This window comes from Bacillus sp. T33-2 (assembly GCF_002860205.1).
GTDB lineage: Bacteria > Bacillota > Bacilli > Bacillales > Cytobacillaceae > T33-2.
In genome coordinates this window covers 1-41,710 of record NZ_PGVB01000061.1, presented here as the reverse complement: position 1 = coordinate 41,710, position 41,710 = coordinate 1, and the positions used below count along the sequence as shown (strand labels likewise).

General features: G+C 42.9%; 44 protein-coding genes and 2 pseudogenes. 7 read left to right on the top strand and 39 right to left on the bottom strand.

Translation table 11 applies throughout. The annotated features are described in order from the left end of the window. Window positions 1-254: 254 nt before the first annotated feature. From CVD19_RS24025 to CVD19_RS24010, 4 genes are all read right to left on the bottom strand, one after another. The gene (locus CVD19_RS24025; protein WP_101585701.1) at window positions 255-1,190 is read right to left on the bottom strand and encodes a DMT family transporter; all 936 of its coding nucleotides are present in this window, start codon (window positions 1,188-1,190) and stop codon (window positions 255-257) included. Between the two features lie 295 nt (window positions 1,191-1,485). After that, window positions 1,486-1,839: a VOC family protein gene (locus tag CVD19_RS24020; protein WP_101585700.1), complete on the bottom strand. Its 354-nt coding sequence runs from the start codon at window positions 1,837-1,839 to the stop codon at window positions 1,486-1,488. A 13-nt stretch (window positions 1,840-1,852) separates the two neighbouring features. Further along, window positions 1,853-2,881 carry an S-adenosylmethionine:tRNA ribosyltransferase-isomerase gene (locus CVD19_RS24015; protein ID WP_257985284.1) on the bottom strand — a complete coding sequence of 343 codons (1,029 nt, stop codon included), beginning with the start codon at window positions 2,879-2,881 and terminating at the stop codon, window positions 1,853-1,855. Further along, entirely contained in the window at window positions 2,881-3,612 is a 732-nt protein-coding gene (locus CVD19_RS24010) for an SDR family NAD(P)-dependent oxidoreductase (RefSeq protein WP_101585698.1), read from the bottom strand. The genes CVD19_RS24015 and CVD19_RS24010 overlap by 1 nt, the downstream gene beginning before the upstream one ends. 292 nt (window positions 3,613-3,904) lie before the next feature. Here CVD19_RS24010 and CVD19_RS24005 point away from each other — a divergent pair, with 292 nt between their 5' ends. Beyond that, on the top strand, window positions 3,905-4,864 hold the full coding sequence (locus CVD19_RS24005) for a MerR family transcriptional regulator (RefSeq protein WP_257985283.1): 960 nt from the start codon (window positions 3,905-3,907) through the stop codon (window positions 4,862-4,864). Window positions 4,865-4,962: 98 nt separating this feature from the next. Here CVD19_RS24005 and CVD19_RS25685 read toward each other — a convergent pair. From CVD19_RS25685 to CVD19_RS23985, 4 genes and pseudogenes are all read right to left on the bottom strand, one after another. Then, window positions 4,963-5,055, bottom strand: a pseudogene (locus tag CVD19_RS25685) (sunset domain-containing protein); the annotation flags it as partial. A 97-nt stretch (window positions 5,056-5,152) separates the two neighbouring features. Continuing rightward, window positions 5,153-6,196: a DmpA family aminopeptidase gene (locus CVD19_RS23995; protein ID WP_101585697.1), complete on the bottom strand. Its 1,044-nt coding sequence runs from the start codon at window positions 6,194-6,196 to the stop codon at window positions 5,153-5,155. Further along, window positions 6,193-7,131 carry a dipeptidase gene (locus CVD19_RS23990; RefSeq protein ID WP_101585696.1) on the bottom strand — a complete coding sequence of 313 codons (939 nt, stop codon included), beginning with the start codon at window positions 7,129-7,131 and terminating at the stop codon, window positions 6,193-6,195. The genes CVD19_RS23995 and CVD19_RS23990 overlap by 4 nt, the downstream gene beginning before the upstream one ends. A 131-nt stretch (window positions 7,132-7,262) precedes the next feature. Beyond that, window positions 7,263-7,814, bottom strand: coding sequence for a GNAT family N-acetyltransferase (locus CVD19_RS23985; protein ID WP_101585695.1), 552 nt, complete (start codon window positions 7,812-7,814; stop codon window positions 7,263-7,265). A 281-nt stretch (window positions 7,815-8,095) separates the two neighbouring features. Here CVD19_RS23985 and CVD19_RS24315 point away from each other — a divergent pair, with 281 nt between their 5' ends. After that, on the top strand, window positions 8,096-8,278 hold the full coding sequence (locus CVD19_RS24315; protein ID WP_142383565.1) for a hypothetical protein: 183 nt from the start codon (window positions 8,096-8,098) through the stop codon (window positions 8,276-8,278). A 90-nt stretch (window positions 8,279-8,368) separates the two neighbouring features. Here CVD19_RS24315 and CVD19_RS23975 read toward each other — a convergent pair whose 3' ends face one another. From CVD19_RS23975 to CVD19_RS23930, 11 genes are all read right to left on the bottom strand, one after another. Beyond that, window positions 8,369-10,477, bottom strand: coding sequence for an ADP-ribosylglycohydrolase family protein (locus tag CVD19_RS23975; protein WP_101585693.1), 2,109 nt, complete (start codon window positions 10,475-10,477; stop codon window positions 8,369-8,371). A gap of 53 nt (window positions 10,478-10,530) precedes the next feature. Further along, window positions 10,531-11,679, bottom strand: coding sequence for an ADP-ribosylglycohydrolase family protein (locus tag CVD19_RS23970; protein ID WP_101585692.1), 1,149 nt, complete (start codon window positions 11,677-11,679; stop codon window positions 10,531-10,533). Window positions 11,680-11,734: 55 nt separating this feature from the next. Then, on the bottom strand, window positions 11,735-13,201 hold the full coding sequence (locus CVD19_RS23965; protein ID WP_101585691.1) for an extracellular solute-binding protein: 1,467 nt from the start codon (window positions 13,199-13,201) through the stop codon (window positions 11,735-11,737). 40 nt (window positions 13,202-13,241) lie between these two features. Continuing rightward, complete coding sequence (locus tag CVD19_RS23960; protein ID WP_257985285.1) at window positions 13,242-14,129, bottom strand: carbohydrate ABC transporter permease; 888 nt, start codon at window positions 14,127-14,129, stop codon at window positions 13,242-13,244. Window positions 14,130-14,131: 2 nt separating this feature from the next. Next, a complete protein-coding gene (locus tag CVD19_RS23955) occupies window positions 14,132-15,034 on the bottom strand; it encodes an ABC transporter permease (RefSeq protein WP_101585690.1) in 903 nt (300 codons plus the stop codon). A gap of 81 nt (window positions 15,035-15,115) precedes the next feature. Next, complete coding sequence (gene rbsK, locus CVD19_RS23950) at window positions 15,116-16,021, bottom strand: ribokinase (protein ID WP_101585689.1); 906 nt, start codon at window positions 16,019-16,021, stop codon at window positions 15,116-15,118. A gap of 14 nt (window positions 16,022-16,035) precedes the next feature. Next, window positions 16,036-16,347 carry a DUF4387 domain-containing protein gene (locus CVD19_RS23945; RefSeq protein WP_101585688.1) on the bottom strand — a complete coding sequence of 104 codons (312 nt, stop codon included), beginning with the start codon at window positions 16,345-16,347 and terminating at the stop codon, window positions 16,036-16,038. After that, window positions 16,331-17,704: a DUF1446 domain-containing protein gene (locus CVD19_RS23940; protein WP_257985282.1), complete on the bottom strand. Its 1,374-nt coding sequence runs from the start codon at window positions 17,702-17,704 to the stop codon at window positions 16,331-16,333. Before CVD19_RS23940 ends, CVD19_RS23945 begins: the two co-directional genes overlap by 17 nt. A gap of 479 nt (window positions 17,705-18,183) precedes the next feature. Continuing rightward, complete coding sequence (locus tag CVD19_RS23935) at window positions 18,184-18,819, bottom strand: FMN-dependent NADH-azoreductase (protein WP_101585687.1); 636 nt, start codon at window positions 18,817-18,819, stop codon at window positions 18,184-18,186. Between the two features lie 211 nt (window positions 18,820-19,030). After that, window positions 19,031-19,180, bottom strand: a complete 150-nt coding sequence (locus CVD19_RS25110) for a hypothetical protein (protein WP_180953783.1) — start codon at window positions 19,178-19,180, stop codon at window positions 19,031-19,033. Window positions 19,181-19,684: 504 nt separating this feature from the next. After that, window positions 19,685-20,845: a glucose-1-phosphate adenylyltransferase gene (locus tag CVD19_RS23930; protein WP_101585686.1), complete on the bottom strand. Its 1,161-nt coding sequence runs from the start codon at window positions 20,843-20,845 to the stop codon at window positions 19,685-19,687. A gap of 420 nt (window positions 20,846-21,265) precedes the next feature. On the opposite strand from CVD19_RS23930, the pseudogene CVD19_RS23925 reads away from it, so the two are divergent. After that, window positions 21,266-22,102 (top strand): annotated as a pseudogene (locus CVD19_RS23925) (SDR family oxidoreductase). A gap of 579 nt (window positions 22,103-22,681) precedes the next feature. Here the strand turns inward: CVD19_RS23925 and CVD19_RS23920 are convergent. The 7 genes from CVD19_RS23920 to CVD19_RS23890 all read right to left on the bottom strand — a co-directional run bounded on the left by CVD19_RS23920 (window position 22,682) and on the right by CVD19_RS23890 (window position 28,127). Beyond that, complete coding sequence (locus CVD19_RS23920; RefSeq protein WP_101585685.1) at window positions 22,682-23,281, bottom strand: response regulator transcription factor; 600 nt, start codon at window positions 23,279-23,281, stop codon at window positions 22,682-22,684. Next, window positions 23,278-24,411 carry a sensor histidine kinase gene (locus CVD19_RS23915; RefSeq protein WP_101585684.1) on the bottom strand — a complete coding sequence of 378 codons (1,134 nt, stop codon included), beginning with the start codon at window positions 24,409-24,411 and terminating at the stop codon, window positions 23,278-23,280. Before CVD19_RS23915 ends, CVD19_RS23920 begins: the two co-directional genes overlap by 4 nt. A gap of 116 nt (window positions 24,412-24,527) precedes the next feature. Continuing rightward, the gene (locus CVD19_RS23910; RefSeq protein WP_101585683.1) at window positions 24,528-25,553 is read right to left on the bottom strand and encodes a fatty acid desaturase; all 1,026 of its coding nucleotides are present in this window, start codon (window positions 25,551-25,553) and stop codon (window positions 24,528-24,530) included. Window positions 25,554-25,756: 203 nt separating this feature from the next. Continuing rightward, entirely contained in the window at window positions 25,757-26,146 is a 390-nt protein-coding gene (locus tag CVD19_RS23905) for an ArsR/SmtB family transcription factor (RefSeq protein WP_101585682.1), read from the bottom strand. Next, on the bottom strand, window positions 26,146-26,568 hold the full coding sequence (locus CVD19_RS23900) for an SRPBCC family protein (RefSeq protein ID WP_101585681.1): 423 nt from the start codon (window positions 26,566-26,568) through the stop codon (window positions 26,146-26,148). Before CVD19_RS23900 ends, CVD19_RS23905 begins: the two co-directional genes overlap by 1 nt. 287 nt (window positions 26,569-26,855) lie before the next feature. Next, window positions 26,856-27,278: a uracil-DNA glycosylase family protein gene (locus CVD19_RS23895; RefSeq protein WP_257985281.1), complete on the bottom strand. Its 423-nt coding sequence runs from the start codon at window positions 27,276-27,278 to the stop codon at window positions 26,856-26,858. Between the two features lie 234 nt (window positions 27,279-27,512). Beyond that, entirely contained in the window at window positions 27,513-28,127 is a 615-nt protein-coding gene (locus CVD19_RS23890) for a LysE family translocator (protein WP_101585680.1), read from the bottom strand. 164 nt (window positions 28,128-28,291) lie between these two features. On the opposite strand from CVD19_RS23890, the gene CVD19_RS23885 reads away from it, so the two are divergent. Continuing rightward, window positions 28,292-28,513: a hypothetical protein gene (locus tag CVD19_RS23885; protein WP_101585679.1), complete on the top strand. Its 222-nt coding sequence runs from the start codon at window positions 28,292-28,294 to the stop codon at window positions 28,511-28,513. 347 nt (window positions 28,514-28,860) lie between these two features. Here CVD19_RS23885 and CVD19_RS23880 read toward each other — a convergent pair whose 3' ends face one another. The 12 genes from CVD19_RS23880 to CVD19_RS23840 all read right to left on the bottom strand — a co-directional run bounded on the left by CVD19_RS23880 (window position 28,861) and on the right by CVD19_RS23840 (window position 36,999). Continuing rightward, entirely contained in the window at window positions 28,861-29,049 is a 189-nt protein-coding gene (locus CVD19_RS23880) for a hypothetical protein (protein ID WP_101585678.1), read from the bottom strand. A 40-nt stretch (window positions 29,050-29,089) separates the two neighbouring features. Continuing rightward, window positions 29,090-29,257: a hypothetical protein gene (locus tag CVD19_RS25105; protein WP_180953782.1), complete on the bottom strand. Its 168-nt coding sequence runs from the start codon at window positions 29,255-29,257 to the stop codon at window positions 29,090-29,092. Window positions 29,258-29,327: 70 nt separating this feature from the next. After that, the gene (locus CVD19_RS25100; protein WP_180953781.1) at window positions 29,328-29,501 is read right to left on the bottom strand and encodes a hypothetical protein; all 174 of its coding nucleotides are present in this window, start codon (window positions 29,499-29,501) and stop codon (window positions 29,328-29,330) included. Window positions 29,502-29,687: 186 nt separating this feature from the next. Then, a complete protein-coding gene (locus CVD19_RS23875) occupies window positions 29,688-29,993 on the bottom strand; it encodes an antibiotic biosynthesis monooxygenase family protein (RefSeq protein WP_101585677.1) in 306 nt (101 codons plus the stop codon). A 31-nt stretch (window positions 29,994-30,024) separates the two neighbouring features. Next, the gene (locus CVD19_RS23870; protein ID WP_101585676.1) at window positions 30,025-30,975 is read right to left on the bottom strand and encodes a siderophore ABC transporter substrate-binding protein; all 951 of its coding nucleotides are present in this window, start codon (window positions 30,973-30,975) and stop codon (window positions 30,025-30,027) included. A 19-nt stretch (window positions 30,976-30,994) separates the two neighbouring features. Next, window positions 30,995-31,756, bottom strand: a complete 762-nt coding sequence (locus CVD19_RS23865; RefSeq protein WP_101585675.1) for an iron ABC transporter ATP-binding protein — start codon at window positions 31,754-31,756, stop codon at window positions 30,995-30,997. Beyond that, entirely contained in the window at window positions 31,753-32,703 is a 951-nt protein-coding gene (locus CVD19_RS23860) for an iron chelate uptake ABC transporter family permease subunit (protein ID WP_101585674.1), read from the bottom strand. The genes CVD19_RS23865 and CVD19_RS23860 overlap by 4 nt, the downstream gene beginning before the upstream one ends. Next, window positions 32,696-33,646 carry an ABC transporter permease gene (locus CVD19_RS23855; RefSeq protein ID WP_101585673.1) on the bottom strand — a complete coding sequence of 317 codons (951 nt, stop codon included), beginning with the start codon at window positions 33,644-33,646 and terminating at the stop codon, window positions 32,696-32,698. The genes CVD19_RS23860 and CVD19_RS23855 overlap by 8 nt, the downstream gene beginning before the upstream one ends. 554 nt (window positions 33,647-34,200) lie before the next feature. Beyond that, on the bottom strand, window positions 34,201-34,413 hold the full coding sequence (locus CVD19_RS23850; protein ID WP_101585672.1) for a hypothetical protein: 213 nt from the start codon (window positions 34,411-34,413) through the stop codon (window positions 34,201-34,203). Window positions 34,414-34,529: 116 nt separating this feature from the next. Continuing rightward, window positions 34,530-34,670, bottom strand: coding sequence for a hypothetical protein (locus CVD19_RS25095; protein ID WP_180953780.1), 141 nt, complete (start codon window positions 34,668-34,670; stop codon window positions 34,530-34,532). Window positions 34,671-34,767: 97 nt separating this feature from the next. Then, a complete protein-coding gene (locus CVD19_RS23845) occupies window positions 34,768-35,379 on the bottom strand; it encodes an SAM-dependent methyltransferase (protein WP_101585671.1) in 612 nt (203 codons plus the stop codon). 90 nt (window positions 35,380-35,469) lie between these two features. Continuing rightward, window positions 35,470-36,999 carry a DHA2 family efflux MFS transporter permease subunit gene (locus CVD19_RS23840; RefSeq protein ID WP_101585670.1) on the bottom strand — a complete coding sequence of 510 codons (1,530 nt, stop codon included), beginning with the start codon at window positions 36,997-36,999 and terminating at the stop codon, window positions 35,470-35,472. A gap of 183 nt (window positions 37,000-37,182) precedes the next feature. Here CVD19_RS23840 and CVD19_RS23835 point away from each other — a divergent pair, with 183 nt between their 5' ends. Both CVD19_RS23835 and CVD19_RS23830 read left to right on the top strand, forming a co-directional pair. Continuing rightward, window positions 37,183-38,073: a TetR/AcrR family transcriptional regulator gene (locus tag CVD19_RS23835; RefSeq protein WP_101585669.1), complete on the top strand. Its 891-nt coding sequence runs from the start codon at window positions 37,183-37,185 to the stop codon at window positions 38,071-38,073. Between the two features lie 1,047 nt (window positions 38,074-39,120). Beyond that, window positions 39,121-40,371, top strand: a complete 1,251-nt coding sequence (locus CVD19_RS23830; protein ID WP_101585702.1) for a cytochrome P450 — start codon at window positions 39,121-39,123, stop codon at window positions 40,369-40,371. Window positions 40,372-40,487: 116 nt separating this feature from the next. On the opposite strand, the gene CVD19_RS23825 is transcribed toward CVD19_RS23830, so the two are convergent. Beyond that, the gene (locus tag CVD19_RS23825) at window positions 40,488-40,934 is read right to left on the bottom strand and encodes a hypothetical protein (RefSeq protein ID WP_101585668.1); all 447 of its coding nucleotides are present in this window, start codon (window positions 40,932-40,934) and stop codon (window positions 40,488-40,490) included. Between the two features lie 244 nt (window positions 40,935-41,178). Between CVD19_RS23825 and CVD19_RS23820 the strand changes: the two genes are divergently transcribed. After that, entirely contained in the window at window positions 41,179-41,454 is a 276-nt protein-coding gene (locus CVD19_RS23820) for a DUF2188 domain-containing protein (RefSeq protein WP_101585667.1), read from the top strand. Window positions 41,455-41,710 lie beyond the last annotated feature (256 nt).

The window sequence follows — 41,710 nt, the reverse complement described above, 5'->3', positions numbered from 1 at the left end:
CTTTTCTATTCGACCTTTTCCAGGAGTTGAGTATGCCTAAAGTTGATTAGAACTTTTCTATTCAACCTTTTCAAGGAGTTCAGTATGCCTAAAGTCGATTAGAACCTTTCTATACGACCATTTTAAGGAATTGAGTATGCCTAAAGTGGATTAGAACCTTTCTATACGACCATTTTAAGGAATTGAGTATGCCTAAAGTCGATTAGAACTTTTCTATTCGACCTTTTCCAGGAGTTGAGTATGCCTAAAGTCGATCAAGCACTTGCCTTACTTTTAGTTCCCTTATTGGCTGTACGTGATTTTTTTGAGGAAAGGATCACTCCAGAAATGACGATGAATCCCCCGGTTATTTGGTACCACATGAGAGTTTCTTTTGTGAAAACTGTGGCAAAAAGTGCCGCAAAAACCGGAAGTAAATTAATAAAGATACCTGACTTAGCCGCACCAATTTTAGCCATACCTGTATTCCAGGATAGAAAAGCCACAATGGAGGCAAATAAGCCTACATATCCCAAAATTAAAAAGCTCGCGGGATTAAATATGACCGACACGCCAGGCTGCCTGATTTCTAAAAGACTTAACGGGAACAGGATGATTACACCAATAAAGGATGTGGTGTAAAGTGTGGTAAATGGCGGCAAAATTGTAGAATATTTTTTCGTGATAATTGAATAAATGCTCCAGAAGATGACAGCAACCAGGACAAACAAATCCCCAGTATTAAATGAAAACGAAGCTAATGTGGTCATTGATCCTTTGGACAAAATAAATACAATGCCGATTACGGATAAGGCAATTCCTGTCACCTGTACGAATGATAAACGTTCTTTTAACATAAGAAATGACAAGACAGCAATAAACAATGGGGTGGTGGAATTCACAATCGAAGCATTGATCGACGTTGTGTAATGCAATGAAAAATAAATAATCGTGTTATATCCGGCAATCCCAGTCACACTTAATAGAAGGACTATCCATTTATGGCTCCACAGTACCTTAAAGTCATAAAGAAATGGCCTGAACATAAAAGGGGTTAAAAGTAAAAAAGCAACCGTCCATCTAAAAAGCGAAAAGGTGATCGGTGGAAAGAATTCGGCACCCACACGGCCGAGGACAAAATTGCCTCCCCAGACCATATTGGCTAAGATCAGCAGGAAATATGCTGTTCGATTTTTTTCTATGTATCTCATCTCTGACCACTTCTTTCTTCCCCCAGGATTTTTTGATAATCACTATAATAGCAAAATTTTACTAAGTGTGGCTGTTTTTGATCTGAATATATCTGTTTTTTCGAATTTAATAACAATAGTTTTATCGGTTGGATCCAAAAAAAGAGATATCCTGACCGGATATCCCAACTAAGTGGCTATGCTTTGCAATGTGCTACACTGCCCTACGGTAGACCCGACCTGTACGGGAAAAAAGCGCCCCAAGAACAAAAGTATCCTATTTGACCAGGTGTCGGCCAAGCAACCTTTTTTCTTGCTATTGCGGTTGCATAAACTCAATTATTTCATTTTCGGGCCCTTCATAAAATACGGTCTTCCAGCCATTCTCAAGGGTGAGCGGGCCTTCACAAATAACAATATGATTAGCTGCCATGCGAGTAATGATCTCCTGTAGATCGTCCACTTCAAAGCAAAGGTGGCTGCCTGTTGTGTTCTTCTTTTCTTCTGTTTGAGGCAGCAATTCCAGCCGAATGCCGTTTAGTGTAAGAAAAATCAATTCGCTCCCTAAATAGCGCAGTCTGCATTCTTCGGTGAAACCCAATACACGCTCATAAAATGATTTTGTCCGTTCCATATCACAGGCTTCAAGCGCAAAATGATGTATCCTCATTTCATATCCCTTCCTATAGGATCATATTAATATCGCCAAACTCGTGCCATAAATAACGGTTTTGAATCGCCTGTTCGTAAGCAGCAAATAAATGATGCGGAGAAACAAAGGCTGACAGCATATCCAAATGGCTTGCTTTAGGCTCATGAAAGCCAGTGATGATACCATCAGCAATTTTTAACGAGTAATCTGAATTGATATACAGATTAGTCCATCCCGATAATGAAACGTTAACAACTGCTGCTTCGAGTGCACGGACCGCTGTGGTGCCGACTGCGATAACCCTGCCGCCGGCAGCCTTGGTCTTAAGGATCAGATCCATTGTGGCTGGCTCGATGTGGTACTCCTCGTAATTTTCTGTAGGTGACTGCTCCCACTTGTCATCAAGCAAATAACTCAAGCCGGTATGAAGTTGAATGAAACCCAGTTTAACACCTTTGCGCTGCAGCTTAAACAGAAGCTCCCAGCTGAAAGCCCTTCCCGCTGACGGCATTTCGACAGAACCAGGCTGGCTTGCAAAAACGGTCTGATAATAATCCAAGTCCCATGCATAATTGATATATTCATAACGAACCGGCTCCCCTAGTGAATAAATCGCGTTTAACAGCTTTGTCCCTTTCAAAGAGAACCGAATCTCCATAAGGGGAGATGTGTTTGATTCACGAATCACTATAGCCGATAGCAGGGGCGAAAACTCAAGAGTGTCTCCTGGAATAATGTCCTCAGCTACAATCAAGACTTCCCATGTATCTTCACTTTTACGTTTCGCAAGCCTTACCTCAACTGGTTCACCCTGGTGACTGTTCACCTTTCTCGATATTGCCTTCAGAATGGCCGGTACTGTCCTGCTATTATTCAGTACAATTATATCCCCTGCCTGTATATAATTGACGAGATGGAAGAATCGATCATGGCTGACTGCCCCGGTTTTGCGGTCCATCACCATCATCCTTACATGGTCCCTGCGGATCCCCCTTCTTTCAGGGGGGTGGGATGCATTTAATTCAGGTGGCAAATAAAATTCAAAAGCTGTTTTAGCCATCATCTATCCACCCTTGGAAATTTTTGTGCTTCAAAACGCTGGCCATTCACGCCCTTGGATCGTTCTGAAGCCAGATATAAGAACACGTCTACCACGTCATTCGGGTCAGCAAGTTCGTAATCACAATCAGGCACAGCAAGTGCGTGCATTCCGGTATCCATTTCACCGGGGTCAACCATATTCACTCTGATATTCGTGTCACTGAGCTCATCTGCCCATGTTTCCGTAAGCCCTTCAACGGCAAATTTCGATATTCCGTATGCTCCCCATCCTGCATACCCGACATGGCCTGCCTCCGAGGTGACATTGATGACGGAACCTTCATTACGCTGCAGCATTCCGGGGAGTACTCGCCTAGTCACTATAAACGGGCTGACTGCATTCACACGGATGACTTCGGCAAAATCTTCTTCAGGATAGTCCAGCAGCATCGGCATTGGGCTCGGACCCAGCATTGAAGCATTATTGACCAATACATCAATTTTCCCATATGCCTCCTCAGCCAAAGCGACAAATCTTTCCACATCCCGCGGGACAGCAACATTGGCAGTGACCGCCAATACTTCGGAACCAAGCGCCTCTGCGTCAGCCTTCACTTTTTCCAGGTCCTCAACCCCTCTTGCACAGATGGCAAGTCTTGCTCCTTCCTTTGCAAACGCTAGTGCCAGAGCCTTGCCAAGCCCTTTCGAAGCACCTGTGATCATCACAACTTTACGATTGTTTTGTTCCATTTCCATTCCCCCTCGATTCGATAGCTATACTTCCATCTTAGAATGGCTGCAAACTATTTTCCTCGTCGGATAGCTTGAAAAAATCTACAACTTTAGTCTTGATTAACATCTGTTATCTACATGACACCAATCTGCAAAATAATCAGTGGCAACTGATCCCCTGCATCAATTTAAACTTTTCTGATGAAACCGGTCTTGTTTTGATAGCTTTTGTCATCCAGCAGGAAAACTACTAAACCGATGCTGAATTATAATACTCAAAGGTCAATAGTCGTCTTTCGGAACCCTATTTATGAATGCAACAGAATCATATTACGAAAGGAATGGCGAAATGATGGACAACCAATTTACAAAAGCATATTCCATTAAGGAAGTTTCTAAGAAAATCAATGTTCCTTCCGGCACAATCAGACAGTGGGAAAAAGATTTGAATGGGCTTCTTATCATTCCCCGAACGAAACAGGGGGCAAGATTTTTTACAGACTATGAGATTGGAATGCTTGTTAAAGTAAAAGAAATGCGTGACAAAAACCTGGGGAAAGATATGATCCAGGAACTTATCAAGAGACATTTAGCAGAGGGTTCAGAGGCTGGTTCCAATTATTTCGAAACCTCTCTTACTGTCCCAGCCGCTTCTGCTGATCGAGAGCAGGAAACGGCTGTCGTGGAAGCTGCGGGGCTCGGAAACTTTTTAGACGCCATGGAGTCATACAAGCTCGAATTGCTTAATGACATTAAGCAAGAAATTCGCAACGGCATCCGGAATGAAGTCATTGATGAAGTAAAAAAAGAGATTTCAAAAGGCTCCATGAATACAGTAAAATATTTATCTGATTCTTTTAAGAAAAATAATGAAAAAACAAAAACAGAAATAAAAGACCTTGTAAAAACAGTTTCAAAACAGCATTCCGAATCATTCGAAGCCCTTTCCAGCAAGGTTGTGAATGCTTCGAAAGGTGCTTCCGAAGAAATAGTTTCATTATTAAATGAAATATCCGAGTCAACTGAAAATGCATCAGAGGAATATAAAATTCTGGCTGACCACCTTACGAGCAGCAATTACAAATTGAACAGCCTGAACGAAATGGCTGCCAAAGACAGAGAATATTTCATCGAAACCCTTAATATGGAACGCGAGGAATTCCAGCATCAAATCAAGCAAAGAGAAGATATTTTCCGCGACATGGTCGTCAGTTTCCGCGAAACAGCTGCGGCAAAGAAGACATGGTGGAAGTTTTGGAATAAGCGATAACCTGGATTACAACTAATGATGGACGAACCTGCAAAATATCTCACAACTACAATAAATGAACGGGCATCAAATGCCCGTTCATTTTTAATGGCTGCTGATCTTTTTGAAGCTCTATACCCTGCTGACTGTGCGTCGGCATCCGAACAGAACCAGACTATATTGTCCCGGGTGCTTTCATAATAGCTGCCGCCTCATGTGTGGTAAATATGTGAATGGGCACTAACCAGGTAATACAACTGCTTTTTTCTTAGAATTTTTAGTGCGCGTTGGGTAACCATGCCAAAATCGTCAATCAAATATGTAGTTGTGGATAACCCTTCCCTGCCGGCCCTTAGTTGTTTCCGCCTGTGACAGGGAGTTAATGATTGCTTCTTCTACAGACTCTGCTGCTGCGGTAAAAATCATATTCATGACGGGATGGTCCTCCCTAAGATGAGTACGGGTTTCAAAGCTGGTGACCGCCTCATGGGGAATTTTCTCAGCAGTAGAAAAGGCAATGACGATGTCCCCGCTGCCATTGCTGAAATGGCTGCCTGTACGGGCAAGTCCAATGCCGCATCGTTTGGCTGTCCTTAAGAGGTGCCGGTCACTCAAAGGGGCGTCTGTTGCCAGCACGATGATGATGGAGCCATCTGGAGCATCACCTAAGCCGTCTTCATTGCCGCCTTTTTTCGTGTAGCGTTCCCATTGGAATTCTTCCTTGCTGCCAAAGTTGCTGAGGACAAGGCAGCCGATGGTATATTGCTTGTCCTCCATTGGTATCATTCGTGAGGACGTGCCGATTCCACCCTTATGACCGAAGCAGACCATCCCTTTGCCGGCCCCGACCGCCCCTTCGTCTGCCATGTCGTTAGAGGCTTTGTCAATCGCTTCGATGGCATGTTCAAGGTTTACCTGTCTTAGACGGATGGAATTCAAATAGCTGTCGTTGCACTCGCCGACAACAATATTTACCGTCCCGGTCGTCTCTCCAATTTCCGGGTTTTTGTTCAGTAAATATTCGAGCGTTCCTTCCGTTACTGCTGGGACCCCGAAGGTATTGGTCAACATGATCGGAGATTCGAGCACGCCCAATTCATTCAGCTGCACGAGACCGGTCGTTTTCCCAAAACCATTGATTACGTAGCTTGCGGCTGCAACTTTTTCTTTAAAAATATTCCCCCCGTGCGGCAGGATGGCTGTCACTCCGGTGCACGCATATTCCCTCCCTCCGTCGTCCAAAGGATAATCAAGTGTAACGTGGCCTACTTTTACACCAGCCACATCAGTGATGCAGTTCTTTTTGCCTGTGGCCATGCGTCCAATCGCCACTCCCCTGTCTCTTAGTTTCATCTCCTGCCTCCCGCCGGCCTATGGTCTAGGAAGTTTTGATAGGCAAAACCTTTTACATCATCCTCTGTAAAATGCTTTAACAACTCATTGATCAGGTTCTGGTACTTTGCTGCGTTTTCAAGCCCTTTAACATATGTAGAGATACCGTCAAAGTCTGACCCAAGCCCAACCTGCTTTAAGCCTCCAAGTGAACAAAAATGGTCGATATGCCGGATGACATCGGCAATCCCGGCGTTCCCGTCTTCGGTTACAAATGGCGGGCAATAAACGACGTGGATGAGGCCGCCCTTTTCAAACATTGCCCTCGCTTGGTCGTCATATAAATTGCGAGGATGGTCACACAGCGTCCTGGAATTTGAATGGCTGGCAAACGGGTAATCAGCAATCTCCATCACGTCCCAGAAAGCTTTTTCGCTCAAATGCGAAACATCAGTGAGGATCCGGTGCTCATTGTTAAACCGGACGATATCCTTTCCGAATAACGAGAGGCCGGCGCCCCGCGGTTCACCAGCTCCGTCTGCTGCCAAATTGGCATTGTTCCACGTCAGCCCGACAGACCTGACGCCCAGCTCATAAAGAATTTTCAGCTTTGTCAGGTCGTTTCCGATTGCATCCACTCCCTCAAGGGTGAGCATCGCCCCTATTTCGCCGTCGCCGAGCTTGTCAAAGTCGTCCCAGTTCCTTAACTGCTTCATTTGCGGATTCTTGTCCAGCACTTCCCTGTAAAATAAATCGATTTGGCCGAGTGCCGTATCAAACTTGTGCTCCTGCTTGATGGCTGGATCAACCCAGATCGCAAACAATTGTGCCGCTACTTCTCCTTGTTCCAGCCGCATTTTGTTCGCATCAAGCTTAGGCGCGTCGGCAAACCTCATTTCCCCTTTGGACTCCCAAAGCTTAAGCAATACATCACAGTGAGTATCAATAATCTTCATCGTTTCCTCTCCTTGCTTAAAAAAAGAATTGAGAAAGGCAAATCCTCTCTCAACTCCTCGTTAATGATAAGAATTAGTTCAGTTAATCCCGATGAATCGGGGTTTTTCCTCCGGCAACTCATCATAAACCATCATAAATGGTTCAGTTCTTCCCACTCAGTACGCAGGATACCCATCATTGCCCGGTCGTAGCGTTTGCCGTCCCGATATACGGCCGACCTGACCCTGCCTTCCTGCTGGAATCCGACTTTTTCATAGGCCCGGATCGCTCTTTTATTATATTCGATGACATCCAGGCCGACACGGTCCAAATTGAGTTCATGAAAGGCAAACCGGAGGATAAGCTTCAATGCATCCGTGCCATAGCCCTTGTTTTGGTTTTTAGAATCCCCGATTCCGATCGCCAGCTGGCCTACCCGATTATTCCATTCAATCCGGTGAATGACAACAAACCCGATAAGCTCATCATCCTTGATGGTTCTCAGACGGAAGTAGGCTTCATTTTCGCCCTGCCCTTCCGTTTCTAATTGTGTCATGGATGGCGGCAGTGCGATATCTGTATCGACATTTCGCAAATATTCCGGATCCTCACTCCATTTTGCCATAATCTCGGCATCGCCTTCGCGGACCGCAGACAGTTTGACGAGTTCACCAAAAAATAAATTTTTAGCAGGAATAGTCATATAAATCTCCATAGTTAGTAAAATTTAACCTCTTTCTGATAAACAACTTAGAAATCCGCAATAAACTATCCCCTTCACTGTTTCATAATTAAATCTTAGCCATTGCAGGCTGAAAACGCAAAGTATTTTCAAATAATTTTATATTTTTTAAGACTTAGTGATGAATTCAAAACACCATGCTCTTGTTATCTCTGAAAAATGAAGCATTTGCATTAAGAGAATAGCCGATACAGCTTGTTCACCCTGGCGTACTATATAGAGAACGGAAAGGGGGTGAGAATATGTGCGAATACTGTAAAAAGCATCATCACGACGACTGGTATAAGTACGACTGGAAAGATGTGAAAAGAGATTATTATCGTCGGGATTGCTATGACGACTGCTGCAGAAAGAAACATGGCGACCATCATAAGAAATTTTTTAAATGCATTTGCTTTTTCGATGATCATAGAAAGTATGATTAATATTATTTGGGACTGTCTCCTCTGGAGGCAGTCTTTTACGATAATAAAGGCAGATAACTGACACCTCAGCCATCCGCCTAAGTCGAACGCTCATATTGCTTTATGATTCATTTCCTTGATTTTAAACGAGTAAATAACAGATTCGCCCTTCTGAAGGCAGCCATACCCATACATCCCATGTGAAAATCGTCCATCAAGGTGCTGAATGACGGGCTGGCCGTCGACAGAAAACTGTATATCCTTTCCTTTGCACTCAACCGTAAATTTATACTTTTTCCCATGCGCCCAGTCAAACGGGACCGTCAGCAGCCGTTCATAGCCAAAGTCATTTTTTATCAGGGAGATTTGGCCTTTACCATCAAAACCGGCCAGATATTGGCGCATTATGCCCGGTGCCCTGAAAATCAGGCAGTGGCTTTCTCCGCTTAGCGGCTCAATTTCCGCTTCAATGTTTGCATCCTTAGTATAATAATTCCCCGTAAACGATGAGCAGTCGTCAAAAGACTGACACTTCATTTTTCCATTCTCGAGGAACCAGTTTCCTTTGTTATGGGAAAATGGTGTCACACTTAAAAACTCTTCACTTTGCTTTGAAAAATCAATGCTGTAATTGCTGTTCCCGTATATATGGAAGTTGTCAATATACAGAGTGCCGAGGGCCCGGTCGGATAAATGGGAAGGGCTTGCCACTATATATCCGATTTCATCAATGATCGCCCCTCCTGTATCAGGAATGACAAATTGAATATCGTTCCAGGTCCGGTCCTTTAAGATGACTGTTTCCAGGGTGATGTCCTTTTGTGTATGAGTTTTGCGGACGTAAGGAGTTATATGGATATCCGAGCCCTGCCATTTATCCAGAAAAATAGTCGCCGCAACTATTTGGCCGCTATACGCCTTTGGTGAAAATACAGGTTTATATTTCTCGTCACTGAAATCATCCCGTCGGTAAAATGGCTTATAAAAAATCTTGCTGTTGTTGCCATCCACCATCCTGTCAAAAATGACTTCGAGGGAACCTTCACCAACTGATTTGGAGTGGCGGATCAGCGTTTTAAATGCATTATTTGTCCTGAAGCCGTGCGTGGAGCCAGGCAGATCAAAGTTAAAATATACTTCCCCAATTTTCACGGAATGGGCAAGTTTTTCTGGAGGGGCCAAGCCGCCAAGCTGATAGCCAAGCAAAGCCAGCTCCTTGCAAAAGGTCGGTATATCAAGAATGTTCAGGTAGCCCGATACACTGGAAGTGACAATGCAGTCGTTAATTGGCCGCCTGTAATGTTCCGGAATCCTGTCAATTCCATTGAAAACCCCTGCAACGGTGCCAACATTGCCTGCGTTACAGTCTGTATCCCAGCCGCACATTGTCGCGATTTCAATCGTCCTTGAAAAATCCCCGTTGCCATATAAAAGGGCAAGCGCGCATACCCCTGCATTCGGGATGATATGGCAAATGCCAGGATATTTATCATATCCCCAATCATCATGAAGCATCGCCAGGCATAACCGGAAATCGACGGGTTTTTCTTCATGAAACCTCTTGACTGCCTTCACCACATTGGCATAGGTTGAGTGTTCCGGAATTACGCTCAAACCGGCCGCGATGATTTCATCGATTGAATTCGCCGTGAAAGCGCTTGAAATACATGCGGCCATGAACCTTGCTCCATATAAGCCATTCCTGTCATGGGAAACACTCGCCGCTGCCTCTGCACATCGTGCTGCTCTTTCAATTTTACCAGGAAAGAGAAGACCCCATGTGTCAACAAAAATCTGCCCTCCGATTTGTTCAGCCAGCACAATCCCGTTTTCTTCTGCCGATCCTGACCTCGGTGCCGGTATTCCTTTTTTCAGATTGGCAAATGCCCTGTGCTCAGAACTGACATCCTCCCCGCCCCACCAAATCATGCCAATGCCTTCCCTGCAGTAGTTGAGCCACGCTTTTCCTACATCCCCGGGCTGCAGGTCCCGGTTTTGGGCATCATCATAAAGGGCCCTGATAAAAAACACCGGTCCGTTCGCATCATCATCGGCTGCAAAATTTTTATAGTCCTTTACATATCCCTTTACGTCCCCAAAGATCCGTTGAATTCTTTCTGCGGTCCATTCTCTTGGCTCGACAGGTGCACCAAGCCTAATGCCGGCATTCATGCCAAGGAACCCGGCATAAACCTTTTCCACATAGTTGTGAAGAAACAAAAGATCACTCCCGTTCCGTTCTCATGCTGCCAAATGATCCTGTTTGCATGCGGCTAAAACATCGTTCTCCTTTTTTCACTCAGGCTAAGGTCCTCATGGATAATCTTCTCGGCAACTTCGGCAAATTGATCCGCCAAACCTGTAAGATTCATATGATTGGTTTTTTCGAGGAGTTCGATGTCTTCTATGTTTATGGTCTTTTCCCCATACATAGCACCAAGAATCGCACCGATCATGACCCCGATGGAATCTGTGTCCCTGCCTGAATTAATGCCGTCATAAATCGAACGATAGTAATCCCCGTTATTCAGCACGATGAATGCTAGGGCCATCGGGAGCTCTTCAATTGAAAAAAGTCTGCTTGGAGTATAATGGTTAGAAGGGACACCCAGTTTTTCTTCTTTTCTGTGAACATCGTCTTTCATCGGTGAGTAAGGCGAGATAACAGATTGAAAGACTTGAATCACTCCATCCATTCCAGCCCTGTTCTCCCGTAATTTATATGCGGCGTCAGTCATGTCGATGATTGCATTCCTCGTTCCATCTTTTGCGAAGCGTATTGCAGTATCAACGATGTCGTCAACCGTCACATCTGGTTCGCAGGCCTTGGCGACACAAGCAGCTAAGACCCCCGCAGCTTCCAGTCCATAACTGCTCTGATGGCCCATCGCGAACAAGATCGCTTCATCATAGGCAGCTTTGGGGTTTCCTGCATTGACGATTCCTACTGGCGCGATATACATGGCGGCTCCGCAGTTGACCATGTTTCCGATTCCGCCTTCCCGGGGCTCACAATTTGCCAGGACATGACGGATGAAAATGTATTTTTCGGGATAGAACAAACGGTCGATAATCAAAGCTTCTTTTCCAAACTCGGGGATATAGGTTTTTTTATAAGCAATTTCCCTGACAAACGAATTCCCCAGATCATAAGCATCAAGATGCCTCTTTTCTGCCAAATAAACACGGATCAAGGCAGCTGTCATTAGCGTGTCATCGGTGACAATCCCATTTCCCCTCATTTTACCAAGGGTCACATCCTCCGGGGCATCGGCCTTATACCACCTTGTTTTGAGCGATTCCACGCAGCCGTAACGCTCTTTGATCTCCTGGTAGCTTAATTTCTCCACCGGCGCACCAAGCGCATCTCCTAAAGCTACTGATAAAATTGCACCCCTTACACGCTCCTGGAAAGAAACCATGCGTAAACTCCTAACTTAACGTTTTGTTTTCACAACAAGCAATTATCGTTTCCCTCTATTTAATAGTTTTGTTCGCATACTCTGTCACTTCCTGGCCGCCTGCTTTTTCCCAATCTTTTACAAACTTGTCGAAATCGCTGACAGGGCGTTTGCCAGTGATGATGTCGGTGGCGTACTCTTTATAAAGATTTTCCATCGCATCCCATTTAGAGATCAATTCTTCAGGGATGATGAAATTATTGTCTTCGCTGTAAAATTCATTTGCCATCTCTCTCGATTTTTGGGCAGGCTCACTTAATAGCGGTGTTTTCAACGGCTTTTCAGGTTCAAACTCGGCCGGCTCCCAAAATCTTGCATACCATTCGTTGTAATATTTTTCTGTAAGGTCGATGCCTGAGTCGGTCACATTGTAATGCTCTTTTTCAAATCCAAGTCGGTCGAGCATCTGGCCTTCCGGGCTGGCCACATAATCCAGAACCTTGAATACTGTATCCTTCACTTTAGATTGCGAAGAAATCGCGATTCCCCTTGATTCCTTTGTAATGTCAGTCGGGGCGAATCCCTGGTACTCGCCCTTGGCTGGAGGAAGGACAACCATTTCCGCGCCTTCACCATTCACCTGTTTCATTTTACCGTTATATATATCGATGACCTTGCCGTTCGTGCCAACAATGACCCCAGTTTCTCCGTCATAAAAAGCCTTTTCCTTCGTATCCCATTGCTTCGTCAAGTATTGCGGGTCAAGCAGCCCCTCTTTGTACAATTTATGATAGAATTCGAGTTTTTCTTTTTCATTATCGGATACCTTTGAATACTGGTATTTCCCGTCCTTTTTAAGCCATGTCTGCTTGATGCCGAAAGCCATTTCGAAGATGTAATCCAGCTCTGTGATGTCCCCGGCAACGGTGACCGCATTGGCCGGCTTGTTGCTGCCGCCTGGAGGATTGGCAACAAGCTCAGTGAAGAACTTATGGTAATTGTCTATTGACGGGTTTTCCATCAATTCTTTGGAACTCGGTACTTTTTCAAACCAGTCTTTCCGGATGACTGGTGTCTTGGAATCCAGCGGCTTGATCCACAGCAGGTAAGGATAGTTTTTTAGTCTTTCCTTGTTGTGCTTATACATAATGTTTTTAATATGCTTTGATTTATCAATGTATGGTGTCAGGTCTTCCAGCAGATCCTGTTCGGCAATTTGCTGATCGCCGCCCTGGAAATAAATCATGTCGGGAATGTCGCCGCTCATCAGGAGCAAATTAAGTTTTTCTGCGTAATTTCCCTGGGGCATTTCAACTAGCTTAAATTTCACATCAAGATTTTCGTCTTCCTTCAGTGCCTTTTCCAGATTAGAAAAATAGCTTTGCGCAACCGGGTTGTTTGGCCCTTCATCCTTGTAAACGACTTTGATCGTCTTAGGTCCTTTCGCCGTCTCCTCATTTTCATTGTTTGCGGTCTCTTTGCTGCAGGCAGCGGAACTTAGCACTAAAAGCAATGAAAAAAACAGCACGAGCATTTTCTTCATAAAAATCCCCCTATTATTATTAATGCTTGAAGCCGTTAATTTAGTCCTTAACACCCCCTTCAAGTGCCCCTTTTGCATAATACTTGAGGATGAGCGGATAAAAAATGAGCAAGAGCACAATTGAGATGATAATGGTTCCGGCCTGGAGGGAAGCAAAATCCAGGCTTGCAATCTGGTCATAAGACAGGACATTCTGGGCGCCCAAAAGGGAAGTATTGTCCCGCTCGACAACAAACTGCCTCAAAACCACCTGCAACGGCCATTTATTCGGGTCAGTCAAGTAGATTGTGGCCCGGAAATACTCGTTCCAGTGGTAAACACCATAAAACAGTCCCAACGTCGCGAGGCCCGGCTTTGATAATGGCAGCATGATTTTCGTAAATATTTTAAAATGGCCGGCACCGTCCAGCCTTGCTGCTTCAATGATGCTGTCGGGAACATCCTCAAAAAAACGCATCAGAATGAACAAGTAAAAGACGTTAATGGCCTTATATAAAATCAGGGACAGGTACGTATCCAGCAAGCCCAGGTCCTTAACCAGCAAGTATTCCGGAATCAGGCCCGGTTCAAAAACCATGACCACAATCAGAAAAATAATGATAAGGCGCTTTCCGGCAAAATGAGTCCTCGCGAGGACATACGCGGACATTGCAGTCAGGAACAGATTCAGGGCAGTGCCTGCGACAGTGAGCAGGATACTGTTAAACATACTTCTGACAATGAGCGGGTTTGAAAACAGAACCTCATAGTTTATCAGTGAGAACCCTTTCGGGAAAATTCCCAGCCCTTTTAATTCATGGACCTTCAACGGGTCAGAAAATGACATGGCCAATAAATTTAAAATCGGTATCAGAACGGAAAGAGAAATCAGGAATAATATGAAATAGATAATCACATGCGCCCAGTTTGTTTTTTTCAAGAATTCCATGCTCACCAGACCCCCCTTCCGGTCAGCCGTTTTGAAATGAAATGTGTGCTTAAGATCAACACAACCCCTATTACACCTTTGAACAGGCTTGCCGCTGTCGCATAAGCATACTGGCCGTTGAGGATGCCGATCCGGTAGACATAAGTATCGAGAATATCTATGACACTGATGACCGAATCATTTATCATGTTGAATACCTGGTCAAATCCTGCGTTCATGAAGAAACCAAGGTTCAGGATGAATACCGTGATGATTGTGCTGTACAGTTCAGGGATGGTTATGTATCTCATTTGCTGAAAATTGGATGCCCCATCCATTCGTGCTGCTTCATACAGGGAAGGACTGATCTTCATGATCGCCGCCAGATAAATGATCGAATCCCAGCCAGCACTCCGCCACATTTCCGAAAAGACGAGCACCCAGCGGATATGGTCTTTGCTCGTCATAAAATCGAGCGATGGCAGCTGAAAGAAATTGCGGATAACATTAACTCCCCCATCAGCCGGGTTCAGGAGGCTAATCCAGATACCGGCAATCACAACCCAGGAAAGGAAATGCGGGAGGTATACTACAGATTGTACATATTTTCGGAAGGGACCGTTCCTCAGTTCATTCACCATAAGGGAAAGAATGATCGGGACCGGAAAAAAGAAAACCATTTTCATCGTGCTGATGATAACCGTATTTTTCAGGACGTCGAAAAAAGCTGGTGAACTGAATAACACCTTAAAATGCTTCCAGCCCACCCATTCGTTCGGGCCTATAATTCGGTAATCCTGGAAAGCCAGCTTCATCCCGATGAGAGGAATAACGTGGAAGATAGAAAAATAGACGAGGGCCGGAAGAAGCATCACATATAATACCCAGTCCCTCTTAATACGCTTCACAATAGCTTGTTGGTTCATGTAAGTTTCTCCTTGTAAACAAAATCTTTTGCTGTGTGAATGAAAAAGGGTTCGCCGGCTTTTTGCAGAAATCAGTGTTATTTACCCCCGGGAAAAACCTGCACTAATGAAGTCATCAATCTCCGGCCTGTATGGCATGCCGGTCTGGGCACCTTTTTTCCTGACCGACAAACCAGCTGCAATATTGCCGAATTCTATGCTGGCCTTCAAGTCCCTGCCCTCTGCTAAAGCCACCGCAAACGCTCCGGAGAAAGTGTCGCCGGCGCCTGTCGTATCCACTGCGTCTACGTTTATAGTTGGTACATGATGGATGCTGTCACCGTCAGAGAACTTTACTCCCTTAGTCCCGCAAGTAATCACTAGTTTATCAGGATACATTCCAAGCATTTTTTCCATTGATGTATCGTGCTGGTTGAAGACTGTGCTGTATTCATGCTCATTGGGGGTGATAAATGTAATCATATTTAGAATCGCTGCAGGGACCACTTGTGCAGGTGCCGGGTTCAGGATCGTTGTCTTCCCTTGTTCGTAAAGTTTCGGAACGGTATATTCCAGCATTTCGAGCGGGGTCTCCAGCTGGAAAAGGATGATGTCGTGCATCAAAAGCTGTTGGAGTACTCTATCAATATAGGGAATATCAGTGTACTGGTTAGCTCCAGGTATAACGAGAATTCTATTTTCAGATTTACTGATTTCGACAAACGCTGCCCCGGTATGTGCTTCAGCCACGACATTAAGATTGGTGATATCAACTCGTTCGTCCAACATTTTTGACTTAATCATCTTGCTGTTCTCATCGTTTCCCACGGATCCAAACAGCGAAACTTCAGCACCAAGCCGGGCTGCGGCAACCGCCTGGTTTGCACCCTTTCCGCCAATTGATGTAAAAAACTGCCTGCCAAGCACAGTTTCTCCCACCTGTGGCAATACGTCAGACTCAACAAAATAATCGATGTTAACGCTTCCAACAACCGCTATTTTTTTCATAAGCAAACCTCTATTCACTCAATTATGATGTTCATCAATGGGGCATGCTGCTGGGCGCCATATACATCACGGTCACCAACCGTCCCTGACGAAACATCGCGCAAAATTGTTATTTTCACGCCAAGGGCTTGATCAAAGAACACAAGGCAGCGTACCTCCTTTTCGGTGATTTGATACAGCTGGCAAATCCTTTCAACTGTAATTTGGCCCGATTCCTTAACCGTGAAATACTTCTCGGGGCTGTCAAATAAAATATCCAGCGTAAGCTCAAAAGGGCCCGAATTTTTACTTCTAAAGACCTTTGCCAATTCAAATAAGGATGGCATCAGGCATCCTCCTGTATTCAATTTTAAAAGGGTTTTCATCTACTTCCATTAAATGATATACAGAAAACTCATACACCGGGCCAAATTCAACGTCACTGGGCGCAAATGGAAAGGCGAGATTCCCGGCGGTGGATTTCCTGTTTTCATGGCCAAAATGGAGCAGAGTGGATCTGGCAGTTGCGCAAATGGTGTTTGCAAGCTCCTGCGTTTTTCCGGCTACTTCCAGCAATACACCAACCTCATGGCCGTGGAACGGTTCTGTTTCCTTCTTCCCAAGAACAGCATTCATGCCATAATTATAAAAATTGAGGGTGAAATCGTCGTGAGCGATTTCCGGGTAATAGTCGCGGACCTGCTGTTCCACACTCCTCTCAATTTCCGCGAGATTCTCCAATAATATCGGATCCCTTATTCCTGCTATCACGCAGGTGCGAAATGCAACTTGCCTGGCCCCTTCAAGTTTAATATAATACTTTTCATTACGGATGAACTTGCTGTTAGTGACTTCGACCTCCCCTCCGTCCAGCTCTTTAAATTTACATTCACCCAAATCCAGAGTGAATCCCGGGCCGTGCAAGATATAGGGATGTTCTTTCTCATAAAATGTGTGGGCTGCAACACTGATGGAGCTGCATTTTCTGGAAGGATTAAGCGATTTGACAGTAAAAGAGTGATTCTTGATGATACCCAGGATACAATCTTTTGTGGTGCCAGGCTCTGCGCATAATGCCCCGCATTCTAATATTTTGCCAAGATGATAGGACAATCCTGCATCTTTTTGAAAAAAGATTCCAATTGCGGCAAAAGGTGAAGGATCGTATGCCCTTCCGCAAACGATAATGTCTGACCCATTCTTTAACGCTTCGACAATCGGCTCATGTCCCATCTGGGCGACAATTCCATTAGTTTCTTCGATGACGGCTTCGTTCAATTCCTTTACGTTTGGACTCAGCGGCTTTATTTTTCCTTGCTGGCACGCATTTAACACATCTTTATCGGGAATATCTGCCCAAATGACTGCCGTAGTTGCCTTCAGTTGAGCTTCAGCGAGGATCTCATCGATTATTTCCAGCGTCCATTCCACATGCCGGCGGGCTCCAGCCCCTCCCGCAGACCCTATAATGATAGGAATCTTTTTGCGGAGGCCGTTTGTTATGATAATCTCTAAGTCTTTCTTTGCTGCTCTTCTGCTGACGATTGAAACTCCTGCACCAAGCTTGTGCGGACCCGCATCAGTCGAACCAGCATCCACTACTATACCGTGTGGGGCTTCCTCCATCCCCCGTAAAAAGGAACTTTCTGGAAAGCCATAACCAAGCATGCCGCATGGCGATAATATCCGAACATCTTCTGTCAATCCAGACACCCCTTAGCAGTTTAATTCTTGATGAATATATCAAGGAAAATCGATTCAGCGACACTCAGGAAGCACATTGGTTTGTAAAACTCCAACAGTTTCAGAACGTACATTGTTTTTTAAACACCCGAAAAATTCGGAATGCAAATTGGTTTTTAAACCCTACAAATTTCGAAAGCAATAGAATTGTAAACCCCCTACAAATTTCGAAAGCAATAGAATTGTAAACCCCCTTCAAATTCCGAAAGCAATAGAATTGTAAACCCCCTTCAAATTCCGAAAGCAATAGAATTGTAAACCCCAGACAGTACGGTATGCTGATTCACACCACCTTCCATTTTTTTCTTCATTTTACCATAAAACCTCATTATAATTATCAGACTTTATTACCCATATGCAGCAGACATTTTCTCTTCGTTCTCCGTCAGGAACAAAAAAAGACAGATCGATTTCGATCTGCCTTGTTGAGATTAATATTATTAGAATGTATGAGCCAGGTCCTTTGCGCGAGCGATGCCATTTTCCTTAATTTCCTGTGCTTTTTCTGGCATTGCATTATGGCCTTCGATGAATAATCCGTCTAATGAAGGAACCCCGAAAAAATTCATCATGATGCTTATAAACCGGTGGCCCATTTCCATGTCAGCCGCAGGACCTTCAGAATAAATTCCGCCGCGAGCCTGGATGTGCAGTGCTTTTTTGTCTGTCAACAGCCCAACAGCACCTTGTTCGGTATATTTAAACGTTTTACCGGCAACCGCCACAGCATCAAGATATGCCTTCATTACTGGAGGGAATGAAAAATTCCACATTGGAGTGACAAATACATACTTGTCTGCGTCGACGAACTGGTCACTTAGTTCTGCAAGACGTGAAACCTTTGCCTGCTCTTCAGCAGAAAGTTCTTCAAATGCCTGCCCAGCCCGAAGCTTGCCCCAGCCGCTGAAAATGTCGGCATCAATTTGCGGGATGTTCTCCTTGTATAAATCCATGTGAATGATCTCATCATTTGAATTAACGTCCTTATAAGTATCGATGAATGCTTTCGCTGCAGCCATGCTGTACGATTGCGTTTCATTATGTGGGTGTGCCGTGATGTATAAAACTTTTGCCATGGATGTTCTTCACCTTTCTGCTATTGATCTTGATAGTTATGTAGCTATCTTTTTATCTTGAATTAAATATTTTTTAATCCAAGACTAAATTTTATAAGGTTTTTACTTTAGAGTCAACGATTTTATCCCTGGATTATAGATTCTTTTTTTAATCAGTTATATCCCAAAAAAAGGGCTGCATATATTTTGCAGTCCCTTTTTCTACTTTTTCTTATTGGTTATTGTCAACAAAATAAGGATTGAAGCCGATGTTCTTTCTCATTTCATCAGTTATTTGCAGCTGTTCATTGATAGGCGACTCATCATTTAACGCAGACTGGAAAGAAACACTTCCATCATAAAATATCGGATTTTGTTCCATGCCCATTCCCCCTAAACACGTTTGAGTATATTATCATACAATTAACCTTTATATTCCAGTCCTTTTGAATAAAAAGTCTCGCTTTTAAAAATCTTTCGTAAATAGTTTTGCATCTTTTTTGTAATTTTCAAGGAAAAAAACAAGAAGAAAGAAGCATTCGTCAGTAACGTATGCTTCTTGTCACCGTGCATAAATGATGTAACACTGAAGCAGTTTCTTTTGGAAGTTTTTTAAACAGAGGCGAAGACGGGATATATCCGATTTTTTGCTGTTTTTCTGGTTGGGGCGGAAAATTTGAGTTTAAAAAATGCCCTTTTAAAGGACATCAATACTCAAAGCAAGAAGAAATGTGCCATGATCAGTATAAAATTTATGCTAACTTTAGTAACCATGCTCCAACACATCCTATTCTGAATAGAATATTGTTGCCTTCGATATCTAAAAGTTAACATAATTTTATTAAACTATTGCTAAATGATTGTAAAAAAATGTTAAGTCCCTGGTTTATAGAAAATTCCTTGAAACCTCTTTTTTAATCACTTCTTTGTCACCAATGAGTACTACATCACCCAACGTCATATCACCGATTTTGATATTGCTGTCAATATACGCTTCTCCGCCTATAACCGCATTTTCGATTCTTACGTTTTCTCCTATTACGGCGTTTGGCAGGACAACTGAATTTTTTATGGTCGAACCTTTACCTACCGTAACACCAAGGGAGACGACGGAATTAAGGATATCCCCATAGATTTCACAGCCTTCACTCACTAACGACTGCCTGATGACGGCATCACCATCCAGGTAAGCGGGCGGCTGGGAATGATCGGCAGTCAAAATCGGCCAATCTTTTTGCTGGAGTATTGGGTTCGTATCTGCTGAAAGTAAATCCATGTTAGCTTCCCAAAAGCTTTCAACGGTGCCTACATCCTTCCAATATCCATTAAATTCATAGGCATACAGCTTATAATTTTCCTTAAGCATATAAGGAATAATGTCCCTGCCGAAGTCATTGCGTGCCTGCGGAGCACTGTCCAGTTGTTCAAATATGTAGTGCAAGGTTTTCCAGTTAAAAATGTAGATACCCATAGAAGCAAGATTAGACTGGGGATTGTGGGGTTTTTCTTCAAATTCTAGGATTTGGCGGGATTCCGGGTCCACACTCAAAATGCCAAACCGGCCGGCGTCGCACCATGGCACACTGATAACAGATATGGTTGCATCGGCCGCAGTTTTTTTGTGCTGCTCAAGCATTTTGTTGTAATCCATTTTATAAATATGGTCTCCTGACAAAACCAGGACATATTCAGGATCATAGGATTGGATAAACTGGCGGTTCTGGGCGATTGCATTAGCAGTCCCATCATACCATCTATCCATATAATCACTTTGAAAAGGCGGCAGAAATGTAATGCCAGCATCCCGCCGGTCCAGGTCCCAATACTTCCCGTCATTTATATAATTCTGCAACGTATGGGGCTGGTATTGTGTGAGAATGCCGACAGTATCCATTCCGGAATTTCTGCAGTTGCTTAAAGTAAAATCAATGATCCTGTACTTGCCTCCAAAAGGGACTGCTGGCTTTGCGGCAAATTCCGTGAGTTTTTTCAGCCTTGTACCTCTTCCACCTGCCAATAGTAGAGCGATGACCTCTTTTTTTGCCATGATTATGGTCTCCTTTGGTATCTATTTTTTCAGGTTACTATTAACCTTTAAATTTCAATCCAAAGATAAAAATATTATATAACTGATTTGCTTGGTCACTAGTAATTTGTATGATCCATTTCAACGTCCAAAATTGTTTGAATATTCACCTTTAAATGTAGCAAAAAATTCCGTATGTATAAATTCATTTCTGTCGACCACATTAAGGCTTTTTTGACAAGCTTCTTCCAACACTTTTTAATCTAATCAAGATTACTAATAAAATAGTTTGACCTTTTTAGATATTATGTCGGTATTTCATACTTAAATGGGCAATAAGTAGCAGGAATTTTCTTCCGCATCGAACACAAAAGAAAAGTGTGGTGCACACCACCCGGCAATCAGTTTAAAATAAAGGAAAAGGACATTAAGGAGTTCAATATGAGCAAAAAAACAGCGATTGTTACGGGTTCATCAACTGGATTTGGGTTACTCACGGTGATGGAGTTGGCGAAAAGCGGCTTTCAGGTGGTCGCCACAATGAGGAACGTGAACAAAGCAGATACACTTTTGGAAATGGCTAAAGCAGAGAATGTACTTGACTACATAAATATCCACCCTCTGGATGTGGCTTCACCTGAATCAATCAAGGATTTGAATACATACCTCAATCAGCATGAATCGGTCAATGTACTGGTTAATAATGCGGGCTTTGCAGTCGGGGGATTTTGCGAGGAGCTAACTGTTGACGATTACAGAAAGCAATTTGAAACAAACTTCTTTGGGGCTATTGCTGCAATACAGGCTGTGCTGCCTTTCATGCGTGCTCGTGGCCAGGGAAGAATCATTAACATGAGCAGCATCAGTGGGAGAATCGGTTTTCCGGGATTGTCCCCGTACACTGCGTCCAAGCATGCACTTGAAGGCTTCAGCGAAAGTCTGCGTCTGGAGGTAAAACCGTATGGTATCGATGTTGTGCTCGTCGAGCCGGGTTCTTATCAAACAAATATCTGGTCTAGCATCGACAGCACTCAACTCAGGCCTGATTCTCCCTATCATTCCTATATGAATGCCATTTTGAACACAATTGAATGGGGCAAGAAAAATCATGGAGACCCATAGGAAGTTGCCAAATTGGTAGCCCGGATCGCCTCACAGCGGCAAAGCCCGGACCTCCGGTATCCAATCGGGAGAGGAGTGAAGAAGAATATTTTCATGAAAAATTTTTTGCCGTGGAAAAAGATTGAGGCTGCTATACTATCGAGGCTTTTTAAGTAATTTAACGCTTGTATCTTTGTAGTGAACAAAAACAAAGGTTTCCTGGCGAGAAGTCGATTAGAATCACTCTATTGGACAAAATGTAGCGATTCCTCTGACATATGGTCGATTAGAAGCATTCTATCGGACAAAATTCAGAGATTTCTCTGACTAAGGTAGATTAGAAGCAATCTATTGGACAAAATTGAGTTGGTCCCTTTGACGTAAAGTCGATTAGAACCATTCTATCGGACAATATAAAGGGAATTCCTTATTGAAAAGTCGATTAGAACCATTCTATTGGACAAAATTCAAAGATTACTATTACGTAAGGTCGATTAGAAGCACTCTATTGGACAAAAATCAGAGATTTCTATTACGTAAGGTCGATTAGAAGCACTCTATTGGACAAAAATCAGAGATTTCTATTACGTAAGGTCGATTAGAGCCATTCTATTGGACAAAATTCAGAGACTACTATTACGTAAGGTCGATTAGAAGCATTCTATTGGACAAAATTGAGTGGTCCCTTTGACGTAAAGTCGATTAGAACCATTGTATCGGAACTGTTCTATTGAAATAGTGTATAGCCCGTCAAATTCATTTAAACCAGCCCTTTTCCTTCGATTGTTTAATGGCTTCTATCCGGTTGGTTACATCGAGCTTATCCAATATTGTGGAAATGTAGTTTCGGACTGTTCCTGAAGTGATGCTGAGCTGGCTTGCGATTTCTTTTGTGTTTCTGCCGTCCGCCACCAACTCCAACACTTCCTTCTCGCGTTCAGTCAGCGGGTTTTCCTCGCCGTAAACATCATCCATCAGTTCAGGCGCATAAATACGCCTCCCTGCCATGATGCTCCGGATTGAGCTTGCAAGCTCCTCACTCGGGCTGTCCTTCAGCAAATAACCGCTCACCCCCGCTTTTAATGCTCTCTGAAAATAACCTGAACGGGCAAAAGTGGTTAAAATGATGACTTTACACCCAAGATCTTTGAGTTCCTCCGCCGCTTCGAGCCCTGTTTTTCCGGGCATTTCGATGTCCATTACACAAACATCCGGCTGATGATTGCGGGCAAGGGCGACGGCTTCTTCCCCGTTGCTCGCTTTTCCGACGACTTCCATATCATCTTCAAGATTAAGGAGCGAACCTAAAGCTCCCAAAAGCATCCGCTGATCTTCCGCAATGACGATTCGAATCATATAAGCTGCTCCTTTACGATTTGTTTTACATTTGGAATTTTGATGACTAAAGCAGTTCCATCCTGCTCAAAAAGTTCCAAAGTTCCGTTCACAAATTCCAGGCGCTCCCTCATGCCGATCAGACCATTGCCTTTGACAAAGTCGTTTTCCGACACCCCGCCAACGCCATCGTCCCTTACAATGATGATGAGTTCGTTTTGGGACTGTTCGATGGAAATATAGCAGGTTTCGGCCCCGCTGTGTTTGACCACGTTGTTGACAGCCTCCTTTAAACACATGCTCAGTATGTGCTCAGTTAACAGAGGTACATTCGATAAGGTATGTTCTTCGTTGTACACAAGCTCTATTTGGGCTGCTTTAAGCAACTGTTTTACGTAAATGATTTCATCCTTCAATCTGATGCCGCGCATTTGTGACACCATTTTCCGCACTTCATTCAATGCGGTCCTTGCCGTTTGCTGCACATCCCGCAATTCACTTCTGGCTTTCTCTGGGTCTTTATAAATCAATTTTCTGGCGAGGTCGCTCTTTAAGCCAATTAGTGAAAGCCTTTGGCCTAGCGTATCGTGAAGGTCACGTGCAATCCTCTGCCGTTCCTCTAGCTTTACCAATTCTTCAATCCGTTTATGGGCATCTTCAAGCTTTTCCTCAAGCTGCCCCCGCTCCTTCCGGTTCCGCATGCTGAATGGGAGCAGGATGACACTGATCCAAATAATAATAATGAATGGCAATTGCTTTAAAAACAGTTCATCAGGCTGGAAAAATTTAAAGTTGATCGAAACGGTATAGCTGATCAAGTGAAGGACGTACAAAAAAATAAACGCGAAACGGTCTTGCATGTTACCGATCAGGTAAGCAATAAAAAAGGCGAAATACACATAACTGAACAGGGCTGTCGACGCAAAAGAAATGCCGACCAGGATGACAGTCCACAAATAAACGGGCCACTTGTTTGATAGCAATGCCAGCCGGTAACTTAAAAAAAATGCTATTGTCAAAATGATCCCAACGACAATCTCGGCCGTTGAGGAAGACTGGAAAATAAAATAAAACGGCAAAATACAAAGTATTGTCCAAATATAGGGAGAAATCCCAGTACTTTTTAATAGCACCCAGTACTTTTTAAACATCATAGAACCTCTTTTTTTGTCATACTGTCATTTTACCATAATGGCCTTCACTGATTGAATGCAAAGACTCCCCTGCAAATTCTCACAGATAAGGGGAGTCTCCTACAATGTATTTTCTAAATTCCAGGCTTTGTGTGCACTGAGACACTCTTTAAAGACTTGATGTCTTTATAGCCAATAAATTTTTTGTTTTGCTCATCCCAAAGGCGGAACTTCAGTGAGCTGAGGCTTGTAGCCAGAGTGATCGTTGGTACATTCTGCAGAGGTGCAGAATGATTGTGCGCATCTTCGAGCTTATAATTTGGCACCCTTGGGCTTAAATGGTGGACATGATGGTAGCCAATGTTTCCTGTCAGCCATTGCAGTAATTTTGGAAGCTTATAAAAAGAACTTCCTTCCACTGCTGCTTTCACGTACTCCCAATGTACATCTTCTTCAAAATAGGCATCCTCGAATGTGTGCTGGACATAAAACAGCCAGACACCTGCAGCACCGGAAATCCAAAAGATGGGACCCTGTACCAAAAGGAATTCCTGCCATCCGATTGCCCAGCAAAGGAGCCCAATCAGCGTTACGATGGCAATATTTGTGATATATAAGTTGATCCGTTCCTTCTTCCTTGCACCTTTTCTGTTGAACCGATTCTTGATAAGAAAAACATATACCGGGCCTACAACAAACATGACGAACGGATTACGGTAAAGCCGGTAAGCAAGACGAGTCCAAAATGACGCCTGCAAATATTCCTCCACAGTAAGTACCCAAATGTCCCCTGTACCCCGCTTGTCCAAATTACTGCTAGTAGCATGGTGAACAGAATGGTCGTGCTGCCATTGTTCATATGGGTGCATTGTTAAAATGCCCGTGATTGTGCCGAGTACTTTATTTGCCTTCCGGTTCTTAAAAAAAGAGTGATGGCAGCAATCATGAAAAATGATAAAAATCCGCACCAAAAACCCCGCGGCAACAACCGATATCCCTAACGATAAAAAGTAGGATATATCAAGGCTCAGGTAGGCCAGGTACCATAGCAGGACAAAAGGCACAATTGTATTTACGATCTGTATGATACTGTCCCTTGTATTTGATTTTTCATAAGGGGCAACCTGTTTCCTCAATTGTTTCGTGTTATCAGTCGACATTTTATATTATTTCCCCTTCCTTAGTGTTGTTAATTATAATTATAAAGAAGTAAAGTGTACCTGTGCAGTAGCACGTGTCATGCACAATGCATGATAAATGTCATGTTTGCAGGGCCGGAATGACTGCCTGCATTTTATTTATTCTGCATCCAGAATATTATAGTTGAACCCCTAAAAATAAAGAGAGGTGCAAAAGCACCTCACTAGTCATTATCTTTATCTGTTTTTTCTTCCTTATTCAATTCCTGTAAGGCTACGCGCGCTGCCTTGTTCGGCTGATCGTCTTCAAGAAAGTGTTTGAGCATGGATAATTTGTTATCCCAGTATATTTCGAAATACTCGAGCCAATCGCGCAATTCGTTCAATGGCTGAGGATTAAGAAGGTATCTTGTCTCCCGCCCTACTTTCCTCTCATGTACAAGGCCAGCCTCAGATAAAATGCGCAGATGCTTGGAAACAGCTGTCCTGCTCATTGGAAAATGCCCGCTTATCGCGGTGACAGGCATCTCCCGATCGCTTAACAATTTTAATAATTGTCGGCGTGTTGGGTCGGCGATAGCCTGGAAGACATCATGTTTAACAGCCGCGCACATTATGCCTCGACATACTGACGCAGTGATTTATCAACCAAGCCTGTCCACCCATTCTCCATATTATTGCGGACGACGGAATGAGGTGCGCCGAATTCAGTGACTTTATCAGCATCCCAACCAGAGTGCATAATCGTTAACTCTGTCCTGCCGTCTACTTCTTTTAAATGAAAAGTAAGTGTCCAGTCCTTACCCCAGTTAAAAGAAAGAGTGTTTGCAGGATCTAACTTCGTCACTTTGCATGGTGACATTCCGAATTGGGCTGCGTTTAAATGAAATTCGTGGCCTTCAACAGGTTGAAAGTCGTTAGGCATAAACCATGCGGCCAGACCTTCCGATGTAGCAACAGCATCCCATACCTTACCGATTGGGGCGTTAAAAACTTCCTTGCGTATAATATCTGATAATTGTTCTTTCTTTTCCATGTAATAACCTCCAGATAGCATTATGAAACCATTTGGTTTCATATTTACAAATACTATATAATAGCTTTTAAAAAGCATCAAGGGCATCTTTTTTTGGAAGGGCACACGCCACATGCGGGGTTACTTGCAGGTATGGACGGACACTATGAAAACGTTCGGTGACCTGCCTCCAATCTTCTATAAAAAATGGCCACAAATTAGGACGGCGCCTTACAGCTAAAGGATGGTAAGCAACGGTTGTCTGAAAACCCCGGACATCGTGCCATTTGCCCCTGAATGTCTTCACTTCAGCACCGGGGTTTCGAAAAAAAAGACTGCACTGCCACGTTGCCCAAGCAAACGAGCAGCGAAGGTTTTTTTGCGAGCAGCTGCTGGTCAAGATGCATCATGCAGGCATTCCGTGCATGGTCTTTATCATAAGCCCTGAAAGGCTTTCTTTTTAAAATATAGGTAATATATATATTATCCATGAATAAGCCAGCTTGATCAGCCGCTTGTTGAGGTGTTTGCCGGGTTCCGCAAACAAAAGGATTTCCGTCGCGGTCCTCACGTGCTCCCGGATTATCAAGAAGGACCAAGATTGGTGCTTCAGGATTACCTTCCCCCCAGACCATCCGCCTTCCATGTTTGTAAAGGCCACAATCACGGCAAGCTTTCTGGTCACCTGGAGTTGGTTCCTCAGGCCATATCACTGGACAAAAATCCGACATTCTTTTCACTTCCAATTAATATAACTTTGATAAAAGATATTGTGCCCGGTTCTATCTTTCTTTAATAACGATATAACGAAGTGAAATTAACACACTGGCTCTGAATAAATCACAGAATGATAAAGATTCAGGATGTAAAATGCTACTTTGATGTGCCTTCTTTAATTCCTAGTCAAAGTACCAATGAACAGAAAAAGATAAGCGGTGTATCACTTTCTTATTAATAAATGGTACCTAACGTTCATTTTGAAACACGAGTTGTAAGCCGAGTCCCAGATAGATCACTCCTATAATCTTACCCTGCCAGCGCGAAAAGCTGTTTTTCTTTCTTGATATCCATATGCTTACTGACCCTGCTATAAAAGCTATAAAAGTAGTATATAAAATGCTCATCAAAACAAAGGTAAGCCCCAGAATCATCAGTTGATAAACGACCGGCAACCCGTCAGGACGGACGAATTGCGGCAGGAATGCGAGGAAAAACAGTGCCGTTTTAGGATTTAGCAATTCTATCAAAATAGCTTGCCGAAATGACCTTGAAGGGTCTGTTTTTTGAACTACTGGGATATCAAGACTTGCAGGTTTATCAAGAAACGCTTTTATACCAAGGAACACGAGATAAAATGCACCAAGATATTTCACCACATCAAAGGCAAGGGCCGAAGTCATCAGAATCGCTGATAATCCAAGAACAGACGCCAAAGTATGAATCAAATCACCGACCGCTATCCCCATACCCGTAAAAATCCCGGCGTTCCTCCCTCCTCTCAGGCTTTGGCCTACAGTCAGAAGCACGGCTGGGCCTGGAATGAGGAATAACGTCAACACCACTAATACAAACATCAACATAAAGTTCTCTCCTTCTAAAATTTCTTGATCCTACGCAACTCTGTACATAGAACATTTCTGAATTATTGTATAATTTTCGCATGCCGGGGATATGGATATTTTTTTAATAAATGGGAAATCTAGAGAAGAAACGTAAGTCCATTTCCATCAGGGGGTTATTAAGAATGAATTTATACAACAACATGGAATTTGAAATGACAAGCTCCTTCATTCCGAACATCAGTAAATCGGACAAATTAAAAATATTGGAAATTACCAGTGATAAAGTGGTAATAAAGATGGAAAATTCTATTTGCCGGGGAGTCTTTCCGTTGGATAGCTTCCAATATTGGATTAAAAAAGGAGCGCTCATCCAAATCGATGATCATGAACAAAAAACATCGTAGGAAATTCTGCGCAAGGCTTCCAGCTGATCTTCAGTGAAGCTGGAAAGCTTCCTTGTACACGAACAACTACTATTCTGCCATTTTTTCAATCTAACACATAAAAACCAGTGTGCTCTACAGACTCCATCATACCCTAAAGAATGCAACGAAGAAATCCTGAATAAATTCTTTTCATTTCCACCAACGTATTATTTTTTTAATAATAAAACAACTTTTACTCATAATAAAGTTATTTTGTATAATACAGAGTTTCATATCTTAAAAATCAGTGTTTATGTACGAGTTAACGAAAAAAACTTTATGGTATGCTGATAAATTTCACGCCATGCCATAAAGTGTAAACATGTTCATTGAACATCTGGCCCTGCCCCGGCCATTCCTGCATTCGGATGATCCGGTGAGCTTCCAGGCCCATTGCCCACAAAATTTTGAGGTACATTCGGGCTGGCGTTGTTTATTTCATCTGTTCCGGCTAAAGCATCTTGCCGACGTTCAGGGCGAACATCTGCTTCCGGTTTGTTATCTTGATGGAACATTATTATTACCTCCGAGTATTTAACCGGGATTCCCGATTATTTATCTTCCCCTCGTGTCTCCGCCACTGAGGCCTGCCGGGTCGATTGCCTCAGGATCACCTGTACTTGGTTCACTGTTTTTCCGATTGGCTTTTTGATTGTTTTTATATTCAACATCTCTGTCCATATTTCTTGCGTTTCCCAATAGCTCATCATTGCCGTTTTTCATAAGGTACCCTCCAATTCTGCTTTTGTGCTCACGGCTTTTTCTAAACGCCGATGGTATGAGTCTGCATACGTTAATGATCTGTTTTTTCACCAATTACGGCCTCTCGGGTTAGACGGGCATTGTTTAAGCCAGTGTCGCTAAAAGAATCATCACTATTTAAACGGCCCCCAATTGGTCCTCCATCCATATCATTGTTTTCATTGTGCAGGTTTCCTGTTGGGTTCTTGCTCTTCCTTTCTGCCATAAGATCACCTCCCCTTGAACAAAAATACGCAAATATTATGTGCTGTTTTCTATGTTGATATACGGCCAGTCCGGTTCATGAGACTTTACATATGGGGAATATCTCCTGTCTGTAAGGTTAAGACAAACAGAAAGAGAGCTGGCAATGCCAGCTCCCTAATTTTCATATATGGCTATTTAACTTGAATCAGGATTTTACCTCATATACATCCTGGCTCGACTCAATCACAAACTCAGGCCTGGGCTTGCCGAGATTCGCTTTATGACCAGCGATATGGTCCGGATGCTTTTCCCAGTTCTTCCAATCCTCCTCTGACTCCCAGTGAATCAACACGAGGACTTCCTCATCGCCCCGCCGGCTTTTTTTGACTAATACTTGCTTATCTATAAACCCTGGCTGCTGTTCGATCAAACTTCCCTTTTTTGAAAAACGTTCGACCATTTGGCTCGAGAATCCTTCTTTTACATGCAACCGTTTAATTTGATAAAACATGTTAACCCCTCCATGGGTAGCAGGACCCATATTATAAGGCAGATTTTACTTCTTCAATCATTGCCTGGAATGACTGCAACCCGCCGCCGCTTAAGTACCAGTTCTTTCCGTCCAAATAAATGATTTTGTTCTCTTTATAAGCAGCTGTCTTTTTAACAAGCTCGTTTTCAATTGTTTCTTTTGCTCCGACATCGCCGCCTACCGCAGCAGAACGGTCAATCACGAACAGGATATCTGGATTCTTCTCTAAAATATATTCAAAGGTAATGCTTTGGCCATGCTGGGATACTTCAATTTGCTTATCACTTTGTTTGAACCCAAAAACATCATGGATGAAGCCATAACGAGAATTTGAACCGAACGCACTTACTTTTCCTTCATTGGCTAACAGAATTAAAGCTTTTTTATTCGAAGCCGCTGCTTCTTTATTTATCTCGTCAGCACTTGCTTTTATTTCTTTCAGCTTGGCGGCAACTTCATCTTCTTTTTCAAAAATTTCACCAATCAGATTCATGTTTTTCTCGAAAGAATCCATATAATTAGCAAAATCCATGTCAACGAATACTGTTGGAGCGATTTCCGCAAACTCATCGTAAAGTGCAGCCTGCCTTGAAGAAATGAAAATCACGTCAGGCTCAAGTGAATGGATGGCTTCAAAATCAGGTTCTTTTAAGCTTCCTACATTCGTGTACTCTTTTCCAGCATATTTCTTCAGGTAGTCAGGGACAACAGCTTGTGGTACACCAGCCACATCTACACCAAGCTCATCGAGTGTATCCAGCACGCCAAAATCAAACACAACTACTTTTTCAGGATTCTTTTTAAGAACGGCTTCCCCATATTGGTGTTTAATGGTCATTTCCTTCGACTCAGCAGCTTTGCTTTCTTTACCAGTTGCGTTAGTCTGTGTTTCCTTTGAACCGCAGGCAGCTAATACAAAAATCAGTGTAAAAATAAGGGCAGCGAAACTCCATTTTTTCATTTTATCTTCTCTCCTTTAATTATGAATTAAAATAAACGCAGATTCGGCAATTGTTCATTTCCTGGATTGGGATATCCATATCATATATTTCTTTTAATGCATCTGATTGAATAATTTCCTGGGTTGGTCCATCTTTGACGACTTTGCCATCCTTTAGTGCGACGATGCGGTCAGAATACACCGAAGCAAAGTTGATGTCATGCAAAACGATGACTACTGTTTTTCCCAATTCATCGACAAGGCGGCGGAGAATCTTCATAATTTGGACTGAATGCTTCATATCCAGGTTATTAAGTGGCTCATCCAGCAAGATGTAGTCTGTATCCTGGGCGATGACCATTGCGATGAAGGCACGTTGCCTCTGTCCCCCGGAAAGCTCATCGAGGTAACTGTCCTGTATATCGGTGAGGCCCATGTATTCGATTGCTTGATCAACGATCCGGTCGTCCTCAGCCGTCAACCGTCCCTTTGAATACGGGAATCTGCCAAAGGAAGCCAGTTCCCGGATCGTCAGCCTTACATTCATGTAGTTTGACTGCTTCAAAATCGAGACAGATTTCGAGAACTCATTGGACTTCATCTTCCGGACATCTGACTGGTCAATCAGCACTTCACCAGTATCTGCATCCAAAAGCCGGCTCACCATGGAAAGCAGCGTCGATTTCCCTGCACCGTTTGGACCGATGAAGGACGTTATCTGGCCGCGCTTAATGTCAATTGTCACATCCTCAACCACACTTTTTTTACCGTAAAACTTTGACAGTGAACGCACTTGAATCATGTTGACCTACTCTCCTTCAACAGCAAATAAATGAAGTAAACACCACCGACGAAATTGATGATGACACTAAGCGTAGTCGAAAAGGTGAACACCCTTTCCACCATCCATTGGCCTCCTACAAGCCCAATGACACTTATAACAACGGCACCACTTATCAGAATGCTATGTTTGTATGTTCGAAAAGTCTGATACGCCAGGTTTGCAACAATTAATCCGAAAAAGGTGACAGGACCCACCAATGCGGTAGAAATCGAGATAAACACTGCGACCAATACAAGCATTTTTTTGATAATGGAATCATATGGAACGCCAAGATTGATGGCATTGTCACGCCCCAGTGATAAAACGTCGAGATAGGATGTGTAACGCCATGCATAAGCGATCAGCAGTGCAACCAATCCCACAGCCAGCCATACTAAATCAGAATTAATATTATTGAAGCTTGCGAACATTCTATCCTGCACAATCTGGAACTCATTTGGATCAATAAGCACCTGCAAGAAGGTTGAAATGCTTGAGAAAAAGGTTCCGACGATGATTCCTACAAGAAGCAGGAAATATACCGGCTGATTGCCTTTTTTAAAGAGCAGATTGTACAGAAGAAAAGCAAATACAACCATTGTAGCTACAGATATTGCAAAGTTCAATTGCTTATTCACCACAGTGAGGTGGCTAGAGCCAAGGAAAAAAATGATGAAAGTTTGCAATAGCATATAAAGAGAATCCAACCCGATAATGCTGGGGGTCAAAATCCTGTTATGGGTGATCGTTTGGAACACCACTGTTGAGTATGCAATCGAAAGAGCCGTCAGTATCATTGCAGCTACTTTCATGGCCCGTTTAGGCAAGGCATAATCAAAACTTCCGTTTAAATCGTGAAATAAATAAATGCCGCAGATACCGGCTGCCACTACCATGAGTAGCATTATTTTGAATGAATTACGCATAGGCCTTCCTCCTGAACAGCAGATACAGGAAGATGCCGCTTCCAATCACGCCTACCATCAGGGAAATCGAAATCTCATATGGGTAAATGAGGACCCGGCCCAAAATGTCAGTAACCAACAAGAAGTTAGCTCCAAGCAGTGCTGTGTGCGGCAATGTCTTTCTAAGGTGGTCACCTTTGAAAATCGAAATGATATTAGGGATGATCAATCCCAAAAAGGGGATCATGCCTACCGTGAGCACGACTGTCGCTGTTATTAGAGCTACAAGAATCAGCCCGATATTCACCACACGTTTGTACGCAAGCCCAAGATTTTTCGAAAAATCCTCCCCCATTCCTGCAACCGTAAAACGGTTCGCAAACAAATAGGCTAACAATATTACAGGAATGCTTATGTAAAGCAGTTCATACCGGCCTTTCATAACCATCGAGAAATCTCCCTGCAGCCAGGCGGACATATTTTGGATCACATCCGCGCGATAAGCAAAAAATGTTGCGACTGAAGAAAGAATATTCCCGAACATCAGGCCTACAAGCGGAATGAAAATCGCATCCTTGAACTTGATCCTGTCGAGGATTTGCATAAACAGAAACGTACCAGCAAGCGCAAAGGCAAAAGCGATCGCCATTTTTTCAAGCATGGAAGCATTAGCGAAAAAAAGCATTGAAACTAAAATCCCAAGGCGCGTGGCATCCAATGTTCCGGCCGTGGTCGGAGAAACAAATTTGTTTCGGCTCAGCTGCTGCATGATCAGTCCGGCTATGCTCATCCCTGCTCCAGCGAGAAGAATGGCAATTAACCTTGGAATCCGGCTGATCAGGAAAATCTCTGTCTGCTCCGATTGAAAATCGAAAAGTTCCATTGGTGTTATGCTGCTTGCTCCAACAAAGAGTGAAAGTATAGAAAGTACTAGCAGCGCTATAAGTAAGTAACGTTTCTTCATGTGGCATCCTCAACTTCTCTAAATCGAACTAACAATGATAATCATTATCAACTTGTTTATATCTCAATAATAGAGAGGTATTTTCATATTGTCAATGAATAATTGAGAACGAATTTCATTTGTTTGTGAATTTGTTACAATTATGTGATAATTTAAAGCAGGTGCTGCTTATTCCGTGGACTAAAAAAAGGCCCCCGAAGAACAGTCGGCTGGCCGGACGTGCGGTTTTATACTAATTGGGTAATTTAATTCAATGCGAAATCAGGACTAATTTTTAACCTTCTTGTTATGCTTCTACTACATATAAAATTTATCTCTAAAGGCCATGATGGACATTTCCCAGTCCAGCTGGTTCGGTTTTGTCCATTAGAGCCCATATGATGGACATTTCTCCGGCCGATTGGCCGGATTTTGTCCATCAGAACGTTTCTGAAGGACACTTTCCCGGCCAGCGCACATCCCTTTGTCTTATAAACCCACATCACAGGATCGATTTAGCCCCATCCATATCTATTTTGCTCGGTCTGAAGGATTTAAAGAGATTCACGGTCTGCTCAACTTAGTACCACTCGTGTAAAGTGATCATCTTCATGGCGTGCAAATTGTTCGTGGACCTCCGTTACATGCCTCTCTTCCCCGTCGATTTCCATCAGGTCGCCAATCATATATTCTCCTGCCCAGTCCGGGTATTGCTTTTTTATTTCATCAGCTGTGGAAACTTTGACAACTGCTCCATCGATAAAGAATTGAAAAAAGTGTTCGCCCATATTTTTGATTCCTTTCTGTTTTTTCTGTAAAAAAAAGAAGGCTTATCCGCCTTCTGTATGTGTCAAGGTATATTTTATGCTGTTTGCAGACTTATGTAAGGCTTAATTTGTCTGCTTCATTCAAAATCGTCAGGGTTCTTCTCTTCCAATATCCCTTTTTTTGAGTCCAGATATGCTGGTGGCTCTTTTGGATCTGATGCTGGTGATAAGATATTCCCATCCGCATCATATTTTATTTTACTTTTTTCGTCCTTCATCTCAATCACCTCCCTTGTTCATAGAATTCCCTAATATTGGTGAAATATTATAGATTTCAGAAGTAAATTCTGAATTCCATTGTTGGTATTGGAACCATTAAGCATATAAAAGCCGATATATTAAAAATCTCTCGTTGGCATAGTCTTTAGATAAAACCGGCAGTTTTACTTCTCTCATCAGTTCAAAAGGTGTGCTATTTTCCAGAAAATAGATATAATCCTCTGAAGGAAAATATAAAATGAGGTCAACATTCCTCTCTGATTTTTCCACTGAAATCAATATATTTTTTACAACTTTCATAAAAACCTGGATGGAAAACGGGTTGAAAAAATAAAACCGGTTATCGGCGGAATCAATATCATACTCTTCCGCAAGGCAGTGATGGAAATGGATTTGGCTTTTGGCGTTTTTGCGTTTTTTTATGTAACGGGTTAGATTTTCAACCGCATCATGGTAAAAAAGATCATTCATTTCAATGCCTGTTACAGTAGCATCAAAGAAATAATGGGTATAAAACGCAAGCCTTCCTTTGCCGCTTCCAAAGTCCACAAGACAGTCGTTGCGATTGATTTCATAATGTTTGAATAATTCTTCTAATGCACTGAACGGCGTTGGTTCATAGCGATGATAATGATAGGACTTATTGAAACCCTGTTGATCTCCACCGGTACTTATATTCAGCAATTTATCAAAATACTGTTCCTTCATATTTTACACATCTTTCATAAGAAAATAAGCTGCTCAATCTTGCGAGCAGCTTTTTTCACCTCATACACTTGTCTTGCTAAACGATCGAGCTTATTTCTCTGCCAACTTTTGAGATGGATTTTGGGCAGAGGGTTTTCCGATAATGTCTTCCGCCTGCTTTGCCCTTTTGATAAAGAAAGACAGGACAAGCGCTAAACCAGCAATGAAAACAGTGACAAAAAATGCGTCATTTATGCCTTCCAAAGTTGCTTTCATGACGATTTGCTGCTGCATCTCAACCATGGCAGCTTCTGTTGGCGGTGCGCCTGCAGCATTCTTCATGGCATCTTCGGTGAGTTCCTGGATATGTGTCTCTGTCCGTATAGACATAATTGTGACCAGCAAGGCCGTGCCAATTGCCCCGGAGACCTGTTGAAGTGTATTGTTCATTGCTGTGCCGTGCGGATAATACTGTGCCGGCAACTGATTTAATCCATTTGTAGTAACCGGCATATTTACCATAGACATGCCAAACATACGGACAGTATATAAAATAATCAACTGTGTGTATGTAGTCTCAAGTGTCAGTTCGCTAAAATAATAACTTGTGATAACTGTGATAGCCAAACCAATGATTGCCAGCGCCCGTCCGCCAAATTTATCGAACAGTCTTCCTGTGATCGGTGACATAAAGGCCATCACAATTGCACCCGGCAGCATCATCAGACCCGCATCAAATGGCGAAATCCCCCGTATCGATTGGACATAGATCGGAGTCAGCAGCATGCCCGAGAACATTGCCATTATCACAACCATGGAAATGGCCGACGATAAGGCGAACATAGGGTATTTAAAGATCCGAAAATTAAGCATTGGCCTATCCTGCCTCAGCTGGCGCAAAATAAACCAAACCAATGCAATGACACCTATAATCAGTGTAGTGTACACTTCCGGGTCATCCCAGCCTTCAGACCCTGCGGAACTGAACCCGTATAATAACCCGCCAAACCCTGCACTGGATAATAAAAGCGAGAATAAATCAAGGCGGATGTCCACCTTTTCTTTTTTATCTTTGAGCAAGAAAAAGCCTATCAGAAGGATAGCAGCTGCTATTGGTGTGATAAAGTGGAAAAGCATTCTCCAGTCATAATGTTCAATGATCCAGCCTGACAAAGTAGGGCCAATTGCCGGCGCAAACATCAGGACTAACCCGAAAACGCCCATTGCTGTGCCCCGTTTTTCAATTGGAAAGCTTGTCAGCATCACATTCATCAACAATGGCATCATGATTGCCGTTCCTGAAGCCTGTATCATCCGCCCAACCAGCAATACAGAAAACGTATCTGCGCTGCCTGAGAGGATCGTTCCTAACGTAAATAACGCCATGGCTGAAAGGAACAGATGGCGTACGGAATACTTTTGGATTAAGAAAGCTGTAGTCGGAATCAAAATCCCGTTGACAAGCATAAACCCTGTGGTAAGCCATTGAACAATTGCCGGCTTTACCTTCAAATCAGTCATGATTGAAGGAAGGGCGATGTTTAATAAAGTATTATTTAAAAACGCGATAAAGGCTCCGACGATCAGGATTGCAAGAATCCCGTATGGCGGACGCCCTGTGTTTTGTTGCGAATGATCCATTGTGTTCCTCCTGTATACGATAAGTTCATTTTTTTGTACCCTTGTTACACACAGACAATATATTATACCACCAGTACAAAATGCGCAATAAAAAAAACCGGTTTTTTTCAGGGTTTGTGCTAAGGGATTAAATATTGTATTATAATTTCTATACTGACTGTCCAACTAAAATAAGGTGATGAGATGAACGACAGAAAACAGCATGTTATCGAAATGGCCCACCAACTATTTATCGACAAAGGCTTTCAAGCCACTTCCATCCAGGACATTTTGGAGTACAGCGGAATTTCCAAGGGAACATTCTATAATTATTTTTCCTCTAAAAATGAACTATTAATCGCACTTATTAAAACGATTTACAAAAGGATGGAAAAAGACCGGAATGAACTGCTGATTGGCCAGGACCCTTCCAATATTGAAATTTTCGTAAAACAGATGGTATTGCAGTTGAAGACTAATAGAGCCAATAAATTATTTTCCCTTTTCGAAGAAGTCATTTTCTCAAATGATCCAGACCTTAAACAATTTATCAAAGAAGGACAATTGCGAACACTGCACTGGTTGACCAAGCGTTTTGCAGACATATTTGGTGAAACGAAGAAACCGTATTTGTTGGATTGCGCCATCATGTTTGTGGGCATTTTGCAGCATAACCTCAAATATTACACGTTGGCACATGGTTCAAAAGCCAGTATCCATAAAGTCGTCCATTACAGTGTAGAGCGGGTCGTATCAATGGTTAATGAAGTGGCGGAAACAGGTGATCAATTAATGGAACCAACCCTCCTGAATAAGTGGCTGCCAGAATGCAATAAAACTAGACAAACTTTTCAGAAGGACCTAAACCACACTGTTTTATCAATGAAAAAAACACTAAACCATATGGAAGAACAAGCGAAATATATTGAGTTATTGGACTTTATCCAGGATGAACTCATCCATTCCACTAACCCGCGGGAATATTTGATAAAGAGTGCTTTGTCATCCTTGGATGGAGGTCAGACACCTTTTGGAGAAACGGATCTGAAAGAACTGAATCGGCTCATTGTACGTTTTTTTCAGCAGGATCAATAAACATCCCTTATGAGTAATAGCTGAAAAATATGGCATAAAAAAACACCCCTGTTAGATAGTCCAAGACGACTGACAGTGGTGTTTTCATCGAAGAATGCGGTTTAACTCTTATTGAGCTGATTTTATGATGTGCTGCAGTCCGGCGTAGGCAGTCGGAAATGTAAGAATATTGTTCCTTATCTCCCTGGCTAACATCACCAACTTCGGACTAATGCCAACAAGGACACATTGAGATCCGATTAATCTAAGGGAAATCAGTTAATTTTTAAGCTCATTTTTTGTTTCGTTTTCAAATTCGAAAAACACCGCTTAAGTCGAACAAAACATATCTTACGCTATTGAATGCACATTCATTCAATACAGAAGAGATCACCTTGTCGGCACGTTCCTCATTAAACTTGCCTATCCAAGGTACAGCAATCGTATCTTCCCATATTGTAATTATTAGTAAAGAGCATTAATCAGCTGCTCCTTCTCTTTGTCTTCCGCAGCTTTTGTAGTGACATCCATCAGCATAACGACATATCCCTGTACATCACCGGTTTCATCTTTTATCGGCATCATTACAATATCAGCTACGAAACGGTCCTTGATCGTAATAGCAGCCTTTCATACGCTGCGTTCCCTGTTCTTAATCATGCTTATGATATGGAATAACCCAGTTATTGCGGCTGCTGGATGGCGTTTTTTCTATTTTTCCTGTCTAAATAATCCTCTTATTCGGACTACCTCTGGCTCCTTCCTGGCTTCGCTGTCCGAATTACCCTCTCTCTTTCGCACTGCTCCATGGAATTACATGCTTGCCCTGTCCGAAAAAGCCTATCAATTTTACTATCCAATCATCTGCGTCTGTACTGTAATTTTCCGCTATTAAATATTTATTACTAGAACCAAAGCACATCATGTTTAAAAACATACCTACGTTTCAATACTTAAAGGGATGGGATAACGGGCCCTGCTTATCCTACTGAAAAACAACTATTAATAAATGAATGCGTTAAAAAAGACGGTCATGGTCAGCATGCAAAGGAGAAGATTATTATGTCAATGAACGGACAAGTTCCCCATGAGAAAGGGTTAGACCATACTATCGATTTGCTGCGTGATGGTTATCTGTTTATTAAAAACAGGGTTGACGTTCTAAAGTCCGATGTTTTTGAAACTCGTTTATTCGGGCAGAGGGTGATTTGCATGACCGGAGAAGAAGCCGCAAAAGTGTTTTACGATCCGGAACGGTTCGTGCGAAAAGGTGCTGCACCTATGCGCGTAAAACAATCACTTTTTGGCGTTAATGCCATCCAGACTATGGATGGCGAGGCGCATATACACCGTAAGCTCCTCTTTATGTCCCTCATGACACCCGCTCATCAAACTAGGCTCGCGTCGCTTGCGATGGATGATTGGGAAGCTGCGGTCAGTAAATGGGAACGTGCAGAAACGGTTGTTCTGTTTGAAGAAGCAAAGAAAATTTTATGCAGGATAGCTTGCAACTGGGCAGGAGTCCCTCTCCAGGAATCCCAGCTCAAGAAGCGTGCCGACGATTTCCACGCTATGGTTGATGCCTTTGGAGCTGTCGGTCCGAGACACTGGAAAGGAAGAATGGCAAGAAACAGGGCTGAAGAATGGATCAGCAAGATCATCAACGATGTCAGGACTGGCAAGCTGTTGGCTGCAGAAGGTTCTGCAGTTTATGAGATGGCTTTTCACAGACAGTCTGACGGCCTCCTGCTTGATACGAAAATAGCTGCGGTAGAGCTTATCAATGTGTTACGTCCGATTGTTGCGATTGCAACCTTCATTACGTTTTCAGCCTTAGCATTGCATGAGCATCCAGAGAGTATAGAAAAGCTGCAATCAGACAGGGGCGAATTTCTGGAAATGTTCACACAGGAGGTACGGCGCTATTATCCGTTCACCCCATTTCTTGGGGCAAGGGTAAAGGCGGATTTTATCTGGAAACAATGTGAATTCAAAAAAGGAATGCTTGTCCTTCAGGATATTTATGGTATGAATCACGACTCCCGGATCTGGGAGCGCCCAAATGAATTCAGGCCGGAGAGGTTTAAGGGCTGGAAGACCAATTTATTTGATTTCATGCCCCAAGGAGGGAGCGACCCTTCAAAGGGACACCGATGCCCGGGCGAAGGAATTACAATAGAGGTGATGAAGTCGAGCCTCGATTTTCTGTCAGGCAATATTGATTTTGAAGTCCCGCCTCAGGATTTAAGCTATAGTCTATCAAAAATGCCTTCATTGCCTGAAAGCGGATTTGTTATGACCAATATTCGACGAAAATGAAGCCCCCTCTATTACCAAGAAAAACTGCGGCGAATCATTTATTAACACATTTAAAATAACCTGCAAATTTGCTTTGCAGGTTACCTTCGTCTGTTTAAAGGGGATTGATGCTCTCTTCAATCCTTTTTTAATATTCGCTTCAATAAAAAACCGGTTAATAATCCCGGAATAACACATAGCATCGGAAACCACATCGTCCCCAACAGGATTCCGAACAGTTTTACTCTTGTTGAAAACATAATCCCTACTGTGACAAAATATGCTGAAAACACGAAAGGAAGATAAGCATAAGGCTCTTTCCCCCCGCCTGCATCTTTAAACGCATCCCACATTGCAAAAAAATATAAACATGGGTAAAACATCAGCCATTGATAGTCAGCAGCTGAAATGGCTTTTTCAATCTCCCCGTTAAAACTAAAATAAATGACCTCGTTGAAATTGGCCTGCACATTGATGACTACTTCCAACAAGATGAAAAGTATTCCTTTTACATACTTTCCGTTAAGCAATTGACCGAATCCAGGAAGAGCTATGCTCCATATTAGTTTTTCTTTTACATCCACATCCTGCTATCCCCTTGCAATATCTTCTTGTATTTGATCAGGGGGGATTTTCCCAGCCATCCTTTGTAATATATCTTAATCAACCCCATTTCCCAACAATCACCGCCTAGTTTACTCTAATGCCTCCTTGGTAATATCTCCTAAAATTTTCAATTTATTAACTAAATCATTAGCTGACTGTTATGTTTCTCTGTTATATAAGCGGGTAAAGTTATATATGTTTTTTATCTAAGGAGGTTTACACATGCCACAGTACAAAGGTAAGGATAACCATGATGAACGCGACCAGTATTTTAAAGACCGGGCGGGGACTGACGAAGCAAGGTTCCATGTTGTGCCTCATGACGAGGAAGGCTGGGCTGTGAAAGCAGAGGGTGAGGAAAAGCCTGAATATACCACGGATTCAAAGTCGCAGGCTGTTAAAGAGGCTAAACGAATGGCTGAAGAGGCAGGAACGATGGCCATCATTCACGACGATGATGGAAAGATTGAGGAACAGCACAACTATCAGGAGCAATAGTTTGCTATACTTTTCAATCGCGGCCAGCAGATCCAAAAGTAAATAAAAGAAGAATACAATGAAAAAAAAAGCGGGCAAATCACGAGACTGCTGAAAAAGTCTTAATATGTCTTCGTGATTAAAAGGAAGAGGGATCTCTTCCTTTTTTTAGTCCACATGATTTAGATGATGAAGTAAAAATGGTATCATAGGGATAGAAAACATTTAGAAAATTGGTGAAACTATGCTACCCAAAAAAGAATTAAAGCTCAGTTCA

Coding starts and splice junctions, on each gene's coding strand:
- CVD19_RS24025 (WP_101585701.1), bottom strand. CDS start 1,190: ATGAGATACATAGAAAAAAATCGAACAGCATATTTCCTGCTGATCTTA.
- CVD19_RS24020 (WP_101585700.1), bottom strand. CDS start 1,839: ATGAGGATACATCATTTTGCGCTTGAAGCCTGTGATATGGAACGGACA.
- CVD19_RS24015 (WP_257985284.1), bottom strand. CDS start 2,881: ATGGCTAAAACAGCTTTTGAATTTTATTTGCCACCTGAATTAAATGCA.
- CVD19_RS24010 (WP_101585698.1), bottom strand. CDS start 3,612: ATGGAACAAAACAATCGTAAAGTTGTGATGATCACAGGTGCTTCGAAA.
- CVD19_RS24005 (WP_257985283.1), top strand. CDS start 3,905: ATGAATGCAACAGAATCATATTACGAAAGGAATGGCGAAATGATGGAC.
- CVD19_RS23995 (WP_101585697.1), bottom strand. CDS start 6,196: ATGAAACTAAGAGACAGGGGAGTGGCGATTGGACGCATGGCCACAGGC.
- CVD19_RS23990 (WP_101585696.1), bottom strand. CDS start 7,131: ATGAAGATTATTGATACTCACTGTGATGTATTGCTTAAGCTTTGGGAG.
- CVD19_RS23985 (WP_101585695.1), bottom strand. CDS start 7,814: ATGACTATTCCTGCTAAAAATTTATTTTTTGGTGAACTCGTCAAACTG.
- CVD19_RS24315 (WP_142383565.1), top strand. CDS start 8,096: ATGTGCGAATACTGTAAAAAGCATCATCACGACGACTGGTATAAGTAC.
- CVD19_RS23970 (WP_101585692.1), bottom strand. CDS start 11,679: ATGGTTTCTTTCCAGGAGCGTGTAAGGGGTGCAATTTTATCAGTAGCT.
- CVD19_RS23965 (WP_101585691.1), bottom strand. CDS start 13,201: ATGAAGAAAATGCTCGTGCTGTTTTTTTCATTGCTTTTAGTGCTAAGT.
- CVD19_RS23960 (WP_257985285.1), bottom strand. CDS start 14,129: ATGGAATTCTTGAAAAAAACAAACTGGGCGCATGTGATTATCTATTTC.
- CVD19_RS23955 (WP_101585690.1), bottom strand. CDS start 15,034: ATGAACCAACAAGCTATTGTGAAGCGTATTAAGAGGGACTGGGTATTA.
- rbsK (WP_101585689.1), bottom strand. CDS start 16,021: ATGAAAAAAATAGCGGTTGTTGGAAGCGTTAACATCGATTATTTTGTT.
- CVD19_RS23945 (WP_101585688.1), bottom strand. CDS start 16,347: ATGCCATCCTTATTTGAATTGGCAAAGGTCTTTAGAAGTAAAAATTCG.
- CVD19_RS23935 (WP_101585687.1), bottom strand. CDS start 18,819: ATGGCAAAAGTTTTATACATCACGGCACACCCACATAATGAAACGCAA.
- CVD19_RS25110 (WP_180953783.1), bottom strand. CDS start 19,180: ATGGAACAAAATCCGATATTTTATGATGGAAGTGTTTCTTTCCAGTCT.
- CVD19_RS23930 (WP_101585686.1), bottom strand. CDS start 20,845: ATGGCAAAAAAAGAGGTCATCGCTCTACTATTGGCAGGTGGAAGAGGT.
- CVD19_RS23920 (WP_101585685.1), bottom strand. CDS start 23,281: ATGATTCGAATCGTCATTGCGGAAGATCAGCGGATGCTTTTGGGAGCT.
- CVD19_RS23915 (WP_101585684.1), bottom strand. CDS start 24,411: ATGTTTAAAAAGTACTGGGTGCTATTAAAAAGTACTGGGATTTCTCCC.
- CVD19_RS23910 (WP_101585683.1), bottom strand. CDS start 25,553: ATGTCGACTGATAACACGAAACAATTGAGGAAACAGGTTGCCCCTTAT.
- CVD19_RS23905 (WP_101585682.1), bottom strand. CDS start 26,146: ATGTGCGCGGCTGTTAAACATGATGTCTTCCAGGCTATCGCCGACCCA.
- CVD19_RS23900 (WP_101585681.1), bottom strand. CDS start 26,568: ATGGAAAAGAAAGAACAATTATCAGATATTATACGCAAGGAAGTTTTT.
- CVD19_RS23895 (WP_257985281.1), bottom strand. CDS start 27,278: ATGTCGGATTTTTGTCCAGTGATATGGCCTGAGGAACCAACTCCAGGT.
- CVD19_RS23890 (WP_101585680.1), bottom strand. CDS start 28,127: ATGTTGATGTTTGTATTAGTGGTGTTGACGTTATTCCTCATTCCAGGC.
- CVD19_RS23885 (WP_101585679.1), top strand. CDS start 28,292: ATGAATTTATACAACAACATGGAATTTGAAATGACAAGCTCCTTCATT.
- CVD19_RS23880 (WP_101585678.1), bottom strand. CDS start 29,049: ATGTTCCATCAAGATAACAAACCGGAAGCAGATGTTCGCCCTGAACGT.
- CVD19_RS25105 (WP_180953782.1), bottom strand. CDS start 29,257: ATGAAAAACGGCAATGATGAGCTATTGGGAAACGCAAGAAATATGGAC.
- CVD19_RS25100 (WP_180953781.1), bottom strand. CDS start 29,501: ATGGCAGAAAGGAAGAGCAAGAACCCAACAGGAAACCTGCACAATGAA.
- CVD19_RS23875 (WP_101585677.1), bottom strand. CDS start 29,993: ATGTTTTATCAAATTAAACGGTTGCATGTAAAAGAAGGATTCTCGAGC.
- CVD19_RS23870 (WP_101585676.1), bottom strand. CDS start 30,975: ATGAAAAAATGGAGTTTCGCTGCCCTTATTTTTACACTGATTTTTGTA.
- CVD19_RS23865 (WP_101585675.1), bottom strand. CDS start 31,756: ATGATTCAAGTGCGTTCACTGTCAAAGTTTTACGGTAAAAAAAGTGTG.
- CVD19_RS23860 (WP_101585674.1), bottom strand. CDS start 32,703: ATGCGTAATTCATTCAAAATAATGCTACTCATGGTAGTGGCAGCCGGT.
- CVD19_RS23855 (WP_101585673.1), bottom strand. CDS start 33,646: ATGAAGAAACGTTACTTACTTATAGCGCTGCTAGTACTTTCTATACTT.
- CVD19_RS23850 (WP_101585672.1), bottom strand. CDS start 34,413: ATGGGCGAACACTTTTTTCAATTCTTTATCGATGGAGCAGTTGTCAAA.
- CVD19_RS25095 (WP_180953780.1), bottom strand. CDS start 34,670: ATGAAGGACGAAAAAAGTAAAATAAAATATGATGCGGATGGGAATATC.
- CVD19_RS23845 (WP_101585671.1), bottom strand. CDS start 35,379: ATGAAGGAACAGTATTTTGATAAATTGCTGAATATAAGTACCGGTGGA.
- CVD19_RS23840 (WP_101585670.1), bottom strand. CDS start 36,999: ATGGATCATTCGCAACAAAACACAGGGCGTCCGCCATACGGGATTCTT.
- CVD19_RS23835 (WP_101585669.1), top strand. CDS start 37,183: ATGAACGACAGAAAACAGCATGTTATCGAAATGGCCCACCAACTATTT.
- CVD19_RS23830 (WP_101585702.1), top strand. CDS start 39,121: ATGAACGGACAAGTTCCCCATGAGAAAGGGTTAGACCATACTATCGAT.
- CVD19_RS23820 (WP_101585667.1), top strand. CDS start 41,179: ATGCCACAGTACAAAGGTAAGGATAACCATGATGAACGCGACCAGTAT.